The sequence below is a fragment of the Verrucomicrobiia bacterium genome (assembly GCA_035489575.1).
Classification (GTDB): domain Bacteria; phylum Patescibacteriota; class Saccharimonadia; order Saccharimonadales; family JAGQNK01; genus DATHJY01.
The window spans coordinates 286,854-344,524 of record DATHJY010000013.1 but is presented as its reverse complement, the minus strand read 5'-3'; the positions used below and the strand labels follow the sequence as shown (position 1 = coordinate 344,524).

Below are 57,671 nucleotides of genomic sequence, written 5' to 3'. Positions count from 1 at the left end.
ATCGAGGAATTCCTCAAGACAGTTGCCAACGAAGCTAAGTCTCGAGTAAACAAGACTTCACTATAGCCATGGAAGCAGACGGGCAATTTCGCCAACTTGTAGAAGAAGTGGTAGCTCAGATACCTCGGGGCAGGGTGATGACCTATGGTCAGATAGCAGCCCTCTGTGGCAACGCTCGAGCTGCCCGAATCGTCGGTGGTATCGCCCATTTCGGCGATCCCAATCTGCCGTGGCAGCGTGTCGTTAACAGATCAGGTGGCTTAGCTTTGGGATATCCAGGAGGCAGGGAAGGCCACAAACAGGTCCTAGAGGCCGAGGGCGTACAAGTAAATGAAGACTTTCAAATAAACGTACAAGAGTTGTTATGGATGCCCGGGCAGGAACAAGGCCGCTTGTTGTAGTGGTCGGCGAGACCGCCAGTGGCAAGACTGCACTTGCCCTGGAGCTCGCGCGGCGGTTCAACGGCGAGGTTATTTGCGCTGACTCACGGACGGTCTATAAGAGTATGGATATCGGGACGGCCAAGCCATCCCCGCAAGAGCAGTCAGATATCAAGCATCATTTACTTGATATCGTTTCTCCGGACCAATCGTTTAACGCAGCCCAGTTCAAACAGCGAGCCCTAGATGCTATCAATGACATTGCGGACAGGGGCAAAGTATCAATCATGGTGGGTGGTACGGGCTTATATATAGATGCGGTCATATTTGATTTTCAGTTCCGGCAGCCGGCCGACCCAGTTATTCGGCAAGAGCTCTCGCAGTTATCGGTCGAGGAGCTTCAGGATCGTCTACGCCAAGCGGGGATAGACTTGCCCAATAATCCCCAGAACCCCCGCCATCTTATACGAGCCCTCGAGACAGGTGGGGCTTCGGACTCCAAAAGTCCACTGCGGGCCAATACGCTGGTTATAGGTCTGCAGGTCGACCCTGCAGTACTGACAAAGCGTATCCAAGACAGGGTAGAGGCAATGGTGCGAGCTGGATTCGTAGACGAGCTGGAGTACATTAGCAGTACATATGGGTGGGGTGCGCCTGGTCTGCAGGCGCCAGGCTATAAAGCATTTCGTGGTTATGTGGACGGAACAATAAGCCTCGAACAGGCAAAGGCTTTGTTCGTCCAGAATGATCTGCATTTAGCCAAACGACAGCGCACTTGGTTTCGGCGAAATAATAGTATTCATTGGGTCTCTGACACCAAGGAGGCTGTTGATTTCGTCACAACGTTTTTGAGCAAAATACCCTTATAGCAGGGTATTTTTCTGATACAATACCAGTAATGAGAATGCATTATTGTCTTAGGGGAGAGCAGCCCGAAGAAGCGATTTATTCGCTTCCCGGCGCGCTGAGAGGGGATATTCCCCTCTCAGGGAGGCTTCATGGTTGAGCAATTGTTTGGATCAAAAACGAGGGTAAAGCTGCTTCAGCTTTTTTATAGTAATCCCAACCGATCTTTCTATGTTCGGGAAATCACTCGCAAGATAGACGAACAAATCAACTCGGTCCGCCGCGAGTTGGCCAACCTTTTGAGTATCGGTATTATCTCTTCAGACAACACTAGCAACAGTACCAGATTATATTACGAGGTAAACCAGACATACGAATACTACGAACCCTTAGCGGCAATCTTTGGGGATGGGGTTATGACCACCAAAAAAACAACCAAGAAGGACACGCCCGCGAGCGCTAAGAGTCAGGACTTTAAGGCACTGGGCAATGTCGACCTTATTCTCTATACCGGCCAGTTCACTCGGGACGAGGCCAGTGGCATAGATATTTTATTTGTTGGGGACATCAATCAGACGCAGTTGGCAAAGTTTGTGGCGGACCTGGAGAGTCAAGAGGGTAAAGAACTCCGTTATACTCATATGAGTCCCCAGGAGTTCCGGTATCGTCAAAGGATAAATGACCGCTTCCTGAGCATGGTTATCACGTCAAAAAAGCAGGTTTTGGTAGATAAGCACAATGTCGTTACCCCGCCAGCCGAATCCCCCGAGAAGAAGTCAAAATCAACAGAGACAGAGGAGAAATAATCAATGGAATTTCAATATTTTGGTGGCAACTGTATTCGTATAAGCTCCAAGAAAGCGGCGATTGTAATCGATGACAATCTGGCCGACCTTGGCCAAAAGTCAGTTACTAAAAGTGGTGACATAGCACTTTTCACCCAGGCACACGGTACCCCTTCGGCCGAAGCAAAGGTAGTCATTGATCAACCGGGTGAATACGAGGTGTCTGATATATCAATCCAAGGCATAGCCGCTCAGGCGCACATTGACGAGCCCAACCAACACAATGCCACCATATTTAGAGTTACGGCCGGAGATATTAAGGTTGCCGTGGTAGGGCATATATATCCTGAGCTCAGCGAGGCACAGCTAGAGTCGCTGGGGATGGTAGATGTCTTGCTTATCCCGGTGGGCGGCAACGGATACACCCTAGATGGCATAGGTGCGCTCAAGATTATCAAGAAGATAGAGCCCAAGATTGTTATTCCCACTCACTATGACGAGCCAGGTTTCAATTTCCCGGTTCCGCAGCAACCTCTTTCAGAAGCCCTCAAGGCTTTGGCTATGGAACCCAAAGAAGCCGTGCCCAAGCTCAAGCTAAAAGCTGGCGAAGTGAGTGACGTGATGCAGCTCGTTATACTAGAGAGATAACCCCACATCACAAACCAACTAAAAAGCTCCCAACAGTTGGGAGCTTTTACTTTAGCAGGTAGAAGTTTATTTTTGTGGTGCCTTTGCTTTTGCGTCTGGGATCAAGCCTTTTTTCTTAAGGGTACGGATAGCTTGAGTGCTCAGCTTCATGGTAACCTTTTTGCCATCAACAATAACAGTCTTGTTCTGTAGATTGGGCTTCCAGACTTTCTTGGTGTGGCGCTGGGAAAAGCTAATGTTGTTGCCAAACTGCTTGCCCTTGCCGGTTAGTTCACATACTTGCATCGTGATTTCCTTTGATTCAAGGTGTGATTATATCTGTTTTCCCCCTGTAGGTCAATGGTATACTATAAGCTCATGCAATTTGCGGTCAGCGACATACTCAGCATTATTATAGTCATCCTATTTTCCATGGGCTTTCATGAGGCGATGCACGCCTTTACGGCCCACTGGCTGGGCGATCCTACGGCAAAAGACCTTGGCCGGCTAACCCTCAACCCCTTCAGGCATATAGATATCTACATGACCTTATTGTTACCGGTGGGACTAATCATGCTTGGTTTGCCACCCATTTTTGCTGCAAAACCGGTACCGTTTAATCCCATGCGCGTAAAATACGAAGAATTTGGGGCGGCACTTATTGGGCTGGCTGGTCCGTTTACTAACCTGTTACTCGCATTAGCAGGTGCTGGCGTATGGAGATCTTTGTCGTTATCAGAGGGGGTCGCCAGTTTCATTCTGTTATTTGTCCAGATTAACATCGCATTCTTTGTCTTTAACCTTATTCCATTCCCGCCGTTAGACGGCTCGCGAGCTTTATACGCAGTTGCACCTGAGCCGTTGCAAAAGATCATGTATCAAATAGAATCGATGGGCTTCACGGCTCTTATCATATTCCTTGTTTTACTGGCTCCTATCCTAGGGCCATTGGTTGCCAATATAAGTAGTGACTTATTAAGGCTTCTCCTTGGCGCAGGTATTCAGGTATAATGTGTCTTAGCTGGGTAATCGCTGGCTAAATGATAATCTGAATACTTATCATTCGGGAGTTCAATATTCGTGTATGGCCGTGGTTATACCGTGCGAGCACCCACCTGGGTTTTAATTCCAGGTTGTCATGTCGGCGAGCTCAGCTTTCTTGTTTCCAAATTCGCTAAGGACAATTTGCGAATTTAATGTCGGGGTGGCGCAGTTGGCTAGCGCGTACGGCTGGGGTGAAGATTGCCCGTGGCAGTCTGCAAGGAAACCTTCTCTTGAAAACTTGTTTTCAAAGATGAAGTTTCGGGGTCGCCAGCGTCGACCGTGAGGTCCTCACGGCCTTGAGGTGCTATCATAAGTGAAAAGTTTTGTATGTCGGGGTGTGGCGCAGTTGGCTAGCGCGTACGGCTGGGGGCCGTGAGGTCGCAGGTTCAAGTCCTGTCACCCCGACCAATTAAAGATCCATCATGCATGGATTTTTTTATTTCTAGAGTACTTGAGATATATTTTGACACTTTTGAAAGCTTATGTCTCTCTAGTATAGAGAAAAGTAAAAAAAGATGGTCGACTACGTAAACTGACGGCCTATCCCTGTACGAAAAAGACTATCTGGACAACTCGGCTATCCTTAACAGGCTTCCGCAAGATGTACTAGAGAAGGGGCGCACAGAGTGATGGCTGAAAAAAGCCACCCGACACCTTCGATATTTCAATCGACTTAGTCTAGGGTCGAGGGGCGCTAGATTTCGTATGATTCTGTGACTTTTGCTCAGCAAAATAGAGAGCAAGTGCAACTGCCCCGAAGGGTATCGACAGATACATGAGGGCCTGTCCTGTATGTGCTCTTCTCTGATATCCTTCAAGCTTTTTGATGGATTGTGTGTTCTGAGGCTCATCTAGCGCTTTCCCGGCAAGCTCATACGTAGGCAAAAGGCTGCTAAGACTAAGAACGACCGCCAAAAGAAGAGTGCAGGCAGTGACAATAATGGCTATGAGTTTAAGTTTCCTCAGGGTGTGTAGCGAGTGCTGTTTCATCGTTTATAAGATTAGCATGGAGTCACCATAGCTCAGAAACATATAATCTTCGTCCAGTGCCTCGTGATAGGCGCGTTCTAGATTCTGCCATCCAGCCTTGGCGGCTGCCAGCATAAGCACAGTCGACTTGGGTGCATGGAAGTTTGTCAGCAGCGTGGTAACAACTTTAAAAGTGTACCCAGGGTAGATAAATATGTCTGCTTCACCCGAAACATCAGTCGCCGGAGAGCCAAGGAGGGAAGGAGCTGCATATTCCAAAGTGCGCGCTACTGTTGTGCCAATCGCTACAATTTTCCCTCTGTTATATAGGGTATTTTTGATTATTTCTGCTGTGTTTTTTGGAATCTCAAAATACTCACTATGCATGGTGTGCTCTTGGATATTGTCGGATCTAATGGGCAGGAAAGTGCCCAGCCCTACGTGCAATGTGAGGTAGGCAATGGAGACATTCTTTGCACGGATCCTTGCCTCGAGCTCCCGGGTAAAATTAAACGATGCAGTGGGCGCTGCAACTGAACCTGGGGACTCTGCAAATACTGTCTGATAACGCTCGGTGTCTTCTGGCGTCGCGTCGCGATGCATGTATGGCGGCAGGGGGACACTTCCCGTGTGGGTGGCTAGCTCAAGTAGATCTTGCTGGCTACTTATCTCGGCAATGCCGTCCCCCAGAATTGAGTCTACGTGCACAGTCGTCGGCCCAACTGTGAGTGTTTCTGTCTCTCGCAGCTTGCCGCGGTAAAGAACCTTGCGCTTTGTCCGGACTGTATTGTGGTGATCCTCAAGCAAAAGGAGCTCTCTTGTTTGGCCACTGCTTGTTGTCGCCATTAGTCGTGCCCTTATGACTTTTGTATTATTTAGTACCACCACATCGCCGGGCTCAAGGTACTCCAACAGGTCTTGATAGCCCTTGTGCTCAATCTTCCCAGACTGACTGTCCAATACCAACAAGTGGCTTGCACCTCGCTCTTCTGGGGGGAACAGAGCAATACGCTCCTCTGGCAGCACGTAGGTATAATCAGAAACTCGCATGCGTGCAATTGTATCAGCTAATCTGTTAGAATGAAGTACTTTGTAGCCAGCCTAATACAAAATAGCTCCTAGCCTGTGCCTTGGTGGCCAGAAACTCCCAGCCTCGTTCAACGTATCTATGGATATGTCCCACTTGGCCTGAAACTTTCTGACTCACCGATCCATCTGGCTAAAAGACGACTTTTGTATTAGGCTGGCTACATGTGGCAAGAACAGAACAATGAACTCTATCGAGAGTTTGCCTTTAAGGACTTTGCGCAAGCTTTTACCTTCATGCAGGCGGTTGCGCACGAGGCCGAGGAGCGTCAGCACCATCCGCGCTGGCACAATGAGTGGAACAAGGTACAGATATGGTTGAGCACCCACGATGCGGGGAACGCCGTCACAGATAAGGATCGCTCTTTCGCGACTTTTATCGATGAGCTTTATACCGGAAAACAACGCATTGTAGAAATACCTCAAGTGTCGGTAGGTAAGTTCAGGGACATAAAGATGTATGCCGATGGTGGCTCTCGAGGCAATCCTGGGGCATCTGCTTCTGGGTATGTGCTTCTTGATCAAGAAGACAACATCATCATCAAGAGTGGCGTATATCTTGGTATTACTACGAATAATCAGGCCGAATACCAAGCACTCAAGTTTGGCCTAGAGGCTGCTCAAAAGCTCGGTGCTCTTGAGGTGGATGTATTTATGGATAGCCTGTTGGTTGTTAATCAGATGAAGGGCATCTTTAAGGTAAGAAATAGGGATCTTTGGCCTATCCATGAAGCCATAAAAGAACAGGCAAAGACTTTCAAAAAAATCACTTACACACACGTGCCGCGCGAGCTCAATAAACTCGCCGATGCAGAAGTGAACGAAACACTCGACGCCGAGGCGAAAAAACAGCGGTAGCCATGCCGTTTATGGTATAATATTTCTGGCCAGATTATCGGCTAATCGCTTGCCTACCTTTTGGCAAGTGAAGAAGGTGGCAAAGAGTGTCATTAGCAATGAAAGCTTTCACCCACCGACTATCGCTGATCAAAAGGTAGGTAAGAGGAAAGTCCGGGCAGCGTAGGGAGAGACAGTTGCTAACCGCAACCGGGGGCAACCCTAGGGAAAGTGCCACAGAAACGAAACTGCCACTTCGGTGGTAAGGGTGAAACGAGTGGGGTAAGAGCCCACAGTTCCCCGCGGTGACGCTGGGAAGAGGTAAACCCTGTCTGCTGCAAGGAAATGGACTCTCGTCCCGCTAAACGGGACTGGTGTCCCGCCAGAGTTCATTGCTACACCCGCTTGATTCCGTGGGCAACCGCGGAACTAGATAGATGATTAGCTAGAACAGAACCCGGCTTACGGATAATCTGGTCTTAAAAAAGACACTCCAGCGGAGTGTCTTTTTTAAGTCTGTCAGTTGGTTGGGTAGGCCTGCCAATCCCAGTGACACACTACCTGGCTTTATTTCTGAGCAGTCTTCACTATCGTCGTAAAGGCCGCAGGCTCGTTTACGGCCAGCTCGGCTAGGACTTTGCGGTCTAGCTGTATGTTGGCTTTCTTGAGGCCTGAGATAAGGCGACTGTAGGTTGTGCCGTTTAGGCGGGCTGCAGCATTAATACGTGTGTTCCATAGCTCACGAAAAGTACGTTTGCGATTTCGTCGGTCTCGGTATGCATACTGCAAGGACTTGGTGACGGCTTGTTTGCCGCGCTTCACAGAAGAACGATTAGCCCGGGTCATGCCCTTTGTAGCCTTGCGGATCTTCTGGTGACGCTTGTGTGAGGCTACTCCTCGTTTAACACGCATCTATTTAGCTCCTAGCTTTCGCTTAATACTCTTTACTGCTTTACCACTTACGAGTGTGGGTACTGCAAAGCGGCGTTTACGGGCAGCGCTCTTCTTTTGCAAGAAGTGGTTGCTCGTAGCGTGACCGTGTAGCGCCTTGCCGTTCTTGGTTATGCGTACGCGGTCCTTGGTGCCACTATGCGTCTTTAGTTTTGGCATTACTGTTGCTCCTTATAACAAAATTAAGCTGTTTGCCGGCTAGTTGGGGTTTCTGTTCCACTACAACTGTCTCGCCAAACTTTTCGATAACTTTCTCGGCAAGCTTAAATCCCAACTCTTTGTGGGCTAACTCTCGGCCGCGATAGAATACCGTAATCTTCACCTTGTGTCCAGTGTCCAGAAAGTCCGTAACTTTACGCAGTTTCACTCCTAGGTCGTGGTCACTTATCTTCAGCCCAAAACGCATTTGCTTGATCTCGAGCGCCTTAGCGTTTCGTTTGCTCTTTTGGGCCTGTTTGGTTTTTTGGTAGTTGTATTTACCCCAGTCAACGATCTTAGCTACCGGCGGGTTAGCACCCGGAGATATTTCCACCAGATCAAGTCCTTGTTGCTCGGCGGCCTTCAAGGCTTCACTCCGCGACAAAATTCCGAGCTGCTGCCCATCTTCATCAATTACGCGTAAACTCGCTGCCCGAATTGCCTCATTCAGGCGGGTAAATTTGTCGATGGAACTTTCTCCTTTTCTAACATTCGCTGATTACTCTAGATTTTAACAGATACAGAAACAGGGGTCAATAAGCTTTTGCAAAAAGTCAAAAAGTTTGATTGCTCGGTCGCCTATACTGCAGAGCTTCACTGACGTGCTCTGGCTGTATGCTGGATTGTGCCGACAGGTCTGCTATTGTCTGCGCGACCTTGAGGATTTTCATGTAACTTCTGGCAGAAATATCCAGCTTTTGGGCTGCTCGGTTAAGGAGCTCTTCTGCTTCTGGCTGTATGGTAAGAAAACCTTTTATGTCTCGGTTGGTTAGGGTCGCATTTTGTTTAGACACGGATCTGTATCTATCTAGCTGCCGCTTCCGTGCCTTGGCGACTCGTTTCTGGATGGAGCTGCTTGATTCTTGACTGCTGTCACGTAGAAGTTGCTCGTGCTTAACCTCGTCCACATCGATGTACAAATCTATTCTGTCTATGATTGGGCCCGACACCTTTTGGCGATACTTAGCTATCTGATAGGGTGGGCATATGCAGGTCTTAGAAGACCCGTAATAGCCACATGGACATGGGTTACTCGTAGCTACAAGAACGAAGTGGGCAGGGAATTCAACGGTATCTCTTGCGCGCGCAATGGACACTTTTCGATCTTCTAGTGGTTGCCGCAGTCCCTCCAGGACGGCACGATTGAACTCTGGGAATTCATCAAAAAATAATACACCGTTATGAGCTAGGCTTATTTCGCCTGGTCGAGGGTTTTGCCCGCCACCCATAATGGAAATCATACTTGAGCTATGGTGGGGCGACCGAAAGGGGCGCTGTGTAATGATTTGTTCGTACTCCTTGCTCGTTAAGCTATGAACGTGAGTAGTCTCGAGCATCTCCTCGGTTGTCATGTCTGGCAATATTGTTGGCAGTGCCTTGGCTAACATGCTTTTACCAGATCCGGGTGCGCCATTCATGAATATATTGTGCCCACCTGCTGCTGCAATCTCCAGTGCTCGCTTGGCTCGCGCTTGGCCGACAACATCACCAAAATCAATAGAGTGCACATTGGTTTTATCGGTGGCCAGAATCTTTGCTCCAGATTGAACACGTTTTAGGGAAACTGTATCCGTCAAGTCTAAGTAAAGTTCTCTGACTGTTGCGACCGGCACAAGCTCGAGCCCAGGTACTAGCATGGCCTGCTGCAAGTTATCTCGAGGGATATAAAAGGTCTTGAGTCCTTTCTGACGGCCACCCAACAGTTTGCCGATGATGCCACGTACTGCACGGATGTTTCCATCTAGTCCTAGCTCTCCAATGAGTGCCGTTGTGTGCGGTATCGGCTGGGCGACTTGTCCGCTTGCTAACAATATAGACGCGACCATAGGAAGGTCAAAACTTGTGCTGTTCTTGGGCACATCGGCCGGGGCGAGGTTTATGATAATGCGCTTGCGGGGTAGTTCTAGCTTGGCGCTAGAGAATGCGCCCCGGATTCTTTCCTTTGACTCGTCGACTGCTTTATTTGCAAATCCAACAATCAGAATAGTGGGCAGGCCATTAGAGACGTGACATTCCACGTCTATCAAAACCGCCTGATTGCCAGCATCTAAGATGCTTTTAACTGTTGCCCCCATGACGTTGACTATTGTGCCAAAAAACTCTCCAGAATGAAAACGATCTCCCGCCGGGAGATCGTTTACTGATAAGTTTTTGTCGTTTATTTTGTCAGGATTTTTTATGAATGAACCCGTTGTCTTTATGGAACAACGGCTTGCGAGAAGCCGTTGTTTCAGATTCGTTTTTGTTTTTGAGCACTTTTTTTATTCAAGTGCTACGCATATATTAGCCGGCCACAAAGGCACTGTCAATAGTTCTCATGCTAATTTTCCTACTATATTTTTCTGCCTGTGCATAACTTGCCAGGCGGGCAGGGCGACAAAGCCTCACACTCACTCAAAAAGCCTGGCTGCGAACCGAAAAGATATGTCGCACGGAGATGCCATAGTAAGCTTTCTTGCTGGGTAGCAGAGGAGGGCTCGTCACGCGCAACACCGCCACCTCCCATGTACACTGACACCAGGCCTTGGTCGTGTAGGCGGCTATAGTCATATTGGCTCAAATCTCTTGAACCCGAAGAAGTCTTGGTTAGAGCGACGTATGGCTTGCACCTTAAATCTCATTGCTAGCTAGGTTTCCTGGTCTTTTTGCACTGGCTGAGGCTGTTTGCTACGTCGGAAAATGTTTTGTTTGGGACGATTAGTGTGGGCTGCGATGTGCAACCATCCACTACTGGGCCGTCAAGATCAAGGCTGGCTGGCTAGAAATCGCTAGCCACACGGTTCATATTCGAATCTGCACGAGTTTTTGTAAGGCTTCAAGTACTAGCTACATTCAAAATGATAACTTTTTAACAACAGTATTTTTGTAAAACTTCTGAGTATCTCAACTCCTGTTAACAGTATATGTATAGTAAATAAAACAACTGCTGGGTATTGACATTTATGAATCAAAGTAGTATATTGTTAGCGTAAGATTGAAAAACAAAAACTTACATCTACGGGTAAAACCGATATCGCTCTCGTAATGAGAGCGGTCAGTCAAAGCCAAGGACGGTAAGCGCTAAATATTCTACAATAAAGAGCGGATTTACCGTCCCGGCTCCAAGAATAAGAGCACTGCTTTTAAGTTGGCGGTGTTTTTTGCCCATGTCGGACATAAGCGAAATGAGAGCGCATGAAACAGGGTAAAAAAATTATATATCTATGTGCAACACCGATCTTGTTGCTCACTTTTATGTTCTCGACAGATCCGTACAGGTTACCGCTTGTATTACTGGTTATTCCATTTATTTTGTTGGCTGTTACGGTATATCAATTCGCCAGTGTGGGCTTTCAGCCGGCCCCAGTGAGCGCTCCGAAAAAAAAGTACCTTTCACTTATAGTGAGCGGACTTATAGTCTTGCTAATCATTCTGCAGTCTCTGCATCAGCTATCTATCAAGGACCTTTTAATATTGCTTGCGCTTCTAGCTAGCGTAACCTTCTATGTGCGTAAGATAGATTTATAGATTCTCATCTGTTTGTAAGGGTCGTGTTTTGTTATACTACGCGTAGTTATGAAGCCCGATTCCCAAGAACAAGATCCAGCTGATTTAATGATGCCTCTGCCGACCCAAGAGCAGAAGGACGCTCAAGAGCGCACCACGCCACACGACTCAGTGCATGAGACTGCGGTGGCGGCTGCGGTTGAAAAAGCGCAAGGCGCCCCAGACCCTTCCGCAAGCCCCGATCCGGCTCCCATTGCGGCCATGGCACCACCACAAGGTCAGGGTGGCATCTTACCCACAGGAATTACCTCTCCAGCTGCCACTGTGCCAATGATGGCCGATGACACAGACTTGATTGAGAAAGAGTGGGTAGAGAAGGCAAAGCAGATCGTAGCGCATACTAGCCAGGATCCGTACACTCAGACCAAAGAGCTTAATAAACTAAAGTCTGACTATTTAAAGAAGCGCTATAACAAAGACTTGAAGTTGAGTGACGAATAAATCATGGGCGCCCTACTGACAATATTTATAATCTTTCTGGCCGTAGGGTCTTTAACTGCTCCCATCGTATTTATGCAGGTTCGCAAAATATTTAGGGAACAGAAAAATTTTGAGCGTGGCCTTAAAATGGTACCGCTTTATATCCACCTGCCACCACAAAGTGACGATATCGATCTAGGCAGTAGGGACATACGCGATATAGCCGATGAAAATATATCAAAAGCTCAGATCCTTTATAACATCATCGCTAGTTCACTTCAGAAGGGCTTTAAAAGTAAATTTTATGGCCAACGACACTTTACTTTTGAGATAGTCGGTAGCAAGGGCTTCGTGCATTTTTATGCAGCCGTTCCGGTGGCGCTTGTCGATTTGGTGACACAGGCAGTTATCAGTGCCTATCCTGCCGCTCGGCTGGAAGAGGCGTCTGAGCACAATATATTTAGTCCAGTCGGAAAGATCAGTGGGACAACAGGTGGTGAGTTTACGCTGAAAGAAAACTACGCGTATCCCATTGCAACCTACCAGGACATCAAGCGTGATGCCATGGTTTCGCTGCTAAACGCCTTATCCACACTAGAGAAAGACGATGGAGTCGGTATCCAATTCTTGATGCGACCCGCAAACCCTGAGTGGGGAAAGACGGCCTCCGCCATGGCTGGCAAAAAACGGAAGGGCAAAGATAGTAAGAGCGGGTTTATTAATAACGTTGCTTTTTGGATGAAGCAGCTGGCAGTAGCCTTTACGAAACCGCCAGAAGACAAGGACAAAGGGGGACCCGACAAGCCAGAGCTGTCTAGTCTTGAGCAGGCCGTTCTTGACTCTATAGATGACAAGACACGCTATCCGGGTTATGAGGTACTAATACGAGTCATAGCGTCTTCTAATATATCCCAGCGCTCGCAGGCTATCCTTGGGAATATCATTGCCACCTTCTCGCTTTTCGACGCTCCTGGCAAGAATGGCTTTAAGTTCACACCCGCTAGAGACATCGAACAGTTCGCGACAGCCTATATCATGCGGTTTTTCCCACAGGATTCCAACCAGAGCATCCTTAACTCTGTAGAGCTCGCAACATTGTTTCACTTCCCGGATCAACGTAGCACCCCAACGTCACAGCTAGAACGGCAGTCGTCAAAACAAGTTGATGGCCCCCGTAATGTATCTGACGAGGGTTTATTACTGGGCTACAATATTTTCAGAGGGGCAAAAAAGCCAATCAGAATAGCTCTGCAAGATCGTCAGCGTCATATGTATGTCGTCGGTCAGACGGGTACTGGTAAGTCTACCTTTCTGGAGAACTTAGCCTTGCAGGACATGCTGAGTGGCGAAGGGTTTGCCTTTGTTGACCCGCATGGTGATACTGCCGAAAAACTATTATCAATGGTGCCGCGTGAACGAACAGAAGACGTCGTCTACTTTAGCCCAGCAGATATGGATTATCCTATGGGGCTCAACCTTTTCGAGTTTGACTCAGTTGATCAGCAGGACTTTCTCATTCAAGAGGCAATTAATATGCTTTATAAGCTGTACGACCCTCAGCGCCAGGGTATTATCGGCCCCCGATACGAGCACTGGTTTAGAATGGCCGCCAAGACGGTCATGGCAAATCCTGACGGTGGTACTTTCATTGATATACCAAAGGTGTTTACTGACAATAAATATGCCAAAGATTTACTGAAGCACGTAAAAGATCAAATTGTTCTAGATTTCTGGAATAAAGAAATGGCTCAAACGAGTGATTATCACAAGAGTGAAGTCTTGGGTTGGTTCGTGAGCAAGTTCGGTGCGTTCATGGCTAACGAGATGATGCGCAACATTATCGGTCAGAGTAAGAGCTCGTTTAATTTGCGTGAAATTATGGACAACAAGAAAATCCTGCTCGTTAACTTGAGCAAGGGTAAAACAGGCGATCTGAACTCTAAGCTGCTCGGTATGATCTTTGTTATGAAATTCCAAGCTGCGGCAATGAGCAGGGCTAACGTCCCAGAGAGCGAACGAAAGGACTTTTGTCTCTATGTTGATGAGTTCCAAAACTTCTCAACAGATTCTTTTGCCACCATCATGTCCGAAGCCCGAAAGTATCACCTAAACCTTATTGTTGCCAACCAGTTCACGACTCAGCTCTCGGAAGAAATTCGTGATGCCGTATTTGGCAACATGGGTAGCATTGTAGCCTTTAGGGTGGGGCAGAACGACGTTGATTCCCTGACTCGATACTTCCAGCCATTTTTTGATGGCGAAGACTTGCTGCGGGTGCCCAATGCCAATACTGTTGTCCGGACGCTCATTAACGGTGTGCCAACACAACCCTTTAGCATGGCAACTCTACCGCCGCTTGGTAACGCCAACCCGCAGCTTGCACTTGCACTTAAGCAGCTATCGGCAGCAAAGTTCGGACGACCAAGATCGGCTGTGGCCTCAGATATATTTGCCCGCCTTGCAACTAAAGAATCGCCTCGACCGGCATTTGGTCAGCCTGGCCCTCTTGGGCCTCCTCCGGCTGGTGGCTTACCGGCACGCGCTGCTGGTGGCCGTCCAGCGCCACCTCGTCCTGCTGCAGCTCCGGGTTCCGGCTCGTTCCTGGACGATTGGCTTGCGAAACGCCGCACGAGCCCCGCACCCGTTGGGTCAAACACTCCAGCACCACCAGCGTCCCATCTCGCACCACCACAGCAGCTGCCACAAGCTCCGGTTAAGCCACGGGTGCCACAAGTCGCTCCAGTGTCGCCTACGGCCATCGAAAGGCCCATGGAGCCACCTAAAAAAGCCAACACAGCCCATCAAATTTCCAAGGGTCCGCCAGAGCCAGGTTTCCCGCCCGTGAATAAGGGTACGTCTATTCCTCCGGCTCCTGTTGAACCACAGCCAAAAAACAATTCTACCGGTGGCCAAACACCTGGTACGCTATCTCGCGATGCGCTTGATGCACCCGCGCCGCCTCAGACCGATCAACCCCAGATCCAGGATGCGGACGATGATGAGGATGTGGCTCAGCTCGCAGCTGCTCAGCTGAACCCCAAGAAGGATAGTAATAACGACGATACTATTTATATAGATACAGAGGGTACACTACACGTCCGCGGTGTACCAGACAAATAGGGTAGCCAGTATGTTACCGGCGCTTAACGGCTCGAACGGACAGCTCGATAGCTGATCCAACCAAGAATCCTGCCAAAAAGAGAGCAATGAAGACAAAGTAGTTGTACTTAAATCCGTAGTGCTTTGCCATATAAAGGAGTCCGCCGCTTCCTATAAGTGCTACAAGTCCACCACCGAGTATGCCAGAGGGACGGGCAACGGTCTTAGCACTCGCTTCACTGACGGACTCGACAAGCGGCTGGTGGATTACTTTGCTAAAGGACCGCTGGGTGGGATTTAGTCTGGCTTGTACTTTATGGAGTGTCTTTTGGTAGGCTGTTGCTTTTAGCTCACGTTGCAATCCCAGCGCCGGTTGTGACTCGGAGCGATGGTGCTCGATGGCGACATCTTTGCCGCTAACAGCCTCTTTGTGAATGCTGGCCTGGATTTTATCGATATTGTGATCATGCTCGACGGAAACGCCGGTGGAGGCCTCTTTTGAACGGTGCTTTTCGGGAGCGGGCGCAGCTTCCACGGCTTCGATTCTTTTCTTTTCTATAGAGTGATTTTGAGGGGTTTCTGACATATTTACGATCCTTCCACTGACGTATAGTCGGCGCGCACTAGGTCCACTTCTTTGGCTAGCAATGTGCTTCGAGCTAAAAAGTAGCCCATAAACGTTAACACAATAAACCCGATAGCCAGAGTAGTGCCGGGTCCGGTATTTGGCATACTGGTTACGGCCATTTCTACAGACTTGCTGCTACTAGCAGGAAGCTTGATGTTTACGGCCGTTCCGTAATATACATTGGTCATAACAAGGTTGAACGAACCAGGGTCCGAGGCCGAAGCAGGTGTCTGAGGAATAGGATTCTTAACCCTTACCGTAATGTGCTTCTCTACGATCGTCCCGGCAGCGATGTCTTGCTTGGGCCAACTTACCACCCCCTGAGCGTCAAGCTGCCCCCCAGATAGGTCTGTTGCGGTGGCGTATTCAAGCGTGTCGGAAAGGTCTTCTTCTATCACAAAGCCTTTGACCGCCTGGGTGCCAGTATTTTGAACCCGCAATGTGTAGACGATTACATCATCTGCTAGGGCGACTGTATTATCAGCATTCTGGATCTTTTGCGTTTGATTGGAGGCAGATTTACTGAGTTCTAGGCAGGCAGTCGTGGTGTTTGTGGCCTTGGCCTTGGGGCAAGGATAGCACTCGCTCTTATTGCTCTGTGTGCCCGGCACATTCGGGCATGTATCGCATTCTTCCTTGGTTGTTTGGACACCAGGAATGTTAGTACAAACATCCTTTGGTTTCTCTGGCTTTGGTTTTTCGGGTGGGGGAGGAGGTGTGTACTTGTCGATGGTTACAATATTGCCGCAGCTGAACATGATCATAATCGTCTGGTTTTGAGCGTTTTTTACTTCCAAAACCTTATAGCTCGAAGACGAACCAGAGTCCCATGCCCATAGATTTTTCATGTAGTATTCGGTGCCATTGATTGTGATCGGATACTCCTCGGTCGGCTTTCCGGTGCGCGCTATAGTTGGCCCCTGAGCAACTCTTCCTAGGGAGTCGAGCCGTTTGTCTGTCGTGGAGATAGTTTTAGTGACGCCTCTCCCGAGGGCTTCGCAGGTGACTCCATAGTGAACTAGGATATTGGCAAAATCTTTAGTATTGCTCCGGCAGTGGTTAACCGCCTCGTCACGTGTCGTAAAACCACCCTTAACAATATCGTTATTGGACTCAGCCAAGGTTGGTTCGGGGGGTGATACCACGGCAAATACTTGTACCAAGATAGCAAGAACCATCATACCAACGCCCATGCGGCGCAGAGCGGCCTCGCGATGCATCCTCTTGGCATAGAAAGATACCTGGCCAATAAGACTAGGGTTGAAAGGTAGGTTGCTAAGAAGTTTTTTGAACATTTTTGATTTTCCGAATTTTTATAAAAATACTTATATTAATTGAACCATAAATCTATGTGTTCATACAAGGGGCGTACAGTTGTCGCCAGTGGATAAATCGGGTATACTAGAAATAACGCAAAATAAGGTGTTAAAAGAGGGTTGATTAGAAGTGGCGAAACAAAAAGGCTATTCTGCTGATCAGATTCAAGTTCTCGAGGGTTTAGAGCCGGTCCGTAAGCGACCTGGTATGTATATTGGAAGCACGGGTATCGATGGCCTGCACCATATGATTAAAGAGGTGGCGGATAACGGTGTTGACGAGGCCATTGGTGGTCACGCAACCAGGGTACACGTCAAGCTCTTGGCGGATGGAGGGGTTCGTGTAGAGGACGATGGTCGTGGTATCCCCGTTGATAGGCATCCCAAGACTGGAGTCAGCACGCTTGAGACTGTTCTTACTGTCTTGCACGCTGGTGGAAAATTTGATGGTGGGGGATACAAGGTTTCGAGTGGTCTGCACGGGGTAGGCGTCAGTGTCGTAAACGCTCTATCCGGCACATTGATCGCAGAAGTTTATAGCGATGGCTACCTGTATCGACAGGAATTTCAGCAAGGTGCACCAAAAGGCCCTGTGAAAAAAATTGAGCCTACTGACAAAGCGCACGGTACGGTGATCACTTTTTGGCCAGATACTTCGATCATGGCCGACATACCTTTTGATTATGAATGGGTTGTTGACTACCTACGGCACCAAGCCTACCTCACCAAAGGGATTCGTACAGCGGTCGAAGACGAACGCACAGGGACACGCTACGAATTTTACTTTGAGGGAGGTATTCAGTCCTATGTAAAGCATCTCAACGTTGGCAAAGAAGTGGTCGACGACGAAGTGTTTTACGTCGACAAACAAGTTGACGACGTTCAGATTGAGATTGCGATGCAATACACCGACGCCTTTACAGAGACAGTTAAAGCTTTTGCAAATAACGTCTTTAACCCCGACGGGGGTTCACATCTTACTGGCTTCAGATCAGCTCTTACTCGCGTTATAAACGACTATGCACGTAAAAATGGCCTCCTGAAGGAAAAAGAAGAAAACCTATCGGGTGAAGACACCCGCGAGGGCCTCACATCGGTAATTCTTGTTAAGATGCCAGATCCCCAGTTTGAAGGTCAGACCAAGAATAAGCTCGGTAACCCAGAGACACGTGGTCAGGTGGAGCAGGTTTTGGCCGAATACTTGAATTATTACTTCGAAGAACATCCCGCAATCGCTCGGAAGGTCGTAGGCAAGGGCTTGTTGGCCGCTCGTGCCCGCAAGGCTGCGCGTTCAGCTCGTGACAACATCTTGCGTAAGGGCGTATTGGACGGGGCAAGTATGCCCGGCAAACTTGCCGACTGTTCCAATAAAGACCCCAAAGAGTCAGAGATATATCTTGTAGAGGGCGACTCGGCTGGCGGTTCTGCCAAATCTGGTCGTGACAGCAAGAGCCAGGCTATCCTACCACTCAGGGGTAAGGTGTTGAACGTTGAACGCGCCCGTTTAGACAAGATGTTGGCCAACAATGAGATCGTGAGTCTTATTAAGGCGCTTGGAGTGGGCATCGAGGATTCGTTTGATATTAAGGGCCTGCGCTATGATCGCATCATTATCATGACCGATGCAGATGTCGATGGCAGCCACATCAGTACACTCCTCATGACCTTTTTCTTTAGGTACATGAAAGAGGTGGTTGATGGGGGTCATGTCTACCTCGCCAAACCACCCCTATTTGAACTAGTGCGATCAAGCCGCAAGAATCCAGTCTTCATTTATGACGAATCAGAGCTCGACGTAATACTCGACGAAGCTGTCGAGCGTCGCAAGAAAGAGGGATCCAAAGTTAGCCTTGAGGATGATCGCCTCAAGCAAGCAGGCTTTGTCGAGCAGAAGCGCTATAAGGGACTTGGTGAGATGGACGCCGATCAACTCTTCGAGACGACCATGAATCCCGAGAAGCGTGTGCTGGTACAGGTGAAGGTCGAGGATGCCGAAAAGGCCGATGCAATATTCAACAAGCTCATGGGTACAGAAGTGGAACTACGTAAGGGCTTTATCCAAGCCAATGCTAAATTCGTGAAGGATCTGGATATCTAAAGTTATGGACGATGAGACAAATACACCAACCAACGACGATACATCAGTAGATAACTCCCAGCCGCAAACTGCCGGGGTGGAGATTATAGAAGGACTACATCATTCACGACAGGTAGAGCTTCGCTCTGTTGAAAACATCATGGAAGATAGCTACTTGCGCTATTCCATGAGCGTAATTATTGACCGCGCCCTACCAGACGTACGTGACGGGCTGAAGCCGGTACACCGACGCATTCTCTATAACATGAACGAGTCTGGGTTGCGTAGCACGGCGCGGCACCGTAAGAGTGCCAATGTCGTCGGAGAAGTAATGGGACGCTACCACCCTCACGGTGACTCCTCTATCTACGATGCAATGGTCCGTATGGCTCAGCCCTGGGCTATGCGATACGTGCTTATTAACGGGCAGGGTAACTTCGGTAGCATGGACGGTGATCCACCAGCTGCTATGCGTTATACAGAGGCCAAGATGGCCCGTCTGGCCGATGAAACGCTGGCAGATATAGATAAAGAAACTGTCGACTTCCGCGAGAACTACGACAATACTCGGACTGAACCAACTGTACTGCCGGCTAAACTGCCAAACCTACTGCTAAATGGACAGCTCGGTATTGCCGTTGGTATGGCGACCAACATCCCACCACACAACCTCTCTGAGCTGGTAGACGCTGAGATTACGCTCATCGATAATCCGGAGGCGAGCCTGGATGACCTGCTAGAGCACGTCAAAGGTCCTGACTTCCCAACCGGTGGTGTCATTTACGGCAAAGAATCGATCCGCACAGCCTATGCCACTGGCCGTGGCGGTGTGGTTACGCGGGGAGTTGCCGAGATTGCTGAAGGTAAAAAGGGTCGCAATCAGATTGTTATCACCGAGATCCCTTACGCGCTCAACAAAGAAAACTTAGTTCTAAAGATTGCCGAACTGGTTAACACCAAGAGAATTACTGGAGTTAGCGATTTGCGGGACGAAACAGCTCGCGGTGCGGTGCGTATTGTCATCGACCTCAAGAAAGACGCCTACCCCAAGAAACTCCTGAACCAGCTCTATAAGCTGACACCACTGCAGTCGACCTTCCACTTCAACATGATGGCACTTATCGACGGTATCCAGCCACGTGTACTGGGCCTGCAGGACATCCTGCAGGAGCATATCAAGCATCGCCAGATTGTCGTGCGTCGTCGCACAGAGTTCGAGCTCAGAAAAGCTAAGGATCGCGCACATGTCCTGGAAGGACTGAAGATAGCACTTGATCATATCGATGAAGTTATTAGGGTCATTCGTGCCAGCCAGACTTCAGAAGAAGCTCAGGCTAACCTCATAACCAAGTTCAAGCTCTCAGAGATCCAGGCCAAGGCCATCCTAGCCATGCAGCTGCGCACCCTTACGGGGTTGCAACGCCAGGCCATAGAAGACGAACTTGCCGAGCTAATGAAGCTCATCATAAGCCTAGAGGCCATTCTGGCCGACGAAAAGAAGATCCTCAAGATCATCAGGGATGAGCTACTTGAGGTTAAGAAGCAATATGGTGACGAGCGTCGCACCAGGGTCATCCCGGGCGAACTGGGCAAGATGAGCGACGAAGATCTTGTCCCTGACGAACAAGTGGTGGTCACTCTCACTTCTGCGAATTACGTCAAACGTAGCTCAATTGCCGAATATAAAAAGCAAGGTCGTGGAGGTAAGGGTCGCCGCGGTATGGTAACCAGGGAAGAGGACGTTATCGAGCACGTCGTCAATGCTAGTACACATGACTTTCTGCTCTTCTTTACAAACAAGGGTCGTGTCTTCAGGATCAAGACCTATGAAGTACCAGCTGTTGGCTTGAATGCCAAGGGGATCGCACTTGTGAATCTCTTGCAGCTTCAACCCGAAGAGACAGTTAGCTCGGTCATTAATGTCAGCAAACAAAGCAACGGTGGTAATCTCCTCATGTGTACCGTCAGGGGGGTTGTCAAGAAAACACCATTTGATCAGTACCAAAATGTCCGACAGAGCGGCCTGATAGCCATCAACCTCGACGAGGGTGACGAGCTCAAGTGGATCCGTATGACCAACGGTGATAACGAGGTGGTTATCTCGACTCAACAGGGACAAGCTATTCGCTTCCATGAGAAGGACGCACGACCCATGGGACGTGTCTCACGTGGGGTACGTGGTATACGTTTGCGAGCAGGCGATCAAGTCATTGGTATGGACGTTGTAGAAAAAGCCTCCAACATATTCGTGATCAGCCAGCATGGCTACGGCAAGCGGACAAAGATATCTCAGTTTACGCCTCACGCTCGAGGCGGGGTAGGTATTCGCTCGGCGGTGGTTAATACCAAGACAGGAAGTCTTGTAGGGGTGAAGACGCTTATCGATGATTCACAGGAAGTTATCCTGATCTCTAAACAGGGGCAGACGATTCGCCTTGGGCTCAAGAATATTCCCGAACTAGGCCGCGCAACGCAGGGCGTCCGTATCATGCGACTGAACGATGGTGACCATGTTGTCTCACTGGCACTTGTAGATAAGACTGTCATAGACGATGACGAGGAACTCGAAACCCCGTCCGTAACGGCGTAAATTGCACACTATCGTTGTAAATAGTGTGTCAGTGGTGAAAATACTTGACACAAGAGTACTCAAGAGGTTAAGATACGCGGAGTCTTTTGAGGTGTCTATGGGTGTCTCTACCGACGATTGATCGTTAAAAACTTATGTAGTGCAAATCAACGTCAGTTCAAGTGGTGCTTATATTTCGGTATAAGTCATCGCGTTTGAACTATGTTTAAACAGTAAGTTAGTTTTCTGACTGAACTTTAGGATAGATTCTTTTTTGGAGAGTTTGATCCTGGCTCAGGATGAACGCTGGCGGCGTGCCTAATACATGCAAGTCGAGCGGTAAGGTTCTCACTCTGTACTTAAAGCAATTTGAGTGTGGTGTGAGAATACACGAGCGGCGGACGGCTGAGTAACGCGTAGGAACGTACCCCAAAGTGAGGGATAAGCACCAGAAATGGTGTCTAATACCGCATGTGGTCTAAGGATTAAAGCTTCGGCGCTTTGGGAGCGGCCTGCGTATGATTAGCTTGTTGGTGAGGTAATAGCTCACCAAGGCTATGATCATTAGCTGGTCTGAGAGGATGATCAGCCAGACTGGGACTGAGAACGGCCCAGACTCCTACGGGAGGCAGCAGTAGGGAATTTTCCACAATGGACGAAAGTCTGATGGAGCAACGCCGCGTGCAGGATGAATGCCTTCGGGTTGTAAACTGCTTTTATATGTGACGATTATGACGGTAGCATATGAATAAGGATCGGCTAATTCCGTGCCAGCAGCCGCGGTCATACGGAAGATCCAAGCGTTATCCGGAATTACTGGGCGTAAAGAGTTGCGTAGGTGGCATAGTAAGTAGATAGTGAAATCCTGGGGCTCAACCCTTTAAACATTATCTAAACTGCTAAGCTAGAGGGCGAGAGAGGTTACTAGAATTCCTTGTGTAGGAGTGAAATCCGTAGATATAAGGAGGAATACCGATGGCGTAGGCAGGTAACTGGCTCGTCCCTGACACTAAGGCACGAAAGCGTGGGGAGCGACCGGGATTAGATACCCCGTTAGTCCACGCCGTAAACGATGGATGCTAGCTGTTATGCGTATCGACCCGCGTAGTAGCGAAGCTAACGCGTTAAGCATCCCGCCTGTGGAGTACGAGCGCAAGCTTAAAACATAAAGGAATTGACGGGGACCCGCACAAGCGGTGGAGCGTGTTCTTTAATTCGATGGTAAGCGAAGAACCTTACCCAGGCTTGACATCCTTGGAAGGCTTCCGAAAGGAAACTGTGCCTTCGGGAACCAAGTGACAGGTGTTGCATGGCCGTCGTCAGCTCGTGTCGTGAGATGTTTGGTTAAGTCCATCAACGAGCGCAACCCTTGTGATTAGTTGAATTTTTCTAATCAGACTGCCCCGGTAACGGGGAGGAAGGAGGGGATGATGTCAGGTCAGTATTACCCTTACGTCTGGGGCTAGAAACACGCTACAATGGCCGGTACAAAGGGCAGCCAAGTCGCGAGACGGAGCAAATCCCATCAAAGCCGGTCTCAGTTCGGATAGCAGGCTGAAACTCGCCTGCTTGAAGTTGGAATCGCTAGTAACGGTAGGTCAGCACACTACCGTGAATACGTTCCCGGGTCTTGTACACACCGCCCGTCAAACCATGAAAGTCGCCAATACCTGACGTCCTAGCTTGCCTAGGCCTAAGGTAGGGGAGATGATTGGGGTTAAGTCGTAACAAGGTATCCGTACCGGAAGGTGCGGATGGATTACCTCCTTTCTAGGGAGATTTACTAGCAGCATGCGGATTTATCCCATGTGAGCTAGGTCGATCTTGTTAAGCTGTGTCGTTACTGACAGCTTAAATATCCACTTCGGTGGACAAGATACAGTAGCGAAAACCGAACTTGACGTTGATAGCACTACAGAAGTTTTTAACTTCCAAACAAAAAAAGGACGCCAATTGCGAGAGGCGTTCTTTTTGTTTGGTCGGGTCGGTATTGTTTAACAGGGGAGTTTCAGGTACAATACGCTGGTATTTTGGGGCTGTAGCTCAGCTGGTTAGAGCGCGTCACTGATAATGACGAGGTCAGAGGTTCGAGTCCTCTCAGCCCCACCATTAAAAATTCGGGGCAATAGCTCAGTTGGCTAGAGCACCTGCTTTGCAAGCAGGGGGTCCGGGGTTCGAGTCCCCGTTGCTCCACCAAAGAAAAGAGGCGTCTACTAGACGCCTCTTTTCTTTGCAAAAGACCATACACAGTTTTTGACGCATAGAGATAGTTTAACTGTATCTATTATGACCTGCCATTGGTAGGGCATCTATAAGCTATGTCTAGTGGGATTGTATTGACGGCTAGGGTCATACTCTAGCAATACGGGGTGCTAATGATAGAGGTGGGCCTTTTAGCTACTATTCGCTACGGTGTCGGTTAAGCCCTAGATCGTCACAACTGATGAGAACAGAGTATAAACTGTAGCTTCTTTTACAGCACCAGAGGGTTGACCGCCTCTGTTATTAGTGCTAAAATGCTTGGGCTGCTTGAGTTTAGGCACGAGGCACTCGTAATAAACCGCCAAGCTTTTAGCGTAAACTCAAGTTACAGTGCTAAGAAACAAGATAGTTTTGTGGGCCGTCTTGAGTCGTATCTTAACAATTAGATTCAAATTTTGAGATTAAAGGCAAACGGCATGAAATGTTTAAAGCTGCATAAGCAGTTATCACATTTCATACTAGTGCAGTAAAACTGCACTAGGTTATTGGTAATACCAATAACTAGTCAATTGTACTTTTAGAGTCTGCAGGACTTTGTCCCGCAGGCACTAATCATTCATTGGGCTTTGCCCAACGGATGAAATCGTAAAAAGTTACTCAAGCGCACACAAGGGATGCCTTGACATAAGATACCGATGAAGGACGTGAGAAGCTGCGAAAAGCTTCGGGGAGCTGCTTACTAAGCTATGAACCGAAGATGTCCGAATGGAGAAATCCGGCTGGGGTCATGCCTAGTCATCTCAAGCTGAATATATAGGCTTGTTGAAGGGAACCGGGGGAACTGAAACATCTTAGTACCTCGAGGAATAGAAAGTAAACAACGATTGCGGTAGTAGTGGCGAGCGAATCCGCAAGAGCCCAAACTTTTTAGGTTTCTGTCTGTTAATTCAGACGGATAAGTTGATAGACGAATATCTAAAAGGGGTTGTGACATTACAAACAACCAAGACGGAGCACTAGACCTAGTCTAGAATTCCGTTTTGGAAGCAGGTGCTATCACCAACCTGCATAAGGTAAGAAATTAGCGATGCGAGCAGAATAGTCTGGAAAGACTGGCCATAGACAGTGAAAGCCTGGTATGCCAAGTTTCGCTAACCTTATATTTGTTTTGTCGAGTAGGTCGGGACACGTGAAACCTTGACTGAAGCTGGGACGACCACGTCCCAAGGCTAAATATATCTTATGATCGATAGAGAACAAGTACCGTGAGGGAAAGGTTAAAAGAACCCCGGAAGGGGAGTGAAATAGAACCTGAATTTGTGTGCGTACAAGGAGTCGGAGCCCTTCGGGGTGACGGCGTGCTTTTTGTAGAACGATCCAGCGAGTTACTTAAGCAGTGCAAGCGTAAGCCATCTGGCGGACGCGTAGTGAAAGCGAGGCTGAATAGGCCGACCATAGTACTGTTTAGTAGACCCGAAACCAAGTGACCTAACCATGGGCAGGTTGAAGCGCAGGTAAAACTGCGTGGAGGACCGAACCGTAGGGTGTTGCAAAACCCCCGGATGACCTGTGGTTAGCGGTGAAATGCCAATCGAACTTGGAGATAGCTGGTTCTCCTCGAAATAGCTTTAGGGCTAGCGTTGTACGGTAGCTGATAGGGGTAGAGCTCTGTTTCGGACTGGGGCCCGCAAGGGTACCCACCCTTGATAAACTACGAATACTATCAGTGGAACTACAGCAGTTAGAACGTCGGGGCTAAGCTCGGCGCTCGAAAGGGAAACAGCCCAGACCATCATCTAAGGTCCCCAAGTCTATGCTAAGTGGGAAACGAGGTGAGATTTCTTAAACAACGAGGATGTTGGCTTAGAAGCAGCCATTCATTTAAAGAGTGCGTAACAGCTCACTCGTCAAGAGATCTTGCGCGGAAAATGTAACGGGGCTCAAGCATAGCACCGAAGATATGGGCTTGTGTATAGCATAAGCAGATTCAACGACAGTCTTAAGAGCTCAACGGTCCACCGGCCAAAAGAAATTTTGACCAAGGGACAGGGAGCTAAAAGACTTTCTGATGGCGGAAATCAGAAGCATGGATCTGCTTATGCTATGCATGAGCGGTAGAGGAGCGTTCATATTGCATCGAAGTCGGACTGTGAGGTCCGGTGGAGCGGTATGAAGTGAGAATGCTGGAATGAGTAACCACAAGGCAGGTGAGAATCCTGCCCGCCGAAAGAGCAAGGTTTCCTGGGCCACGGTAATCGTCCCAGGGTTAGTCGGTCCTAAGCCGAGGCGCGTAGCGTAGGCGATGGACAACGGGTTAATATTCCCGTACTAGTCATACATTGTTATCAGTGCGCATCATGTTAGTAGGAGCGGATTCATGGTTATATCCGTCTAAGCAGCGTAACAACTGCGAATGAGAGGCCTTTATTGGCTGATTCTTGCGAGAGTGGTGACTAGAAAAGCTTGATAACTTATGTGTATGGCTATCCGTACCGCAAACCGACACAGGTGCTCAGGTCGAGAAGACCAAGGCGTACGAGTGATTCTTCGTTAAGGAACTCGGCAATACAGCGACCGTAACTTCGGGATAAGGTCTGCCTGGGTATGCCGCAGTGTTTCTAAGATGAACATAGAGTAACAATAGCCACTTCGGTGGCTTTTACGATACGACTCAAGATTGAGATAAGTGACATCATACTAGGGTATGTACTCTTCGGAGTACAGTACTTTAGTGCAATTGGAACCACTGCGGCATATCTAGGCCGCAGCTAAGGAGCCCACGCAACTGTTTACCAAAAACACAGGTCTCTGCTAACACGAAAGTGGATGTATAGGGGCTGACTCCTGCCCGGTGCTGGAAGGTTAAGGGGAGCGCTTCACGGTGCGAACTGAAGCCCCAGTGAACGGCGGCGGTAACTATAACCGTCCTAAGGTAGCGAAATTCCTTGTCAGGTAAGTTCTGACCCGCACGAATGGAGTAATGATGTGGGCACTGTCTCAACGAAGAGCTCGGTGAAAGTGCATTGACGGTAAAGATGCCGTCTGTCCGCAGCAGGACGAAAAGACCCCGTGGAGCTTTACTACAGTTTGACATTGGGCATAGGTGCAATATGTGTAGCATAGGTGGGAGACTTTGAAACCAAGGCGCTAGCTTTGGTGGAGTCACCGGTGAAATACCACCCTTATTGTATTTGTGTTCTTACCTCAACCGTTATCCGGTTTGGGGACAGTGTCTGATGGGTAGTTTAACTGGGGCGGTTGCCTCCTAAAGAGTAGCGGAGGCGTTCAAAGGTTGGCTAACTTCGGATGGAAATCGAAGTGATAGTGCAAGCGCATAAGCCAGCTTGACTGTGAGGCATACAGGCCAAACAGATACGAAAGTAGGAGCTAGTGACCCGTCGTATTTAACTTCGGTTATATGAAAGTGGGATCGACGACGCACACGGATAAAAGTTACCCCGGGGATAACAGGCTTATAGCGCCCAATAGTTCACATAGACGGCGCTGTTTGGCACCTCGATGTCGGCTCATCTCATCCTGGAGGGGGAGCACCTTCCAAGGGTCCGGCTGTTCGCCGGTTAAAGAGGTACGTGAGCTGGGTTCAGAACGTCGTGAGACAGTTCGGTTTATATCCGCTGTGGACGATAGGAAATTTGAGGGAATTTGCCCCTAGTACGAGAGGACCGGGGTGAACGCACCGCTGGTGTACCAATTGTCATACCAATGGCATGGTTGGGTAGCTATGTGCGGAGCAGATAAGCGCTGAAAGCATATTAAGCGCGAAACTGATCCCAAGATAAGATTTCCCTATGAGGACACTGAAAGACGATCAGTTTGATAGGCGCAAGGTGAAAGTGCGGTAACGTATTGAGCCGAAGCGTACTAATAGTCCCATTGACTTTTTACGACCTATGATCAAATCTGATAATTTTATCAGAAATGATCATAGGGAAGTACATTGACTAGTTATTGGTGAGACCACTCACCACTGTTTGCCTTTAATAATCTATCCGTGCCCAACTGCATGGACATCGTTACAATATATCATCTGTGATATATCTTACATTCATGGCTTATCATGAGTGATATATTTGGACTCGGTGCCCATGGCGCGAGGGAGACACCTGTTCCCATGCCGAACACAGAAGTTAAGCCTCGCAGCGGTTACAATACTTGGGGTTCACCCCTGGGAAAATAGCACGGTGCCGAATTATAAAAAGACCATCCGAATAGGATGGTCTTTTTCTTGTAACTTGAATTATATTTATTGACATAAGCACTGGGTGGTGTTATCATAAGCTCATTCGATAGGGATAAGAGGGTTCGGCCATGTCATGGCCGGACTCTTTTTAGCTCACTCGAGGAAGCCTCACCAAGAATCAAAGGAGTTTATATATGGCAGGTACTGCAAAGGGCGGCAAGCGCGCCGCTGAAACCAATGTAAAGAAGCACGGCGCTGACTTTTATGCACGAATTGGTGCAATGGGCGGTAAAAAGGGCAAGACCGGTGGTTTTTTTGCCAACCGTGAGTTAGCTCGCATCGCTGGCGCTAAGGGCGGCCGTATTAGCCGTCGCAGCAAAAAGGCCGAAGTTAAAGAAACTGCCTAGTTTCTGATCTATTGAAAAGTCGCTTGAGGTATAGCCTTGGGCGACTTTTTGATTTGTTTGCCACTGAGGCGATAAGGGCGGCAGAAGCGCGAGGCGCTTACGCTCCATTCGGCTAAACAGTTGTGACACTGGTACTGAGAAGAGGCCATCTGCAGGCTAACGGTCCCACATCGGGGGCAGGTACTTCGCTGGTGAAGCCAGTCTCGATAAGTGTCCAGGCAATCTTGAACGTGGTCGTCCTGAATTGTTATGCCAAGTTCTTCACCGAGCTGCTTCGCCTTGTTCCAAGCTTCAACCTCGAGTAAGACTAACTCAAGGTCATAGGCGTAGGACTGGTGATCAAGCATGGCGTGGGCGGCTTCATGAAGCAATGACCAGCTAGGCTGGCTGTCCTGGGGAAGGCTTTGGTTGTATACGACTTTTGAGTGTTGGGGGGACCAATAGAAGGCATCTCCTGCCTCAAATAAGACCCGTGGTAGGCGATTTTGTAGCTCAGCTAGCAACTGTTGCATGTTGGGCTTTCACAAGCTCGTAGCAGCCGTATATGACGGCCTCCTCGGCTCGAGCTGCTTTTACTATCGGCGGAACGGGGGTCATTGGGTTCTCGTAAATCCTGAGTTCTTCTATGAGTCGATCCTGAAATTTCTCTAGGTTGCTACCAACTCCTCCACCTATGACGATAACTTCTGGGTCAAGGCTGGCAATCAGTGTGTTAAGTCCAACGGCAACGTTTCGTGCAATCATATACCATGCCTTGGGGTCGGTAATCTCGTCTGCACGTTTACCGAACTTTTCTACTATTGCTCTCCCGGAGGCAAAATCTTCCCATTGCTCAAACCGGCCGTTATGCTCCAGGATCATCTTTCCAGGTTCTATATCTTCAAAATTTGGGTCGATAGAGCCGTCTATAACGAGCCCTCCACCTATACCGGTGCTGACCGTTACATACAGAACTTTCCGGAATTTGTCTCTGAGCAGTATTGCCTCAGATAGGGCGGCTAGCTTAGCATCGTTCTCGATCTGTACTGGACAATGGAAGGCTTTTTCAGCGTCTTGCTCTATTGGTATGTTTGTCCAGTCGAGGTTACCAAAAACTATCCCGATGCCGTTTTGTCGGTCGGGTGTCCCTGGTATCGCTACTGCAGCTCTTTGGAAATCTTTTGTTGATAATTTTTCAACATTTGCTGTCAACTCGCTTGAGAATAAGGCGTAATCTTTAGGGGTGGGAAATTTGACTTGCTCAACGATAGATCCGTCTTCAGTGAAGACGGCTATAAGCGTTTTGGTACCCCCTATGTCGACAGCTCCGTACATTACGATTAGTGTAGCATATGCACCTTTTGACCTAATAGGGAATAACAGATATAATGGTCTGTAACCACTATGTGTCTTAACGGAGCTACTTTTGAGGCTCTGTCTAAGTGCTCGGCGGAAATACATTTTTAAGGAGGCATGGAAAACATGTCAAAATCTAGCATTACTATGGACGAGTTGCTAGCGTCCGAAGATATCAAGCAGCTAAAAGCAGGTGATGTTATCGAAGGTGTCGTAACCTCGGTACACAAACACGAAGTGTGGGTAGACCTGGGGGCCAATGGCGTCGGCGTTGTTATGCGTCGCGAGATTGGTCATGGACAACAACTCGAACAGGGTCAGACCGTTGTTACGAGTGTTGTAGACCCAGAGCTTGACGAGGGCTTTGCTCTCTTGAGTATGCGTCGGGCAGCCAAAGATCGAGGATGGGACGAGTTACAGCGCGTCTTCGATGGACAAGAAATCATCGAGATTACCCCCTACGATGCTAACAGAGGTGGTTTACTTATCGAACTGGAAGGCATTCGCGGCTTTTTGCCCGTATCCCAGCTTGCAGCAGGGCACTATCCTCGAGTATCTGGTGCTGATAAGGATGAGATTCTGCAAAAACTGAACCAGCTGGTGAATCAGGTGCTTCGGGTGCGTATCTTAGACCTAAGCCGTAAAGACAATAAACTGATCTTCTCTGAGAAAGAGGCGGTCAAAGACGATATGCAAGCTCGCTTTGAAAAGTTGAAGGTTGGTGACGTCGTTGAGGGAGTTGTGACTGGAGTCATCGACTTCGGTGCATTTGTAAACGTTGATGGCATAGAAGGCCTCATCCATATTTCCGAGATATCTTGGGAACGGGTTGAGGATCCTCGTGACTACATCAAGACTGGTCAGACGGTTGAAGCAAAGATCATTGCTATCGACAAAGATCGCCTGTCACTGAGCCTCAAGCAGATGAGTGAAGACCCCTGGTTGCATGAAGTTAAAGTGTTCAAAAAGGGCGAAATTGTAGAAGGCAAAGTTACTCGGATTACTCCCTTCGGTGCATTCGTACAACTGAGCCCGGCAGTGGAGGCCTTGGTGCATGTTTCTGAGATGAGTGACGATGAAGGTGTAGATCCTGAAAAGATCTTTCAGCTTAACGAAAAGAAGAAGTTCAAGGTGCTCGATATCGACACCGAAGGTCGCAAGATTGCTTTGAGCCTCAAAGAAGCTAAATAGGTATGTAAAGTAACCGGCCGTAATTGGCTAGAGAGGAGCTAGGTATGGCGACTACAATCGAGATCGAAGATCATATCACCGTCGGCGACCTAGCTGAGAAGCTGATGCTGCCGGTTACAAAACTTATCACCGAGTTGATGAGGAATGGTGTTATGGCAACCGTTAATGAACGGATTGACTTTGATACTGCTCAAATTATCGTAGGCGAATTGAGCCTAGACATCGAATTGGTCAAGAAGGCCCCCAAAGAGGCTTCTCCCAGAGAAAAGCGGGTGGCAAGCGACAAGGCTGCATCCAGGCCACCAGTAGTTGCTGTAATGGGGCACGTGGACCATGGCAAAACAAGTTTGCTGGACGCCATAAGGGGCGCGCAAGTTGTAAAAGGCGAAGCTGGGGGTATTACTCAGCACATATCTGCCTACCAAATCGAGCACAATAAACGTTCAATAACTTTTCTAGACACTCCTGGCCACGAAGCCTTTGCTGCCCTGAGAGAGCACGGTGCGCAGCTCACTGACTTGGTTATTTTGGTGGTGGCCGCCGATGACGGCATAAAGCCCCAGACACTTGAAGCCATCCGCTTTGCGCGCAAGGCTGGAGTAAAGATGATCGTGGCCATTAACAAGATCGACAAAGAGGGTGCAGATACCAATCGCATCAAGCAGCAGCTTGCCGAGCAGGAGCTGCTTGTCGAAGAGTGGGGCGGCGATACGGTTATAGTAGAGGTTTCGGCCAAAGAGAAGACAGGTATCAGCGATCTACTCGACATGGTTTTGTTGGTCGCTGACGTTGAGGAGCTCAAGGCTGACGCTGATGTTCCAGCGGCCGGTTTGGTTATAGAGGCTCATATGGAGCAGGGGCGCGGTCCAGTTGCTATCGCACTGGTAGAGGCGGGCAGACTACGTCCTGGAGACTTTGTCGTAGCTGGTTCCAGTTATGCTCGGGTAAGGAATCTTGAGTCTGCGGATGGGAAGGCCCTTAAAGAGGCGGGCCCCTCTACTCCAGTCATCATTACGGGATTCAAAACTCTTCCCCAATTTGCCGATGAGTTTGTTGCTGTAAAAGATGAAAAAGCTGCTCGTCAGGCCTCCCAGCTCTCAGCTTCTCAGAGAAAAGATGGCAACAATGGCCACATCAACAGCACAGAACTTATTCGGATAATAAACAGAACCAACAAAGTTACAGAACTAAACATTGTTGTAAAAGCTGATGTGCAAGGTTCGCTTACCTCTGTGCTTGATAGCCTAAAGGCACTCGACACCGAAGAGGTTGCCGTGCGAGTTGTGGGTTCCGGAGTAGGTAATATTAACGACACTGATCTCCATTTGGCACAAACAAGTGGAGCTATCATCTACGGCTTCAGCATCTCGCTGCCAACTAGCATAAAGCAACTTGCTAGTCGTGACCGGATACAGATTAGATTGTACAGTGTCATTTATGAATTGATCGACGATGTTAAGCGAGAGCTTGGTGAGCTTCTTGCCCCTGAGATTGTTGAAACTGATCTTGGACGGTTGGTGGTGCGTGGGATATTTAAATCCACTAAGACAGATATTATCTGCGGTGGCGAGGTTACCAAGGGTAAGCTTGTCTCTCCCTCCTTGGCCAAGGTCCTGAGGGACGGTGAAGTGTTAGCTGAGGTTGAGATAACCAATCTTAAGCGCGGTCCACAGGACACTAATGAAGTCTTTGAGAGTGAGATGTGCGGAGTAAGCCTTAAAACTTCTGCACGCTTGGATCTTCAAGAAGGTGATCATATCGAAGCCTTCACCAGAGAGACAATTGTTCGTTCGTTGTAGATATGATATAAGAAAAAATTGCCATGGAAGATGATCGCTACATGCCGTCTGAAGTAAGCTTGCCTCCTGTCATACCCGAGGCTTCTGAAGATTTTTCGGATGTTGCTGACTACTACTCTGGAGCCCAGCCTGAGTCTGAGATAAATCTAGAAAAGAATGTCTCTGTGAACGAGCTTGTAACGGAAGGTGTAAAGAAGCAGCCGGAAGTGGTAGGGTACAGGATACTAAGTGCTGCAGACAGGGGTGAGCCAGAGGCATTACGTCAAGAAAGGCGTCAGGAGGTGAGGCAGGATGAGGTGGCTCAAGGTTATGCATCACAAGTTGGTGATATCGCCGCAGGCGCACCCTTGAGACAGCCGGGCTTGCAGGGTTTCACGCCTCCCCAAGCCGCTCCGCCGTTAACTCTAAGCGGCTCGATGCCTGCTCCTTCCCAGGGTAGCAGCTATGTTTCGACTCCCTCACTATACAGAAAGTCTATCGTAAGGGGCTTTGTAGCCGGTATTATAGTGTTAGTATGTGCAGCCTTGGTGCTACTCATTGCATAAGTTGATACAATTATTACCTACAGAAAGGAACCGCAATGTTTAAGCTAGACGATAACCTGCTGAAAGAACTTGGTCTGGGAGATTTGCCTGCAGAAGAAAAGAATCGAATGCTTGCGCATATCTATGAAACTCTGGAAATGCGAGTTGGTATGAAGCTAGCCGAGAGGATGACCAACGAACAGCTGGATGAGTTTGAGGGCTTCATAGATAAAAATGACGAAGCTGGCGCGCTGAAGTGGCTTGAATCGAACTTTCCAAACTATAAACAAGTAGTTGCAGATGAACTTGCCGCACTTAAGGAAGAGATCAGGCAAGCGGCGCCTCAGATTGTTGCAGCGAGTGTTCAGGCTCAGCAACAACTTCCACCCCAGCAGCCACCCGCCGCAGCTTAGCTCACTATAATAAGTGTTTGTGGCCAGCTAGAAAGGCCTGGGCAGTCATTTCAGATTTGCCGGCTGGTTGTAGCCGTTCAATATGCAGTATGCCATCAGAGGTGGCTATTGCAATATCTCCGTCAACAGTAGCAATGTCAGCGGGCTGGCTTTGGGGTAGACTGCTCGCAGTCGCATGAGCTTTGGTGACTATGACGTCTTTGTTCGCTAATGTGGTGCGGCTACGTGGCCACTCAGCGTATGCGCGAATCTCTCGCTCTAGGTTTGCTGCCGGCTTGTTCCAGTCGATAGCGCCGTGGTCTTTTGATATCAAACTGTCGTATGTTGCGCTCTCTTCGTCTTGGGGTAGGGCAATTATGCTCCCGTCAAGTATGCCGGGTAGCACCTCGAGGAGCATCGATAGGCCTACGGATAGCAATGTATCCGCGAGTTCTTGCTTGGTTTCGTTTCCTACGAGCTCTACCTCTGACTGGGCGTAAATCGGCCCAGCGTCCATTGCCCTTACGAGCTTCATGACAGAGACACCTGTTTTGGCGCTGCCATCCAGTATGACGCTTTCAAGAGGAGTCGGCCCCCGGTGTAAGGGCAGGAGAGACGGGTGTATGTTGATGATGCCACGGGGAAATATATCTATTAGCTTCTGGGGCACTATCTTGCCGTAGGCAATCAATACACCCGCTGCAGCATTGTAATCTTGAAGGCGCTCCAGGATGTCCATCGGCTTTTCAGAGAGTATAAGGGGTATGTTGTGCTCCCTGCAGACCTCCTCTATTTCAAGATGGCGGGACTTTCTGGATTGACCTTGCTCAAAGTTAGAGACCACCGCCTTGACCTCGTAGCCGGCTTCGATAAGGCCACGTAGGGTTGGCACGTGCGTTGTTACGCCTGTGGCAATGCGTTCATTACCAAAGAATACTATTGTTTTTGACATCTTTTTCATAATCGAGTGCATCCAGATGGCCTTCTTCGGTCAGTCTAAAGAATGCCTCTGGTTTATCTTTAATGTGATCAATGAAAACGATTCCGTTTGTATGATCAATCTCGTGCTGGAACACCCTGGCCAAGAATCCTTCGGCGACTACTCTGATCTGCTTGCCGTTGAGGTCTAAGGCGCTAATCCGGACTTTTTGATAGCGGGGTACTTTGCCATAGATATCTTTAACGCTCAAGCAGCCTTCGAAATCTTCCTCTACCTTGCCCTCAAACTTGGTGATCTTTGGGTTTATAAACGCCTGGAAGGTGCGATCTGACTTGTCGTCAAAGTTATTGCGGACTACGACTACCCGGAGGGGTAGATCGATCTGAATGGCTGCAAGCGCGACACCAACCTCGTGTTTACGGCTATCCTCCCAGTCTAGCGTGGCGTCTTCCATGTCTTTGACAAGTTGCTTGATATCGCTGGTAATAATGCCCACCTTCTGAGAGCGCTGTCTCAGGTGATCGTGTGCAAGCGTAATAATATCCCGTTGAGTTTTTCCCATTTGACTAATAGTATCAGAGAAGATTCGTGGGGTCGATGTCGTAGGAACAGTTTTGTGGAAGCGTGCGGATAATATCAATCAAGGTTGTCCTTTTTTTAGACTTCACCACAAGCTGCCAGTTATAGCGATTATTGGTTTTCTCTAGAAATGAAGGCGCCGGGCCAATGACTTGGACGTCCCTGAAGCTTTTGCGCAAGCCATGGCCAATCGACTCGCAGCTTTGTCGCGCTGCGGAGAGGCTCGCTCTACTACACGTGATCTTCAATAAGAAGCAAAAGGGAGGGAAGTTATATGTCTGCCTTTCCTTGATCTCGCAATCGTAAAAGCTGGCGTAATCTTGCTCTATCGCAGCTCGCAATATGGGGTTGTCGGTATGGTGGGTCTGTATAACGGCTAGTCCGCTTCGGTGGCCTCTCGTAAGTCTTCCGAGCGCCTGCGATAGCAGCTGATATGTTCGCTCCTGGGCGGTATAGTCCGGGAAGCTCAGACTGGTATCAGCCTGAATAATGCCAAGGAGGCCTAGTTTTGGTAGGTCTAGACCTTTGCCGAGCATTTGGGTTCCCACCAAGATGTCCACGTTGCCGGCTACTATATTTTCGTAATGATGCTCCATTCGGTCGATTTTAGGTAGGTCACTATCGAATCGCTGTATGCGAGCTTGCGGGAATAGGCGAGCTAGTTCGGTGACGAGTGCTTTGGTGCCAATAGATTTGAAATTGATGTCAGTACTACTACACTCAGGGCATGACGAGGGCGGATTCTGTCGGAATCCGCAAGTGTGACAGAGTGCTGAGTGCATGTCTGCATGGTATGTCAGTGGCAGATCACAGCGTGGGCAAACCGCCTCCCAACCACAGTTCTGGCACAAGATAAGCCGGGCCGACCCACGTCTATTCAGGAAGACTAATGATTGCTCCTCCTTCTGGATTGTATGTGAAATTCCCTCAATGAGAGTGTTAGAAATCCATGGAGAACGATTAAATTGCTCACGCTTTTTTAAGTCAATAATTACAACATCTGTTTTTTGTTCGCTATCAAAAAGTGCAGGCTGAACCATTCTGATGATTGATAATTTCTTTTGTTTAAAGAAGTAGTAGTCTGCCAGAAGGGGGGTGGCGCTGCCAAAAATAAGCTGTGCTCCGTGTAAGCTTGCTAGCCGTGCCGCAACACGTGTAGCCAAGTAGTGTGGAGCTTGCTCTTGTTTGTAGGCGGTTTCATGAAATTCATCCAGCACAATCAGTCCTATAGATTTGAGTGGGCAAAAAAGAATCGATCGGGGTCCAATTACTACAAGTGGCTTAGTAGAAGTCAGGATAGAGAGCCAGGCATTGCGTCTCTGGGCGACGGTCATCTCTGAGTGCAGTACCACAACCGATCCTGGGAAGTACCGATGTACACTCTGCGCCAGTTGGGGGGTAAGGCTAATCTCGGGGGTTAGAAGCAAGACACTCTTGTCGCGCTTTAGCTGCTGGTCGATGAGTTCTATATAGACACGTGTTTTGCCGCTACCGGTGTTACCATGCAGGAGAGCGGTTCGAAGGTTAGGCTGATTGATGTCACGGATTGCTTGAGCCTGTTCGGTGGTGAGGGCAGGGGGAGTGAGAGGCTCTGGAAACTTGGCTACTGTCTTTGCGGTTTTTGCCCTGCTCTTTGTGGTAAGCGTGCCAGGAAGTGCCAGAGAAGTTATTTGGCCCAGGGGTGCCGGGTAGTAGCTATGTACCCACTGCATGAGTTCAATGATCTCTGATGGGATGGGCTCTTCATTTAGTGTATCTCTGATAGGTTTTGTTTTGAAACTGGGCTTCTTAACTTCTGAGAGTACTACAGCAACCACCACCTGTCTTTGTAGCTCGACAGTTACTAGGGTGCCTTTTGCGAACGCAGCTTCATGGGAGTAAGTGAGGGAACTCTCCCCGTGGTACCTCTGGCTTGCAACCCAGACCTCGTAATATCTCATGACCACATTATAAGTTTTATTGGAAAAATATGTTGAAAGACCATCAGTTGTCGCGTATACTTCAGTTACGTTGTCCTAATAACAATAGAGCTTATGTTAGATGTATTTATAACTTCACGAGTACGGCGGAAAATCATAGTGGTTTACGCCAAATATCCCGATTTTAAAACCCATGTTCGTGGGCTTGCAAAGCTTATCAAAGAAGATGCTGGGAATATTCAGCGTGAGCTAAAAAGGCTAGAGAAGATAGGGTTTCTTATTTCTGAACGACAGGGAAACACCAAAATATATCACACCAATAAACACTTTGCGATCTTCAAAGAACTACAAAGCATAGTGTTGAAGTCACAACGCATGAATCAAAAGAAGCAGCAGCCCGGTTCTTAGCTTTCAATCTTGCATATCTATCCCTGTTAAAGTACAATTAGGCCCATGATACAAGTTACACGCAAAGATTCGAAAGAATCCATTGAGAACGTTCTGCGTCGATTTACTCGCAAAGTTCAGCAGGCTGGAGTTGTCACAAAGGCAAAACAGGCACAATACTTTGAAAAACCAATGAGTAAGCGCGAACGCCGCGAGAAGGCTATTTTACGTCGTGAGCGTAAGTCTCAGAAGCTAAAGAAGATTAAGCTCGGCCAAAAATAACGTCGTCTCAATAGCAGATGCTGCCCGAGGAATCTGGCAGCATTTTGCTTTTAGGATGAGCTCTTTGGTACACTAGGGATGAATTATGAGTTTGAAGGAACGGATCGATTCAGATTTGAAAGCTGCCATGCTTGGTGGCGACAAGACGCTTGCAACAACCCTGAGGGGTCTCAAGAGCGCTATTCTGTATGTCGAGGTTGCGGAGGGCAAGAGGGAACAGGGGTTGGCAGACCAAGAGATTGTAGGCGTGTTACGCAAAGAGGCAAAGAAACGCCAGGAAAGTGCCGAATTGTTTGATCGTGGCGGTAATCAAGAGAAGGCTGTGGCCGAGCGGCATGAGCTGGTGGTCATAGAGAACTATTTGCCCGCCCAGCTATCGGACGAAGAAATAGGGAAGCTCGTAGACAGGGCTATCGATGACGTTGGAGCTGCAACTTCTCAAGACATGGGGCGAATTATCGGAAGGGTAAAAGAACTAAGCAAGGGAGATGCGGACGGTGGGCGCATCGCTGCTGCGGTAAAACAGAGGATTTCAGGATGATTATTTTTATGGGTGTTGCTGGTTCTGGTAAGAGCGTCCAGGGGAGGATGTTAGCAGACGAGCTTGCCCTGCCCTGGCTATCTACTGGTGAGTTCCTCCGTATGCTGGTGTCTGGCGAGCGACGCAAGGATATGCTAGCGGGAAGGCTGTTATCTGATAGGGAGATTATAAAACTTGTCCAAAAAATATTTGCGATGATTGATGTACATGAGGAGTTTATTCTAGACGGTTTCCCTCGGACGGTTTCCCAGGCGGACTGGCTCCTTAATCAGCACAAGCATGGGCAGCTTGATGTTACTGCGGTTATCCATCTTACTGTAGATCAGCAAACAGTACTTGATCGACTCCTGAAGCGTGGTAGACAAGATGATCATAAAGAGGCTATCCTCGAACGTTTTCGTGAATATGAGGAGGTGACGAGGCCAATTCTCGATCATTTTAGAGAAGCTCGGGTGCCAATTTTTGATGTAGATGGTGCTGGTGACATAGAAGCTATCCACGGCCAGATCAAGAAAGATATATCATCAGTCAACTAGTGTCATGCAAACAAAAGTAAAAACAACTCAAGAGATCAAGGCTATGCGTGAAAGTGGTCGACTTCTGGCGACAGTGCTCGCCACTCTCAAGCAGGCGATTCAGCCGGGTATGACTACTAAGGATTTGGCAGAGATTGCTAAGAGCGAACTGCGTGGTACGGGTGGTACGCCAACCTTCTTAGGAATGTATGGCTTCCCTGATGTGCTGTGTGTCTCGGTGAACGACGAGGTGGTGCATGGTATCCCCACCGCCAAAAGGAAAATTACTGACGGTGATATTGTGAGTATGGACTTTGGTGTGACCTACGAGGGTATGATTACTGACGGTGCTGTATCTGTTGTCGCAGGCGTTGGCCCGGCTAACAGGTTGAGACTGGTCCGTGATACCGAAGCTGCATTGTATGCTGGTATCTCTATTCTGAAAGATGGTACGCGTGTCGGAGACTTGTCGAATGCCATAGAGCAAGTGCTTAAGCAGGCTGATTACGGTATAGTTCGGGATATGGTGGGCCACGGGGTTGGACATGAGCTGCATGAGGAGCCAAACATTCCCAACTACGGTAAAGAAGGGACGGGACCCGTCCTGAAAAAAGGTATGACTATAGCCATAGAGCCCATGGCTACCCTTGGTGACTTCCGGGTTTTTATTGATATCGATGGCTGGACTGTAAGGACCAATGACCGTTCATTTGCAGCCCACTTTGAACATACGGTACTTATTACCGACACGGGCTCAGAGATTTTAACGAAACTCTAGATCCCGAGTGCCGTTTCATTTGTAAGGTGTAACGATAAGCGCTATACTGCCAACATGCGCGAATCTTCGCCAAGCCACTTTTTTGGGCTCGATATTGGCACGAGCTCTGTTCGCTGCGTTATTGGCATGGTTGATCCTAATGACCCCGGCCACCCTTCCATAATCGGGCATGGTAGCGCTGCTAATATTGGCATGCGTAAGGGTGTAGTTGTACATATTGATGATGTTATTGAATCGGTGGTGCAGGCGGTTACCGAGGCGGAAAGATTATCTGGAGTGCGTATTGAGCGCGCAACAGTCAATGTAAATGGATCGCACGTGACGGGTATGAATTCTAGGGGAGTGATTGCTATCAGCGCGGCTAACCGCGAGATTACCCCTGAGGATCGTTTTCGGGTGGAAGAGGCAGCCACCATTGTTCAACTTCCGGCTAACAGAGAGATTATCCAGGTATTTGCCAAAAATTATCGGCTTGATGGGCAAGACAATATCAAAGACCCGGTGGGCATGCAAGGGGTGAGGCTTGAGGTAGACACGCATATCGTAACGGCGTCGACTCCCAGTATGAAAAGCTTGGATATCGTTCTAGACAAGGCACGAATTGCTGCTACAAATCATACGGTCTCGAGTCTTGCGGCCGCGGAGGCTGTTCTGGCTAGACAACAGAAGGAGTCCGGGACCTTGCTTATCGACATGGGTGCCGGGACAACAAATATTGTTGTCATAGAAGACGGAGAGGTACAGCATGTCGCCGTTCTTCCCATTGGAGGCCTACACATAACCAACGACCTCGCAATCGGGCTTAGAACCGATCTAGATGTCGCTGAGCTGGTAAAGATTAATCACGCCACCTTAGAAGCCAGCCAAAAGAAAGGGACTTTGACCGTTCGTCATAACGAGAAGTCACACACGTTTGAGATTGATGATGTTCGAATGATTACCGAAGCGCGCGTGGAAGAGTTATTTGAGTTTGTAGACAAAGAACTCAAGAAGATTCAGCGCTCCCGTAAGCTCCCTGGTGGAATCGTACTGGTCGGCGGCACAGCGAAGCTTCCTGGTATTGCTGATTTTGCAAAAGAGAAGCTTCAGCTGGCTGCCCGAGTTGGAGAGCTCCAGCCCCTGGGCGGCTTGGTTGATATCGTGCAGGACCCTATGTATGCGTCCGCCGTGGGGCTCATGTTGCTTGATATGCTGCTTGTTCCCGACCAAGACAAGTCCGCTGCCAGCCAGCCCAACACGAGTGCCTTTGGGCTCATTGACGGGCTTCTAAAACGAATGAGGTCCAGGAAGTAGAACCTCGCCTAGGGGTCTGCAAGGGTTTGGTCTCATATGATATACTCCTTGCTATAACGACAGAGAGGATATCCTTAGATGCCACAAGTTGCACCAGCTATAGAGACTTTCGCACGCATTAAAGTAATAGGTGTGGGCGGTGCCGGTGGCGCAGCCATAAATCGGATGATAGAGTCCGGCGTTGATGGTGTTGAATTCATTGTAATTAACACTGACGCACAGGCCTTGCACCACTCTCTGGCACAGAAAAAAATTAACATCGGTAGTGAGACAACTCGGGGTTTGGGCGGTGGTGCCGACCCAGCAACGGGCCAAAAGGCTGCCGAAGAATCTATTGAAGAGATCAGAAAAGCCGTTGAAGGTGCTGACATGGTGTTTATAACCATTGGTGCCGGGGGCGGAACTGGCAGTGGTGCGGGGCACGTGGTTGCCAAGGTTGCCAAGGAAGCGGGCTCTCTCGTTGTTGGTTTTGCAACAAAACCCTTTGCCTTCGAAGGTGACAAACGTCGACGTAACGCAGAATCTGCCATAACTAATCTGAAAGATGCCGTAGACACCCTTATCGTCATACCTAATGATCGTCTGTTACAGACGATTGATCGTCAGACTCCCTTGCTCGAAGCTTTTAAGGTAGCAGATGATGTACTTCGCCAGGGTGTGCAGGGTATATCTGATCTTATTACGGTTCATGGGCTGATCAACCTAGACTTTGCCGATGTAAAAGCGGTCATGAAGAATGCTGGCTCTGCCCTTATGGGTATAGGTCGTGCAAGTGGCGAAGATCGAGCCATCAAGGCTGCCCAGCAGGCTGTTGAATCGCCGCTACTGGAGGTGTCAATTGATGGTGCCCGTGGTATTTTGTTCAACGTTATTGGTGGCATGGACATGTCCATGCATGAAATTAACACAGCTGCAGAGACTATAACTACAGCTGCCGATCCGGACGCCAATATCATTTTTGGTGCCACCATAAATCCCGAGCTAGAGAATGAGCTTATTATCACTGTTGTGGCTACGGGCTTTGATGCCGCCTACTTTACAAATCGCTCCGCTTCATCTGATCCATCTTCTTCTAGCGGTATGACAACGTCTGTTGACCCGCCCAGGTCAGATGATACTGTCATCAAAGATATTGATATGGACCTGGACGAGCCCTCCAAGGCGGAGGAAGCTTTCCAGAATGAAAAACCTATGCCTAATATCTGGACACTTGATCAGGATACAAAAGAAGTTGAAACCAACGAGGTAGCTGCACAAGATGCGTCATCGAAGTCTCAGGCCTTTGTGGGTTCGAATGAAGAAGAGGAGCTAGAGAAGCCCTCTTTCTTGCGCAGATTGAAGAAGCGTCGACAAGAGGGCCAGGATGAAGATTCCACCCCTGTTAACAGTGATAAAAAAGCGTAAATAATACACCAAATTTTTGCTTGCAAAACGCTATAGGTAGAGTTAATCTATACAGTATAGACACTATATATAGGATGAAATATACAGTGGTCGTACGTTCAGATGAATAAATGTTTTACACATCTATGAACGTTCGGATGATTGAGGGCCAAAACAAATACATTGTTTTAAAAGCAAGCATGAGCTGGCTGTCTCTGGATCTCCACGGTTGTAGAGTAAGCAAGGAGGTATGCAAATATATGAAATGCAGCCAATGCCAGCAAACGGAGACAAAGGTAATTGAATCTCGTGACGTATCAGATGGTGAGGCCATCCGTCGGCGAAGAGTTTGCACAAACTGTCAGTATAGATTTACTACCTATGAGCGACTGGAGCGTCCTCAGATAATAGTAGTAAAGACTAACGGAACTCGTGAACTCTTTAATCGTGACAAGTTACTTGCTGGGTTGTATAGGGCTTCCGAGAAAACTCCTGTAACGAGTTTGCAGCTCGAGCGTTTGGTAGCAGATATCGAACAGCATATATACGCATGTGGAGAGCAGGAGATGCCAAGTACAAAAATAGGTGACATGGTGATGGAGCGACTCGCACCCCTTAACGAGGTAGCCTATGTGCGGTTCGCAAGTGTATATCGTCGCTTCAAAGATATCGCCGGATTTGAGAAAGAACTTCTGCAAATCCGCGAGCGCAAGGTCGGTTCTGTCAAGGCATAACCTTGACGGCTCCCCCTAGAGCCTGCTCCATAGGCTTTGGGGGGAGCATCAATCGAATCGACGTTTGAGAGCAACGTAGAGGCGAGAGACGACTCTAACAAAAACCTTAATAAAAATATAACAATGGGTGGCCGAGAGAACGGCATATTCTTGGGGCCGCGTAAAAGTGAGGGTAGGTGTATGGCACAGATAGCAATATTAGGTCGGAGGCGCTTATTGACGCCCCCTAAGAGCAAGGGATACGATCAGCTCAAATGGGTTAAGCGCGATTCGGTTATTATGAATCCAATGACGGGCAAGCCTGTCTTTGAGCAAAAGGACGTTGATTTCCCCGAGGGATGGTCCCTGAACGCTATCAACATCGTTGCCCAAAAATATTTTACCGGTACTCCGGGTACTGATGGACGAGAAAAGTCCCTAAAGGACTTAATCGATCGTGTAGTAGATACGGTGACTCGGCAGGGTATGCAAGAGGGTTACTTTGAGTCGGACGCCGAGGCAGAAGACTACCGTGAGGAGCTTAAATATATCTTGGCCACTCAACGCGCGGCTTTTAACTCTCCGGTCTGGTTCAATATAGGCGTACCTGAGCGTGCTCAGCAGGCAAGTGCTTGTTTCATCTTGGCCGTTGAAGATACTATGCCCGCCATTCTGAATTGGTACAAAGAAGAGGGAATGATCTTCAAGGGTGGCTCGGGATCAGGCATCAATCTTAGCTCTATCCGGTCGTCGGCCGAAGAACTCGGCAAGAGTGCTGGTACTGCCTCTGGCCCCATGAGTTTTATGCGGGGTGCTGATGCATCTGCTGGTGCTATTAAGAGTGGCGGCAAGACTCGTCGTGCGGCTAAGATGGTTATCTTGAATGCTGATCATCCGGACATTGTGGAGTTTATTTGGGCCAAGGCAATAGAGGAGCGTAAAGCTCGTGTACTGAGAGACGCTGGATTCGATATGGACCTGGACGGTAGAGACTCATTCTCTGTCCAATACCAAAATGCCAATAACTCTGTTCGGGTCACTGATGAGTTTATGCGAGCAGTCGAGAACGATAAGGACTGGGACCTGAAGGCAGTGACTACCGGCAAGACAGTGAGGACCGTAAAGGCTCGTGATCTTTTCCGGCAAATCTCTGAATCTGCCTGGGAATGTGCCGATCCTGGCATGCAATTCGACACGACTATCAACAAGTGGCACACCACGCCGAACGCTGGACGCATTAATGGCAGTAACCCGTGCAGTGAATATATGCACCTGGATAACTCTGCGTGTAACCTGGCATCTATCAACCTCTTGAGGTATCTGAATGACGACGGAAGTTTTGATATCAAGTCTTTCATTCATACGGTAGAACTTATTTTTACCGCCCAAGAAATATTGGTTGGTTACAGTGAGTATCCAACAGAGAGCATCAATAAGAATGCCAGAGCTTATCGTGAGCTAGGGCTTGGCTATGCGAACTTAGGAGCCCTTCTGATGGCTCAAGGCCTGCCCTATGACTCTGATGAGGGTCGAGCTCAGGCTGCGGCTATAACGGCCCTTATGACCGGCCAGGCGTATGCCACGAGCGCAAAGATTGCTAATCGGGTCGGTCCATTTGCTGGATTCCATAAAGATCGCGAGGGAATGCTCCACGTGCTCCGTATGCATCGTGAGGAAGTCTCAAAGATTGACGCCAGCCTGGTTTCCGAGGAACTACTGAGTGCTGCCGCCAGCGCCTGGGATGAAGCTGTTGAGCTAGGTGAGCTCCACGGTGTACGAAATGCGCAAGCAAGTGTGCTGGCTCCCACGGGAACGATTGGACTCATGATGGACTGTGATACAACTGGTATCGAGCCAGACCTTGGTCTTGTTAAGCACAAGAAGCTGGTAGGTGGCGGCACGATGAGTATCGTCAACCAGACAGTGCCACGTGCACTAAAAGTACTCGGCTACAGCAAGTCCGAAGTTGACGATATCATCAGCTATATTGATGTAGAGAAAACAATAATAGGCGCTCCACACCTCAAGGAAGAGCACAAAGATGTGTTTGCTTGCTCTATGGGTGATAACCCTATCCACTACATGGGCCACGTGAAGATGATGTCAGCAGTACAACCATTCCTGTCTGGCGCAATTAGTAAGACAGTTAACATGCCCGAAGAAGCCACTGTAGAAGAGGTTGAGAAGCTGCACATGGAATCTTGGAGGCTAGGCCTCAAGGCAGTTGCGATCTACCGCGATAACTGTAAGGTTGCGCAACCACTCTCTATGGCGAAGAAAGAGGGTACTAAAAAGGACGAGCCAGTATCTTTGGCGGAGGTGCTCAGTGACCGAATCATAGTCAAGGGCGCAGTGCGTCGTGAGCTGCCAAGAGTGCGCGCTTCAAAGACCTTCTCTTTTACCGTTGCAAGCAGTCACGGCTATGTAACAGTTGGTGAGTACGAGGATGGTACTCCAGGCGAGGTCTTCATACACTTTGCAAAGCACGGTTCAACGCTATTAGGTATCATGGATTCCTTTGCGATATCGGTCAGTCATGGCCTGCAGTATGGTGTGCCGCTTAAGACATATGTGAGATCACTTACGAGTACCAGCTTTGCCCCTGCCGGCATAACTGATGACCCAGAGATTCGTACCGCATCTTCGATCATTGACTACATATTCCGGCGCCTAGCCCTGAGCTACTTGTCGTTTGACGATAGGCTTGAACTGGGACTGGCGTCTATGGACGATATGCCCGAGGAGCAAGTAAGTTTGCTTGAGGTAGGAACGCCAAGGGCGGATGAGGCAGTAGCGGTAGAGATCCAGCCGGAGCCAATCATGGCCATACGACCCCAACCTATACAAGCCGCCCGCCAAGCGGTGGCTGACAGCGGTACAGGTCACCAGGATGACGCTGCGCCCATGTGCTACAACTGTGGCAACCAGACGCAGAAGGCAGGAAGCTGCTATGTCTGTACGAGTTGCGGCAGTACAACAGGCTGCTCCTAGGCCCTAGTCGAGGAACAATAAAAGAGAGGTGATGCACCTCTCTTTTATTTTGCTTATGGTAGACTAGTGGCATGAAATTGATCATCTTGTACCATTCAAAAGGCGAGTTTGCGCGCCAGATGGAAGAGTACGCCCATGACTTTGAGTCGCAGCGTGGCAAGGTAATAGAGCTCAAGGATCTTGAGACAAGGGATGGATCGGACATGGCAAGGTTATACGACATTGTTCAGTATCCGTCGCTATTGGCGGTAAGGGACGACGGTGAGTTGGCCAAGGTGTGGCCAGGACCCTCGCTACCCCTCATGGATGAAGTAGCCGGATACGCAAACTCGTAAACTTGCGTAAGAGGTGTTGTATGCGCTACAATTACCCCTGTAACAATTTGGAAAAGGCGATCTAGCACAGCTAGAAAAGTGGCTATCAACCACGAGCTACGGGAAGAAAGTTTTGAGCAAATCCTTCAATGGGCTCGGAATAAGTAGAACCTGTCGGGCAGCCCGTAACAGCGATAAGTAAGTGCTAAAAGAGTCATCTCTTTTGGAAATCAGATGGTACCACCCCTAAAGGGGTTCTGATATTCAAGAGAGATGATTTTTTATATCTAAGGAGCAAATATCATGAAGTTTAAACAAGGCACCAGACGCAAGCCACTCGAGTACGAAAAAGATCTCGTCAAATACTGGAAAGAACATAAGACCTTTGAGAAGTCGGTAGAAAACCGACCAAAAGAAAACTCGTATGTGTTCTACGATGGTCCTCCCTTTATCACCGGAGAACCACACCATGGAACGCTCCTGAGCTCTATCGCCAAAGACGCAGTGCCACGCTACTGGACGATGAAAGGCAAACGAGTGGAGCGTGTTTGGGGTTGGGATTGCCATGGCCTACCGGCAGAAGTCTTTACTGAGAAAAAACTTGGTATCAAAGACAAGCGAGACATCGGTACAAAGGTGAGTCTGGAAGAGTACATCACTACCTGTCGGGCAAACATGGTTCAGACTGGCAACCTCTGGGAGGACACTATTGATCGCGTTGGTCGCTGGGTAGACTTCAGGGGTGCCTACAAAACCATGGATAAAGACTACATGGAATCAGTCTGGTGGGCTTTTAAGGAGCTGTATGACGCCGGTAAGATCTATGAAGGAGAAAAGGTACTGCTTTACTGTACGCGCGATGCTACGCCTATCTCTAAGGCTGAGGTTGCTATGGACAATAGCTATCAGGACGTGACTGATCCTTCGGTCTTTGTAAAGTTCAAACTGAAAGATGAGGGTACGTCCTTGCTAGCCTGGACAACTACCCCTTGGACTCTGCCGGCCAATACGGCTGTTGCCGTTAATCAAGAAGAGCTATACGCCGAAATCGAGGTGGACGGTCAGAAACTGATCCTCGCCAAGGATCTGCTAGGCAAAGTCCTAACAGATGAGAAACATCAAGTATTGTCGTATAAGTTACTACGTACCCTCAAGGGCAAGGACTTGGTTGGCAAGTCTTATGAGCCACTTTTTGAAGATCGTGGCGACAAGGCTCATCGGGTCTGGCATGCAGACTATGTATCACTCAAAGAGGGCACGGGTATTGTTCACCTGGCACCCGCGTTTGGTGAAGAAGATTATCACCTGGCAAAGGAGAAGGGATTTCCCTTTGTGAATAACGTTGATGATAACGGCCTGTACGTTGATGGTGAGTGGCAGGGTGAAAATATCTGGGAAGTGAACAAGCCAATTGCTAAAGAACTCCATGCTCGAGGCATGGTGTGGAAAATAGAATATGTCACCCATAGCTATCCTCACTGCCACCGCTGCCATAACAGACTGATGTACCGGGCGCACCCAAGTTGGTTTATGGATATCAATGGTCAGCGCGAAGGGATGCTTGAGCAGAATGGGGATATTAATTGGTTCCCGGGACATATCAAGAACGGACGCTTCGCAAAAACTGTTCAGAGTGCTCCGGACTGGAACCTGAGCCGTGACCGCTTTTGGGCTACGGCTATGCCGGTCTGGAAAGGCACGGACAAGGATGGCAAAGAACACATCAAGGTGGTCGGAAGCTATCAAGAGCTCAAAGACCTATCAGGGATAGAGCTTGAAGACTATCACCGACCATGGGTTGATGACGTGACCTTCAGGCTGGACGGCGTTGAATACAAACGCATAGATAAGGTGTTGGACTGTTGGTTCGAGAGCGGATCTATGCCCTTTGCGCAGTTCCACTACCCATTCGAGAACCAAGAGAAGTTTGAACAAAATTTCCCCGGAGATTATATCGTAGAGTATGTGGGTCAGGTTCGGGCCTGGTTTTACTACCTTCATGCAGTGAGTGTGGGGTTGTTTGGCAAGAACTCTTTCAAGAATGTGATCGTCACGGGTACGCTTGCCGGTAACGATGGTCGAAAGATGAGTAAGAGCTTTGGAAACTATACTGACCCCAACGTACTGATGGATACATATAGTGCGGATTCGTTGAGATTTTTACTACTTAGCTCGCCAATACTTAACGCTGAGGACTTCGCGCTAACGGATAAGGAAGTGGCTGATACGGCACGCAAACTGAGTATGGTTTGGAATATGTATGACTTCTTTACTATGTATGCCGAGGTTGATGGCTGGGAGTGGGACGGCACGTGCCAAGACCCGGCGAGCGACCTCAAGAATCCACTGGATCAATGGATTGTATCTCGGCTGCACCAGCTGATTCATGAAGTTGAACAGCATATGGATAAGTATGACCTCCCGAACGCCACGAAGCCGATTCTGCCTTTCATCGAAGACGCCTCTAACTGGTATGTTCGTCGCTCTCGTCGACGCTTCTGGAAGAGCGGCGACAGTGACGACAAGAACGATGCATACAAAACCCTCCATTACGTTCTGATGCAGCTGGCGCATGTCATGGCTCCTTTCACACCTTTCCTTGCCGAAGAGTTGTACCAGAAGCTTACGGGTGGTGAATCGGTGCACTTAGCGGACTGGCCAGAGGTAGGGCATGTTAACGAGGTTGTAGTTGATAACATGCGGTTTACCCGCGAAGTTATCAATACTGGTCTTTCTGTGCGAGCTAAGGAGGGCATAAAAGTCAGACAGCCTTTGGCTAAAGTCTCCTTTGGCAGTGCGCCAGCCTATTTCATGGATAACCTCGAGGACTACGAGGCTATCATTAAGGAAGAACTGAATGTTAAGGAGATTGAGTGCAATAAAACAAATGACGTAACGGTCATATTGGACTTGCAGATGACGCCAACTCTTAAGCGTGAAGGCCTCATGCGCGAGGTGGTACGCAATGTGCAGAGTGCGCGTAAGGCAGCAGGTCTGAATGTGGACGATAGAATTGCGTTGGTGCTGGCTACGAAAGACGAAGAACTTGAGAAAGCTATTCATGAGCATACCGATACTATCAAGGCCGAAACGCTGGCGAATCATCTAACCAAAGAAGGTAGCGGAGACTACGAAGCATCAAACAAGATAAATGATAGTGAGCTGGTCATCAGGCTATCACGTCAAGCGTAACTCCTTTGACAAAGCCATCTGTATCTGTTAAGATCCATCGGTAACTATTTTTCTAAGAAGAAAGTAACTATGAAAAAAGCTGTAATTGCGACAGGTGGCAAGCAGTACCTAGTCGCAGAAGGTGAGACTCTTGAAGTTGAACTACTCAAACAAGAAGGCAAAACTGCTACATTTGTCCCCCTTCTTGTGATCGACGGTGATAAAACCACTGTTGGAACGCCTGAGGTTAGCGGGGCAAAAGTTTCTGCTGATATCGTCGATGCTGACGTAAAAGCAGATAAGGTGACAGCTATTCGATACAAAGCAAAAAAACGTGTCCACAAACTGCGTGGTCATCGACAGCACCACACGATTATCAAGGTTAGTAAGATAGCCTAAAAAAGATAGCCTAAAAGCCCCCGGTCAGGGGGCTTTTTTAGTTTGCACCTCTTGTGTTTGGGCCTAAATAATCGCATACTTTACAGCAAGTTGCTTACGGTTATGAAAATACGCCACCAGATTATAAAGTCCTACTGCCTGAAATTTATCTCGGTTATTTTTATTGGTCTGATATTCGGTGTTGCTGTGCCGGTTTTTGGGATTGCCAAGGGGTACATTACTACCGATCCCGAACTGAAGCTTGGTATGGCTGCGGGTCTGAGTGATCACAGTACGCCTGATGCTCCAAAGGTTGAACGTGCTTCATCAGAGAATGAATCTAGAATAATTGGCGTTACAACTAATCCGGACGAAGAGCTGGTGACGATAGGCTCAGGAGGGCAGCAGGTATACGTAGAAACTACCGGTGAGGTTGATGCTTACGCAAGTGATATCAACGGCGATATAAAGTCTGGAAATTTACTAACAGTTTCACCGCTGAAAGGTGTTCTGATGAAGGCCGATATTAATCCGGCTGTAGTAGTAGGTATTGCACTGGAGGACTTTGACGCCAGCAGCGCTGAGACAAAATCTGTTACCGATGGTGGCGGGCATAAGGACGTCAAGATTGCTAAGCTACGGGTTAATTTGGACCACAAGGCAGCCTCTAATCAGCAGGCGGGTATAACCGACTCTTCGCTTCGAAGATTAGGACGAGCTATTACCGGTAGGGAAATTGGTGAGGTTCGGGTGCTTATCGCGCTTATTATCTTCCTGGCTGTGTTGGTGGCCGAAGGGGGTATTATCTACGGTGCCGTATCGAGCGCCTTGGTGGCTCTGGGTCGCAATCCAATGGCTCGAAGGATAATTCAGAAGGAAATGGTGCGTGTTATTTTGATCGCAGTTGTCGTGCTCCTAGTCGGCTTAGCGGCAATTTATCTAATCCTGTGGATATAATGTTGTTATTTGTGCTTAAGCCACCTATAGTTGTGGTGGGATAGTCTCTTTATATTCAAGAGTCCCTGTATTATTACAGGGGTAATCCAAACAAAAATTTTCAAATACAAATATGGAAGACAAATCACTTCCTCCAACTCAGCTGATACGCCCAAAAGGCGAGTCAGAATCTCTTGAGGGTGCAGACGCTAACGTGCCTGTGTCTAGCTATTCGTCACACCAAGAATTTCCCATTGAATCGCTAGAAGTCCATACAGAGGGTGAAAGACCACTGGTAAGTGGTGGGTTAGATGCAGGCTCTACGGCTCCTACCAATCGATCAGTGCCATTTTCGCGTCGCCGGGCCACACTGGTGTCTCTCGTCATAACTGCGCTAGTGGTATTAGCGACTGTGGCGGTTGCATTCATGGTGTTTAGGAGAGGTCCAGAAAAGCGCGATGCCTTGTCGTCGGTGCCTACCCAAGATGTTTCGTTTGATGCCGTCAACGGGTTGAGCCCTTCGGAGCTTCAGGGGGCAGAAGCGTCGCTTTTGGTCAACGGCGATATAATTACCAGAGGTGTGATAAAGGTTAGGTCCGGCAATTTCTTTACTACGCTTAGGAGCACTGAGCTTACTGCAAACCAAATAATTACTATGCCGAATGCATCAGGCACGATTTGTTTAGATTCGAATAACTGTAGCAGCGCAAGTCAGGCTCAGTTTACGCAACTTCAGACTCAGGTCAACCAACTTGTCATTCCGGGCGCAGGCGTCACCAACCTGAACGACCAAACAGGAGCGATTACTATACAGGGTTCTCTAAATCGAATTGCAGTCACTACCTCTGGCGGTGATATAACTATAACTACCCCTCAGGATCTAGACGCCAACGCCAATGTGCAGTTCAATAGCCTAACTGTCAACGCCACAGGAGAGATTAAGGGTAACTTTATTAGGCAAACTGGTGCTGGCAATGACATCACTATTGATGCTGCTGGTGACAACGTGGTGCTTGTAGACGGTGGCAGGACATTTGTACTTCCTGGCGGTGGTGGGGCAACCCAAACAGTTTGTACTACCCAAGGAAACTGTGGTGGTGGAGGAGCGACCCCTGTCATCTTGGCGCCTGGCGTAGCGCAGACTGACAGTACGGCAGATGCCTCTATATTTATCAATGACACTGGTGGTGGAAGCTTGATACAACTCCAGTCTGGCGGTGTTGACAGACTTGTTGTAGCCCCAAGTGGCGACACCACAATTGGCGGCACCTTGACAGTCTCTGGACTTGGCAGCGGCGTGGTTCGTTCAACGGGCGGCTTACTGAGCGTTGGATTGGTTAACTTGGCCACAGAGGTTACCGGTACACTAACTGTTACTAACGGAGGTACCGGAGCGGCTTCACTGACTGCTAATGGTGTGCTGGTTGGCAATGGCGCGAGCGCAATCACCTCTGTCGTCTCGGGTGGTGCTGGCCTGTGTCTGATCAGCAACGTCGGTGCCCCCAGTTGGCAGGCATGTCCTGGTGGTGGAGGGGTGACGACCCTCAATGCTATGGCAGGAGCTATAACTGTTCAGGGAACAGCTAACCAGATTAATGTTGTGAGTGGTGCGGGCCTTATTACACTTTCAACGCCCCAGGATATCGCCACAACCTCTGATGTACAGTTTGATGCGCTGGATCTGACAGGCTACATGCATTCCAGTAATAGCATAGATATTGATACTCGTGCAGCTATTGGTAACGGCACAACCGAGTATGCATCTAACGCCACGGCTGATCCGTCCAAGACTCTTTTGGTAACCAATACCTTTAATAGTGGTATAGACTGTCTCAACGGTTGTGCTGGTGTAATGTCAGTGGCGGAAATGGGTAGTGCGACTAACCCAAGTATGCTAAGCGCCTATCGTGGCGCGGTGAATGTAGATGCGGGTCGTTCGCTTACGGCCGCTACAGGTCTCTTTGTAGAGACGCCTAACATCGAGGCAGGCGGTTCTATAGGCGTTTCTTACGGCGTCTATGTAGATACGCTGAACAATGCTGGTTCCAACATTGGGATATATGTGCAGTCAGCAAGCACCTATGGGATATGGATCGACGGTGGGTTATCACGGTTTGACAATGGTGTTTGGTTGGAGGGTGGTACTCCACTTGAGATAGAGGGAGCGACAAATGATACTTTTGGAACGACCATTGGGGTGGTAGATCCTACTGCCGACAGGACTATTTTGTTCCCCAACCAGACAGGAACGGTGTGCTTGAATACAGGCAACTGTGTTGGCGCTGGCGGAAGTGCGCCAAATGCTGCTACATATCTCGTAACGACGCTGGATCCCACTCTGACCAATGAGCGTGCCGTAATCGCTGGTACTAATATTTCCTTGGCGGATGGCGGCGCTGGCGGAAACTTCACGATTGCGACAGTTGATAATCCTATTTTCAGCACAAGTGTTACCACGCCTCTTCTTACGAGTACAGGCGCGCTCACTGTTACCCCTGGCGGAGTTATGACACTTGGCGCTACAGGTCAGACTGCCTTACTCCAGGGTTCGACTGCATCTATAACTAGTACTGGAGCAGGGAACGACATTACACTTACGAGTGCAGACCAGATTATTCTGAACGCTGGTAGTACGATTGCGCTCCAGGACAACACTAATATCACTGGACATCTGGGTGTAGGCACGGGTACTGCCGGTCCTAACGCCGTTGTTGGTATTAATGAAACTTTTGATAGCGGGTATGTCTGTGGCGGGTTTGGATGTTACGGCTCCCTTATCCTCGTTACCGCGAACAACCCTACTGGGCTAAACGACGGTGTGGCAGGGATGTTTGCATCAGTATCAACGGCCGCAGCCGGCTTTACTCTGGATCGAGCGGTTGCAGTAGTTGCCGGTGCGGGCGTTCTTGGCGGTGGCTCGGCTGTGGGCGAAAACGTTGGTGTCTTGGTAGAGAACCAAACAAAGGGAACGAATGATTATGGTGTTTGGATACAGGGTGCTGATACGTACGCTCTATGGGTAGACAGCGGTATATCTCGATTCGACGGTAACCTTGAGTTTGAGGGAAGCACTGATGACGCCTTTGAGTTCACCCTAGCCGTTGCAGATCCTACAGCAGATCGCACGTACACAATACCAAATAGTTCTGCTGCAACAGATACGTTCTGTCTGGTAACACTTGGTAATTGTGCAGGTTCTGGCGGCGGTGTAACGGGCTCGGGCACAAATAATAGAGTAGCTAAATTTACATCAACCGGCAGCACAATCGGAGACTCAACCCTCACAGACGATGGTACAAATGTGAGTACTACGGGTGACATCACCATCCAGGGTGGTGATGCAACGGTGGGTACTACTTCTCAGGTAGGATCGCTCATTCTGAACGACGGTTCGAGCAACACTGCGACAATCACCACCGGTGCATTCGCTGGTAACCGGATATATACCCTGCCTGACGTTGGGGGCAACGCAGACATTTGTCTAAATACCGGAAACTGTGCAGGTTCTGGCGGCGGAATCACTGGTACTGGTACCAACAATACCCTTACCAAATTTACGGGCACCGGTACGGTTGGTAACTCAAGCGTTACGGATAATGGCACAACTGTAGCCGTAGGAGCTGCCTTGAATGTATCTGGCAATACTGACCTTGCTGGCACACTGTTTGTGGGTACCGCTGACGCTTTCCAGGTGAGTAGCAGCGGTGCGGTAACAGCTGTTGGTATCAATGCCGGTGGCGCAATCTCTGGGGTAACGACCCTAACCGCCTCGGGCACGATCAATACAACGGGAGGGGTGTTGCAGACCAACTCAACCACTCGCGTAGACAACTCCGGTAACCTCACTAACATTGGCAACATAACGGGTACCGGAGGCGTCACAATCGCATCGGCTGCTGGGGGTGACGTGATTATTGATGGCGCTGATGAATTCGTTGTGCAGGATGCGGCCGTCTTTAACGCTCAGTCGAGCTTTAATAGCGACGTCGATGTTGTGCTGACTGATAGCGAGAATTGGAGCGTGGGCAGCACAATAACTGGCACAACGAGTGTAAGCGTGCTGAACATGGCCGTTACTAACAACACAAGTAGCGGCACCCAGAACCTTGCGCTCCTGCAAAATGCGGCAGGTAGTGGCGTCACAGATGGTCTGCTTGTCCTAGATAATGCCGACTCTGATACCGCCGTCAGTGGTGCCATAATCGTTACATCGGCCGCTGGTGGAATCACTAACGCTATCGATGTCTCTGATATAGATATAACGAACGCACTCTTATTTGGCGCTAACGATATAATTGGTACCAACTTTACTATCGCGGGAGCTACGGGAGCTACTACTATTGGGTCTGCGATTCAGCAGGGTACCCTGACACTCCATGACGGTGACGGACAAACGGCTACTATATCGGTTGGCAGCGCCTTGGCTACTAATACGGCCCTGGCTATTCCTACGACTGTTAGCGCCAGTGATACGTTCTGCTTACTAACACTGGCTAACTGTGCTGGTAGTGGCACTAACTCGTTCCAGACTATTAGCGTACCGGCTGGCACCAACCCTCAGGCCGCAAGTGGCACGGACACGTTAACTCTGGCGGTTACCGGTACTAACTTAACCGTTACCGGTAACTCTGGTACTGATACGATAACTTTCGATATAGTCGAGAGCGCCTTGGCCGGTAACGGGCTGGTCGCAAACAGTAATGCGCTAGACGTCAATACCGGTAATGGACTAGAACTAAACAGTGACGCGGTTCGTGTTAACCAAGACTTCTCTTTTGGCTGGACAGCTGATCATACCTGGACACTCTCCAACACAGAGGATCTGGCGGTCAGCAGCACCCTAACGGGCACTAACGCGGCTGATGTTTTCAACCTGACTATAACGAACCAAACGAGCTCGGGCACACAGCGGGGAATTGTAGTGTCTAATGCCAACGATGCGGCTAATGCCACTACTGAAGCGTTGCTCGTGATAGATAATGCCGAGACCACCGCCAACTCAGTTACTGATTACTTACTCCTTACAACTGCCTCTACGGATACTACTACTGATGCGATTGATGTATCTGACTCTGACTTCTTCAATGCTATCAATGTTGACTCTAACTTTATCTTAGGAAACGGTATTCGCCAGTTCTCATCGTCTGCAACTGTTTGGACGTTTGAGGATACCTCGGGCAATGATCTCCTGACGGTCACGGATGCCGGCACAACGGGCAACTTAGCCGTAACGGGGAATACAACACTCACAGGCACCTTGCAGGTAAACGGCAACTCTACTATTGGCAACGCTAACACTGATACGCTTACCATCAATGGCACCACGGTCAGCATACCCAATGATCTAGACTTTGGTCGAAGTGAGAGCCTTTTGTTCCTCTGTACTACCAATGGTAGCCCCTGTGATCGAAAAATAGGAATCGGTACAACTAGCCCTGGCGCCAGGCTGCATATAGTGCAAAAGGCAGACGGCATAAATGAAGGGCTCAGAGTCAAAGACAGCGGTGGTAATTCGGCAGTAAACATCTACTACAATAACCCTGGCGCCCTGGCATTTATAGACGTCGTCGGGACTTATCAGATGGGTCACATTACATCTCTGGCACAAAGCGGTCAGTTGAACGCTGGTAGGCTCCTGACACTGAAGTCCTTCAATGAATCTAGTCTCGGTGGCATTTCATTTGACATTGGTGGTTCAGAAATCGCTCGTTTTAACACAAACAATCAGTTGGTGTTGTCTAACGGAGCTGCTGGCACACCAGCCCTGTCCTTCCTGAGTGATGCTGATACTGGTGTCTATCGGGGCGGAGCCGATGACTTGCGCCTGGCGGCTGGTGGACAGTCACAGCTGCGAGCTACGGTTAACGGTATATTTATCGAAGAAAGACTGGTCCTAGGTGTAGATACGCGAACTATTGCAAGTACTGGTGATGCTTCACCAGCAGCACTGACACTTAACCCGAATAGCTCATACGTAGAAATTACCTGTAACGATCCTGATACCTGCGACATTACCATGGATGAGGCCGCCCCCGTTGCGGGTGGGCAGGCGGTGTATGTAGTGAACGTCAGTGCCAATATTGTGGACTTTGCGGATACTGCTGGGGTAACTGAGCTAGCGGGAGCTTGTGCTGCGAGCCAGTATGACACTTTAAGTATGCTGTATGTAGACGCTGCTATTTTGCGCTGGGTTGAGTTGTCACGCTCTAACAACTCTGGTGTTGGCGGGTGCGCATAGTACAATAAGACAGTGATGAATAAGGTAAAACTTAGCATAGCGGTTATTGGCGCATTGATCATGGCAATCGGAGTCGGTTCCTTGCTGTCTCGGAGATGGTTAGACAAGAAAGATGTTAAAAGTATGACCTACCAGATGGTTGTCGATAATAAAGTGGGACTTGTCGTACGGCGAGATGCAGCACTTAATTCAGTCCCTAACAGCGCTGATGACGAAAAGGCGGGACAACTGTGGGAGTTTACGCAGCCCTTGCAAGCTCAGCAGGAGTTTGTGGTTAGTGCCTCGTATGAGCAGGGAGCTTCGCTCAAGAAACTTACATCGGTAACTAAGCAGTCTTTGCGTGACGCAGTTATGGACAACGTGAATAGGCAACTTCCTAAGCAGTATCCGGAATATCATCAAATTTCCCAACAAGATACAACCATTAACGGAATCCAGGCTACGCGAGTTGTTTTTGAATATACTTCGACCCAAATCAAAGTAAAGCAACAGCTTTTACTACTCTTCAAGAATGGCGACACGGTTGCCTACATGAAGGCTCAAGCACGGGCAGAGGATTATGACAGCTTAAGCCAGCATTACTTTGAGCCCATCTTTTCAAGTGCCAAGTTCCAATAGTGCTTGTGGATAACTCAGGCAACATCACTAGCCAAAATAAGAATTGTATTTATTCTTACAACACCTGAGATGGCTAATTCTGGGCTATCAAAGATGTTGCGAGCCAGATACACGACATTGGTTCTGACTTAGGGACATTATTTACAACATTCTATTTGAACAAAAGTTGCAGATAGGCTGCTTACATTTTTTAAAAGCTGAGTTTATTTTTTGTTCATTACCGTCTTGTCTAACAGGGGTAAAAAGGAGGATACTTGTACTAGGTC

Annotated in this window: 43 protein-coding genes, 3 tRNA genes, 3 rRNA genes and 1 other RNA gene (1 of these 50 only partly in view); 38 read left to right on the top strand and 12 right to left on the bottom strand. The window is 48.8% G+C overall.

Features of this window, described 5'->3' with window-relative positions; translation table 11 throughout:
• The 5 genes from thrS to VK694_07495 form a co-directional block, all read left to right on the top strand.
• On the top strand, positions 1-66 hold the 3' portion of the coding sequence (gene thrS / locus VK694_07515) for a threonine--tRNA ligase (GenBank protein ID HTE58560.1). The gene continues 1,779 nt to the left of window position 1, outside the view; only the last 66 of its 1,845 coding nucleotides appear in the window; its start codon lies off the left edge, out of view; its stop codon occupies positions 64-66.
• A gap of 2 nt (positions 67-68) precedes the next feature.
• Positions 69-401: an MGMT family protein gene (locus tag VK694_07510; protein HTE58559.1), complete on the top strand. Its 333-nt coding sequence runs from the start codon at positions 69-71 to the stop codon at positions 399-401.
• On the top strand, positions 365-1,249 hold the full coding sequence (gene miaA / locus VK694_07505) for a tRNA (adenosine(37)-N6)-dimethylallyltransferase MiaA (protein HTE58558.1): 885 nt from the start codon (positions 365-367) through the stop codon (positions 1,247-1,249). Before VK694_07510 ends, miaA begins: the two co-directional genes overlap by 37 nt.
• A 129-nt stretch (positions 1,250-1,378) precedes the next feature.
• The gene (locus tag VK694_07500) at positions 1,379-2,032 is read left to right on the top strand and encodes a transcriptional regulator (protein ID HTE58557.1); all 654 of its coding nucleotides are present in this window, start codon (positions 1,379-1,381) and stop codon (positions 2,030-2,032) included.
• 3 nt (positions 2,033-2,035) lie between these two features.
• The gene (locus VK694_07495; GenBank protein ID HTE58556.1) at positions 2,036-2,659 is read left to right on the top strand and encodes an MBL fold metallo-hydrolase; all 624 of its coding nucleotides are present in this window, start codon (positions 2,036-2,038) and stop codon (positions 2,657-2,659) included.
• A gap of 66 nt (positions 2,660-2,725) precedes the next feature.
• On the opposite strand, the gene rpmB is transcribed toward VK694_07495, so the two are convergent.
• Positions 2,726-2,944 carry a 50S ribosomal protein L28 gene (gene rpmB / locus VK694_07490; protein ID HTE58555.1) on the bottom strand — a complete coding sequence of 73 codons (219 nt, stop codon included), beginning with the start codon at positions 2,942-2,944 and terminating at the stop codon, positions 2,726-2,728.
• A gap of 72 nt (positions 2,945-3,016) precedes the next feature.
• Here rpmB and VK694_07485 point away from each other — a divergent pair, with 72 nt between their 5' ends.
• Together VK694_07485 and VK694_07480 are read left to right on the top strand one after the other, a co-directional pair.
• Complete coding sequence (locus VK694_07485) at positions 3,017-3,649, top strand: site-2 protease family protein (GenBank protein HTE58554.1); 633 nt, start codon at positions 3,017-3,019, stop codon at positions 3,647-3,649.
• A 364-nt stretch (positions 3,650-4,013) separates the two neighbouring features.
• Positions 4,014-4,090 (top strand) — tRNA-Pro (locus VK694_07480).
• A 585-nt stretch (positions 4,091-4,675) separates the two neighbouring features.
• Here VK694_07480 and queA read toward each other — a convergent pair.
• On the bottom strand, positions 4,676-5,701 hold the full coding sequence (gene queA, locus VK694_07475; GenBank protein ID HTE58553.1) for a tRNA preQ1(34) S-adenosylmethionine ribosyltransferase-isomerase QueA: 1,026 nt from the start codon (positions 5,699-5,701) through the stop codon (positions 4,676-4,678).
• A gap of 201 nt (positions 5,702-5,902) precedes the next feature.
• Between queA and VK694_07470 the strand changes: the two genes are divergently transcribed.
• Together VK694_07470 and rnpB are read left to right on the top strand one after the other, a co-directional pair.
• Positions 5,903-6,595, top strand: a complete 693-nt coding sequence (locus VK694_07470; GenBank protein ID HTE58552.1) for a 4a-hydroxytetrahydrobiopterin dehydratase — start codon at positions 5,903-5,905, stop codon at positions 6,593-6,595.
• A 29-nt stretch (positions 6,596-6,624) separates the two neighbouring features.
• Positions 6,625-7,055: RNase P RNA component class A (gene rnpB / locus VK694_07465), an RNA gene on the top strand.
• Positions 7,056-7,141: 86 nt separating this feature from the next.
• Here the strand turns inward: rnpB and rplT are convergent.
• From rplT to VK694_07445, 4 genes are all read right to left on the bottom strand, one after another.
• Positions 7,142-7,486: a 50S ribosomal protein L20 gene (gene rplT, locus VK694_07460; protein HTE58551.1), complete on the bottom strand. Its 345-nt coding sequence runs from the start codon at positions 7,484-7,486 to the stop codon at positions 7,142-7,144.
• Positions 7,487-7,684 (bottom strand): 50S ribosomal protein L35, encoded by a 198-nt coding sequence (gene rpmI / locus VK694_07455; protein HTE58550.1) that lies wholly within the window; start codon positions 7,682-7,684, stop codon positions 7,487-7,489.
• A complete protein-coding gene (infC, locus tag VK694_07450; protein ID HTE58549.1) occupies positions 7,662-8,174 on the bottom strand; it encodes a translation initiation factor IF-3 in 513 nt (170 codons plus the stop codon). The genes rpmI and infC overlap by 23 nt, the downstream gene beginning before the upstream one ends.
• A gap of 103 nt (positions 8,175-8,277) precedes the next feature.
• The gene (locus VK694_07445; protein ID HTE58548.1) at positions 8,278-9,798 is read right to left on the bottom strand and encodes a YifB family Mg chelatase-like AAA ATPase; all 1,521 of its coding nucleotides are present in this window, start codon (positions 9,796-9,798) and stop codon (positions 8,278-8,280) included.
• 1,480 nt (positions 9,799-11,278) lie between these two features.
• On the opposite strand from VK694_07445, the gene VK694_07440 reads away from it, so the two are divergent.
• Positions 11,279-11,710, top strand: a complete 432-nt coding sequence (locus VK694_07440) for a hypothetical protein (GenBank protein ID HTE58547.1) — start codon at positions 11,279-11,281, stop codon at positions 11,708-11,710.
• A gap of 72 nt (positions 11,711-11,782) precedes the next feature.
• Positions 11,783-14,809: a type IV secretory system conjugative DNA transfer family protein gene (locus tag VK694_07435; GenBank protein ID HTE58546.1), complete on the top strand. Its 3,027-nt coding sequence runs from the start codon at positions 11,783-11,785 to the stop codon at positions 14,807-14,809.
• Between the two features lie 13 nt (positions 14,810-14,822).
• Here VK694_07435 and VK694_07430 read toward each other — a convergent pair whose 3' ends face one another.
• Both VK694_07430 and VK694_07425 read right to left on the bottom strand, forming a co-directional pair.
• A complete protein-coding gene (locus tag VK694_07430; protein ID HTE58545.1) occupies positions 14,823-15,374 on the bottom strand; it encodes a hypothetical protein in 552 nt (183 codons plus the stop codon).
• Positions 15,375-15,376: 2 nt separating this feature from the next.
• A complete protein-coding gene (locus VK694_07425) occupies positions 15,377-16,711 on the bottom strand; it encodes a hypothetical protein (protein ID HTE58544.1) in 1,335 nt (444 codons plus the stop codon).
• Between the two features lie 151 nt (positions 16,712-16,862).
• Between VK694_07425 and gyrB the strand changes: the two genes are divergently transcribed.
• The 8 genes from gyrB to VK694_07385 all read left to right on the top strand — a co-directional run bounded on the left by gyrB (position 16,863) and on the right by VK694_07385 (position 28,188).
• Positions 16,863-18,830, top strand: a complete 1,968-nt coding sequence (gene gyrB, locus VK694_07420; GenBank protein HTE58543.1) for a DNA topoisomerase (ATP-hydrolyzing) subunit B — start codon at positions 16,863-16,865, stop codon at positions 18,828-18,830.
• 4 nt (positions 18,831-18,834) lie between these two features.
• Entirely contained in the window at positions 18,835-21,399 is a 2,565-nt protein-coding gene (gene gyrA, locus VK694_07415) for a DNA gyrase subunit A (protein HTE58542.1), read from the top strand.
• 250 nt (positions 21,400-21,649) lie between these two features.
• Positions 21,650-23,148 (top strand): 16S ribosomal RNA (locus VK694_07410).
• Between the two features lie 262 nt (positions 23,149-23,410).
• Positions 23,411-23,487, top strand: a tRNA-Ile gene (locus VK694_07405).
• Positions 23,488-23,497: 10 nt separating this feature from the next.
• A tRNA-Ala gene (locus VK694_07400) sits at positions 23,498-23,574 on the top strand.
• Positions 23,575-24,226: 652 nt separating this feature from the next.
• Positions 24,227-27,487: ribosomal RNA gene (locus tag VK694_07395) — 23S ribosomal RNA — on the top strand.
• Between the two features lie 189 nt (positions 27,488-27,676).
• Positions 27,677-27,791: ribosomal RNA gene (gene rrf, locus VK694_07390) — 5S ribosomal RNA — on the top strand.
• Together the 16S, 23S and 5S rRNA genes with 2 tRNA genes alongside form the textbook arrangement of a ribosomal RNA operon.
• A 184-nt stretch (positions 27,792-27,975) precedes the next feature.
• On the top strand, positions 27,976-28,188 hold the full coding sequence (locus VK694_07385; protein ID HTE58541.1) for a hypothetical protein: 213 nt from the start codon (positions 27,976-27,978) through the stop codon (positions 28,186-28,188).
• Between the two features lie 492 nt (positions 28,189-28,680).
• Here VK694_07385 and VK694_07380 read toward each other — a convergent pair whose 3' ends face one another.
• Positions 28,681-29,502: an ROK family protein gene (locus tag VK694_07380; protein HTE58540.1), complete on the bottom strand. Its 822-nt coding sequence runs from the start codon at positions 29,500-29,502 to the stop codon at positions 28,681-28,683.
• A gap of 147 nt (positions 29,503-29,649) precedes the next feature.
• Here VK694_07380 and VK694_07375 point away from each other — a divergent pair, with 147 nt between their 5' ends.
• From VK694_07375 to VK694_07360, 4 genes are read left to right on the top strand one after another with little or no spacing between them, the layout of a single operon-like run.
• Positions 29,650-30,714, top strand: coding sequence for a S1 RNA-binding domain-containing protein (locus VK694_07375; GenBank protein HTE58539.1), 1,065 nt, complete (start codon positions 29,650-29,652; stop codon positions 30,712-30,714).
• Between the two features lie 44 nt (positions 30,715-30,758).
• Complete coding sequence (infB, locus tag VK694_07370; protein HTE58538.1) at positions 30,759-32,513, top strand: translation initiation factor IF-2; 1,755 nt, start codon at positions 30,759-30,761, stop codon at positions 32,511-32,513.
• Between the two features lie 23 nt (positions 32,514-32,536).
• Positions 32,537-33,058 (top strand): hypothetical protein, encoded by a 522-nt coding sequence (locus VK694_07365; GenBank protein HTE58537.1) that lies wholly within the window; start codon positions 32,537-32,539, stop codon positions 33,056-33,058.
• A gap of 35 nt (positions 33,059-33,093) precedes the next feature.
• Positions 33,094-33,450, top strand: a complete 357-nt coding sequence (locus tag VK694_07360; GenBank protein HTE58536.1) for a DUF5663 domain-containing protein — start codon at positions 33,094-33,096, stop codon at positions 33,448-33,450.
• A gap of 4 nt (positions 33,451-33,454) precedes the next feature.
• Here the strand turns inward: VK694_07360 and fmt are convergent, their stop codons facing one another.
• Genes fmt through priA form a run of 3 tightly spaced genes read right to left on the bottom strand, consistent with a single transcriptional unit; the run spans position 33,455 to position 36,888 of the window.
• Entirely contained in the window at positions 33,455-34,381 is a 927-nt protein-coding gene (gene fmt / locus VK694_07355) for a methionyl-tRNA formyltransferase (GenBank protein HTE58535.1), read from the bottom strand.
• Complete coding sequence (def, locus tag VK694_07350) at positions 34,353-34,931, bottom strand: peptide deformylase (GenBank protein ID HTE58534.1); 579 nt, start codon at positions 34,929-34,931, stop codon at positions 34,353-34,355. Before def ends, fmt begins: the two co-directional genes overlap by 29 nt.
• 13 nt (positions 34,932-34,944) lie before the next feature.
• Positions 34,945-36,888 carry a primosomal protein N' gene (gene priA, locus VK694_07345; GenBank protein HTE58533.1) on the bottom strand — a complete coding sequence of 648 codons (1,944 nt, stop codon included), beginning with the start codon at positions 36,886-36,888 and terminating at the stop codon, positions 34,945-34,947.
• 93 nt (positions 36,889-36,981) lie between these two features.
• Here priA and VK694_07340 point away from each other — a divergent pair, with 93 nt between their 5' ends.
• From VK694_07340 to VK694_07270, 15 genes are all read left to right on the top strand, one after another.
• Entirely contained in the window at positions 36,982-37,275 is a 294-nt protein-coding gene (locus VK694_07340; GenBank protein HTE58532.1) for an ArsR family transcriptional regulator, read from the top strand.
• 45 nt (positions 37,276-37,320) lie between these two features.
• On the top strand, positions 37,321-37,536 hold the full coding sequence (rpsU, locus tag VK694_07335) for a 30S ribosomal protein S21 (protein ID HTE58531.1): 216 nt from the start codon (positions 37,321-37,323) through the stop codon (positions 37,534-37,536).
• An 85-nt stretch (positions 37,537-37,621) separates the two neighbouring features.
• A complete protein-coding gene (locus VK694_07330) occupies positions 37,622-38,077 on the top strand; it encodes a GatB/YqeY domain-containing protein (GenBank protein ID HTE58530.1) in 456 nt (151 codons plus the stop codon).
• Entirely contained in the window at positions 38,074-38,613 is a 540-nt protein-coding gene (locus VK694_07325; GenBank protein HTE58529.1) for a nucleoside monophosphate kinase, read from the top strand. The genes VK694_07330 and VK694_07325 overlap by 4 nt, the downstream gene beginning before the upstream one ends.
• Positions 38,614-38,617: 4 nt before the next feature.
• A complete protein-coding gene (gene map, locus VK694_07320; protein ID HTE58528.1) occupies positions 38,618-39,370 on the top strand; it encodes a type I methionyl aminopeptidase in 753 nt (250 codons plus the stop codon).
• A 54-nt stretch (positions 39,371-39,424) separates the two neighbouring features.
• Complete coding sequence (gene ftsA, locus VK694_07315; protein HTE58527.1) at positions 39,425-40,663, top strand: cell division protein FtsA; 1,239 nt, start codon at positions 39,425-39,427, stop codon at positions 40,661-40,663.
• A gap of 78 nt (positions 40,664-40,741) precedes the next feature.
• Positions 40,742-42,067, top strand: coding sequence for a cell division protein FtsZ (gene ftsZ / locus VK694_07310; protein ID HTE58526.1), 1,326 nt, complete (start codon positions 40,742-40,744; stop codon positions 42,065-42,067).
• A gap of 239 nt (positions 42,068-42,306) precedes the next feature.
• Positions 42,307-42,780, top strand: coding sequence for a transcriptional regulator NrdR (gene nrdR, locus VK694_07305; protein HTE58525.1), 474 nt, complete (start codon positions 42,307-42,309; stop codon positions 42,778-42,780).
• Positions 42,781-42,960: 180 nt separating this feature from the next.
• Positions 42,961-45,750, top strand: a complete 2,790-nt coding sequence (locus VK694_07300) for a vitamin B12-dependent ribonucleotide reductase (protein ID HTE58524.1) — start codon at positions 42,961-42,963, stop codon at positions 45,748-45,750.
• A 71-nt stretch (positions 45,751-45,821) separates the two neighbouring features.
• Positions 45,822-46,085 carry a hypothetical protein gene (locus VK694_07295; protein ID HTE58523.1) on the top strand — a complete coding sequence of 88 codons (264 nt, stop codon included), beginning with the start codon at positions 45,822-45,824 and terminating at the stop codon, positions 46,083-46,085.
• 282 nt (positions 46,086-46,367) lie between these two features.
• The gene (gene ileS, locus VK694_07290; GenBank protein ID HTE58522.1) at positions 46,368-49,256 is read left to right on the top strand and encodes an isoleucine--tRNA ligase; all 2,889 of its coding nucleotides are present in this window, start codon (positions 46,368-46,370) and stop codon (positions 49,254-49,256) included.
• 69 nt (positions 49,257-49,325) lie between these two features.
• On the top strand, positions 49,326-49,634 hold the full coding sequence (gene rplU, locus VK694_07285; GenBank protein ID HTE58521.1) for a 50S ribosomal protein L21: 309 nt from the start codon (positions 49,326-49,328) through the stop codon (positions 49,632-49,634).
• Positions 49,635-49,736: 102 nt separating this feature from the next.
• On the top strand, positions 49,737-50,570 hold the full coding sequence (locus tag VK694_07280; GenBank protein HTE58520.1) for a hypothetical protein: 834 nt from the start codon (positions 49,737-49,739) through the stop codon (positions 50,568-50,570).
• A gap of 112 nt (positions 50,571-50,682) precedes the next feature.
• The gene (locus VK694_07275) at positions 50,683-56,787 is read left to right on the top strand and encodes a hypothetical protein (GenBank protein HTE58519.1); all 6,105 of its coding nucleotides are present in this window, start codon (positions 50,683-50,685) and stop codon (positions 56,785-56,787) included.
• 15 nt (positions 56,788-56,802) lie between these two features.
• Positions 56,803-57,405, top strand: coding sequence for a hypothetical protein (locus VK694_07270; protein HTE58518.1), 603 nt, complete (start codon positions 56,803-56,805; stop codon positions 57,403-57,405).
• The last annotated feature ends 266 nt before the right edge of the window (positions 57,406-57,671 follow it).

What these genes read in the sequence shown, in the direction of transcription:
- VK694_07510 (HTE58559.1), top strand. Translation starts at nt 69, where the DNA reads ATGGAAGCAGACGGGCAATTTCGCCAACTTGTAGAAGAAGTGGTAGCT.
- miaA (HTE58558.1), top strand. Translation starts at nt 365, where the DNA reads ATGGATGCCCGGGCAGGAACAAGGCCGCTTGTTGTAGTGGTCGGCGAG.
- VK694_07500 (HTE58557.1), top strand. Translation starts at nt 1,379, where the DNA reads ATGGTTGAGCAATTGTTTGGATCAAAAACGAGGGTAAAGCTGCTTCAG.
- VK694_07495 (HTE58556.1), top strand. Translation starts at nt 2,036, where the DNA reads ATGGAATTTCAATATTTTGGTGGCAACTGTATTCGTATAAGCTCCAAG.
- rpmB (HTE58555.1), bottom strand. Translation starts at nt 2,944, where the DNA reads ATGCAAGTATGTGAACTAACCGGCAAGGGCAAGCAGTTTGGCAACAAC.
- VK694_07485 (HTE58554.1), top strand. Translation starts at nt 3,017, where the DNA reads ATGCAATTTGCGGTCAGCGACATACTCAGCATTATTATAGTCATCCTA.
- queA (HTE58553.1), bottom strand. Translation starts at nt 5,701, where the DNA reads ATGCGAGTTTCTGATTATACCTACGTGCTGCCAGAGGAGCGTATTGCT.
- VK694_07470 (HTE58552.1), top strand. Translation starts at nt 5,903, where the DNA reads ATGTGGCAAGAACAGAACAATGAACTCTATCGAGAGTTTGCCTTTAAG.
- rplT (HTE58551.1), bottom strand. Translation starts at nt 7,486, where the DNA reads ATGCGTGTTAAACGAGGAGTAGCCTCACACAAGCGTCACCAGAAGATC.
- rpmI (HTE58550.1), bottom strand. Translation starts at nt 7,684, where the DNA reads ATGCCAAAACTAAAGACGCATAGTGGCACCAAGGACCGCGTACGCATA.
- VK694_07445 (HTE58548.1), bottom strand. Translation starts at nt 9,798, where the DNA reads ATGGGGGCAACAGTTAAAAGCATCTTAGATGCTGGCAATCAGGCGGTT.
- VK694_07440 (HTE58547.1), top strand. Translation starts at nt 11,279, where the DNA reads ATGAAGCCCGATTCCCAAGAACAAGATCCAGCTGATTTAATGATGCCT.
- VK694_07435 (HTE58546.1), top strand. Translation starts at nt 11,783, where the DNA reads ATGCAGGTTCGCAAAATATTTAGGGAACAGAAAAATTTTGAGCGTGGC.
- VK694_07430 (HTE58545.1), bottom strand. Translation starts at nt 15,374, where the DNA reads ATGTCAGAAACCCCTCAAAATCACTCTATAGAAAAGAAAAGAATCGAA.
- VK694_07425 (HTE58544.1), bottom strand. Translation starts at nt 16,711, where the DNA reads ATGTTCAAAAAACTTCTTAGCAACCTACCTTTCAACCCTAGTCTTATT.
- gyrA (HTE58542.1), top strand. Translation starts at nt 18,835, where the DNA reads ATGGACGATGAGACAAATACACCAACCAACGACGATACATCAGTAGAT.
- VK694_07385 (HTE58541.1), top strand. Translation starts at nt 27,976, where the DNA reads ATGGCAGGTACTGCAAAGGGCGGCAAGCGCGCCGCTGAAACCAATGTA.
- VK694_07380 (HTE58540.1), bottom strand. Translation starts at nt 29,502, where the DNA reads ATGTACGGAGCTGTCGACATAGGGGGTACCAAAACGCTTATAGCCGTC.
- VK694_07375 (HTE58539.1), top strand. Translation starts at nt 29,650, where the DNA reads ATGTCAAAATCTAGCATTACTATGGACGAGTTGCTAGCGTCCGAAGAT.
- infB (HTE58538.1), top strand. Translation starts at nt 30,759, where the DNA reads ATGGCGACTACAATCGAGATCGAAGATCATATCACCGTCGGCGACCTA.
- VK694_07365 (HTE58537.1), top strand. Translation starts at nt 32,537, where the DNA reads ATGGAAGATGATCGCTACATGCCGTCTGAAGTAAGCTTGCCTCCTGTC.
- VK694_07360 (HTE58536.1), top strand. Translation starts at nt 33,094, where the DNA reads ATGTTTAAGCTAGACGATAACCTGCTGAAAGAACTTGGTCTGGGAGAT.
- fmt (HTE58535.1), bottom strand. Translation starts at nt 34,381, where the DNA reads ATGTCAAAAACAATAGTATTCTTTGGTAATGAACGCATTGCCACAGGC.
- def (HTE58534.1), bottom strand. Translation starts at nt 34,931, where the DNA reads ATGGGAAAAACTCAACGGGATATTATTACGCTTGCACACGATCACCTG.
- priA (HTE58533.1), bottom strand. Translation starts at nt 36,888, where the DNA reads ATGAGATATTACGAGGTCTGGGTTGCAAGCCAGAGGTACCACGGGGAG.
- VK694_07340 (HTE58532.1), top strand. Translation starts at nt 36,982, where the DNA reads ATGTTAGATGTATTTATAACTTCACGAGTACGGCGGAAAATCATAGTG.
- rpsU (HTE58531.1), top strand. Translation starts at nt 37,321, where the DNA reads ATGATACAAGTTACACGCAAAGATTCGAAAGAATCCATTGAGAACGTT.
- VK694_07330 (HTE58530.1), top strand. Translation starts at nt 37,622, where the DNA reads ATGAGTTTGAAGGAACGGATCGATTCAGATTTGAAAGCTGCCATGCTT.
- VK694_07325 (HTE58529.1), top strand. Translation starts at nt 38,074, where the DNA reads ATGATTATTTTTATGGGTGTTGCTGGTTCTGGTAAGAGCGTCCAGGGG.
- map (HTE58528.1), top strand. Translation starts at nt 38,618, where the DNA reads ATGCAAACAAAAGTAAAAACAACTCAAGAGATCAAGGCTATGCGTGAA.
- ftsA (HTE58527.1), top strand. Translation starts at nt 39,425, where the DNA reads ATGCGCGAATCTTCGCCAAGCCACTTTTTTGGGCTCGATATTGGCACG.
- ftsZ (HTE58526.1), top strand. Translation starts at nt 40,742, where the DNA reads ATGCCACAAGTTGCACCAGCTATAGAGACTTTCGCACGCATTAAAGTA.
- nrdR (HTE58525.1), top strand. Translation starts at nt 42,307, where the DNA reads ATGAAATGCAGCCAATGCCAGCAAACGGAGACAAAGGTAATTGAATCT.
- VK694_07300 (HTE58524.1), top strand. Translation starts at nt 42,961, where the DNA reads ATGGCACAGATAGCAATATTAGGTCGGAGGCGCTTATTGACGCCCCCT.
- VK694_07295 (HTE58523.1), top strand. Translation starts at nt 45,822, where the DNA reads ATGAAATTGATCATCTTGTACCATTCAAAAGGCGAGTTTGCGCGCCAG.
- ileS (HTE58522.1), top strand. Translation starts at nt 46,368, where the DNA reads ATGAAGTTTAAACAAGGCACCAGACGCAAGCCACTCGAGTACGAAAAA.
- rplU (HTE58521.1), top strand. Translation starts at nt 49,326, where the DNA reads ATGAAAAAAGCTGTAATTGCGACAGGTGGCAAGCAGTACCTAGTCGCA.
- VK694_07280 (HTE58520.1), top strand. Translation starts at nt 49,737, where the DNA reads ATGAAAATACGCCACCAGATTATAAAGTCCTACTGCCTGAAATTTATC.
- VK694_07275 (HTE58519.1), top strand. Translation starts at nt 50,683, where the DNA reads ATGGAAGACAAATCACTTCCTCCAACTCAGCTGATACGCCCAAAAGGC.
- VK694_07270 (HTE58518.1), top strand. Translation starts at nt 56,803, where the DNA reads ATGAATAAGGTAAAACTTAGCATAGCGGTTATTGGCGCATTGATCATG.